This is a genomic window from Sphingobacterium populi (genome assembly GCF_001586775.1).
Lineage (GTDB): Bacteria > Bacteroidota > Bacteroidia > Sphingobacteriales > Sphingobacteriaceae > Sphingobacterium > Sphingobacterium populi.
In genome coordinates this window covers 461371-519041 of record NZ_LQXS01000002.1, presented here as the reverse complement: position 1 = coordinate 519041, position 57671 = coordinate 461371, and the positions used below count along the sequence as shown (strand labels likewise).

Annotated in this window: 51 protein-coding genes, 4 tRNA genes, 1 pseudogene and 1 riboswitch (2 of these 57 only partly in view); of the genes and pseudogenes, 27 read left to right on the top strand and 29 right to left on the bottom strand. The window is 42.4% G+C overall.

The annotated features are described in order from the left end of the window. On the bottom strand, window positions 1-752 hold the 5' portion of the coding sequence (locus A0125_RS06565) for an amino acid permease (RefSeq protein WP_066753804.1). The gene continues 739 nt to the left of window position 1, outside the view; 752 of the gene's 1491 nt are visible here — the first part of the coding sequence; it begins with the start codon at window positions 750-752; the stop codon falls past the left edge of the window. A gap of 302 nt (window positions 753-1054) precedes the next feature. Here A0125_RS06565 and A0125_RS06560 point away from each other — a divergent pair, with 302 nt between their 5' ends. Next, window positions 1055-1648: an outer membrane beta-barrel protein gene (locus A0125_RS06560; protein WP_066753802.1), complete on the top strand. Its 594-nt coding sequence runs from the start codon at window positions 1055-1057 to the stop codon at window positions 1646-1648. A gap of 78 nt (window positions 1649-1726) precedes the next feature. On the opposite strand, the gene fbp is transcribed toward A0125_RS06560, so the two are convergent. Together fbp and pckA are read right to left on the bottom strand one after the other, a co-directional pair. Then, the gene (fbp, locus tag A0125_RS06555) at window positions 1727-2746 is read right to left on the bottom strand and encodes a class 1 fructose-bisphosphatase (RefSeq protein WP_066753800.1); all 1020 of its coding nucleotides are present in this window, start codon (window positions 2744-2746) and stop codon (window positions 1727-1729) included. Window positions 2747-2764: 18 nt separating this feature from the next. Continuing rightward, window positions 2765-4315: a phosphoenolpyruvate carboxykinase (ATP) gene (gene pckA / locus A0125_RS06550; protein WP_066753798.1), complete on the bottom strand. Its 1551-nt coding sequence runs from the start codon at window positions 4313-4315 to the stop codon at window positions 2765-2767. 381 nt (window positions 4316-4696) lie between these two features. Then, window positions 4697-4808: riboswitch (SAM riboswitch) on the top strand. A 248-nt stretch (window positions 4809-5056) separates the two neighbouring features. Between pckA and A0125_RS06545 the strand changes: the two genes are divergently transcribed. Both A0125_RS06545 and A0125_RS06540 read left to right on the top strand, forming a co-directional pair. Beyond that, window positions 5057-6361 carry an O-acetylhomoserine aminocarboxypropyltransferase/cysteine synthase family protein gene (locus A0125_RS06545; protein WP_066753796.1) on the top strand — a complete coding sequence of 435 codons (1305 nt, stop codon included), beginning with the start codon at window positions 5057-5059 and terminating at the stop codon, window positions 6359-6361. A gap of 35 nt (window positions 6362-6396) precedes the next feature. After that, window positions 6397-7575 carry a homoserine dehydrogenase gene (locus A0125_RS06540; protein ID WP_066753794.1) on the top strand — a complete coding sequence of 393 codons (1179 nt, stop codon included), beginning with the start codon at window positions 6397-6399 and terminating at the stop codon, window positions 7573-7575. A 137-nt stretch (window positions 7576-7712) separates the two neighbouring features. On the opposite strand, the gene A0125_RS06535 is transcribed toward A0125_RS06540, so the two are convergent. Further along, window positions 7713-7786, bottom strand: a tRNA-Arg gene (locus tag A0125_RS06535). A 152-nt stretch (window positions 7787-7938) separates the two neighbouring features. On the opposite strand from A0125_RS06535, the gene A0125_RS06530 reads away from it, so the two are divergent. Then, the gene (locus A0125_RS06530) at window positions 7939-8739 is read left to right on the top strand and encodes an alpha/beta fold hydrolase (protein WP_231863149.1); all 801 of its coding nucleotides are present in this window, start codon (window positions 7939-7941) and stop codon (window positions 8737-8739) included. Window positions 8740-8778: 39 nt separating this feature from the next. Here the strand turns inward: A0125_RS06530 and A0125_RS06525 are convergent, their stop codons facing one another. After that, entirely contained in the window at window positions 8779-9597 is an 819-nt protein-coding gene (locus A0125_RS06525) for a patatin-like phospholipase family protein (RefSeq protein ID WP_156472444.1), read from the bottom strand. Between the two features lie 122 nt (window positions 9598-9719). Here A0125_RS06525 and A0125_RS06520 point away from each other — a divergent pair, with 122 nt between their 5' ends. After that, window positions 9720-10352, top strand: a complete 633-nt coding sequence (locus A0125_RS06520) for a nitroreductase family protein (RefSeq protein ID WP_066753792.1) — start codon at window positions 9720-9722, stop codon at window positions 10350-10352. Between the two features lie 79 nt (window positions 10353-10431). Here the strand turns inward: A0125_RS06520 and A0125_RS06515 are convergent, their stop codons facing one another. Beyond that, a complete protein-coding gene (locus tag A0125_RS06515) occupies window positions 10432-11886 on the bottom strand; it encodes an aminoacyl-histidine dipeptidase (RefSeq protein ID WP_066753787.1) in 1455 nt (484 codons plus the stop codon). 119 nt (window positions 11887-12005) lie between these two features. On the opposite strand from A0125_RS06515, the gene A0125_RS06510 reads away from it, so the two are divergent. Further along, on the top strand, window positions 12006-12602 hold the full coding sequence (locus A0125_RS06510; protein ID WP_066753785.1) for a sugar O-acetyltransferase: 597 nt from the start codon (window positions 12006-12008) through the stop codon (window positions 12600-12602). Here A0125_RS06510 and A0125_RS06505 read toward each other — a convergent pair. Further along, on the bottom strand, window positions 12599-13516 hold the full coding sequence (locus A0125_RS06505; protein WP_066753783.1) for a PfkB family carbohydrate kinase: 918 nt from the start codon (window positions 13514-13516) through the stop codon (window positions 12599-12601). The genes A0125_RS06510 and A0125_RS06505 overlap by 4 nt on opposite strands. A 355-nt stretch (window positions 13517-13871) precedes the next feature. Here A0125_RS06505 and hisG point away from each other — a divergent pair, with 355 nt between their 5' ends. Further along, window positions 13872-14723, top strand: a complete 852-nt coding sequence (gene hisG / locus A0125_RS06500) for an ATP phosphoribosyltransferase (protein WP_066753781.1) — start codon at window positions 13872-13874, stop codon at window positions 14721-14723. A gap of 2 nt (window positions 14724-14725) precedes the next feature. After that, the gene (gene hisD / locus A0125_RS06495) at window positions 14726-15955 is read left to right on the top strand and encodes a histidinol dehydrogenase (RefSeq protein ID WP_317038804.1); all 1230 of its coding nucleotides are present in this window, start codon (window positions 14726-14728) and stop codon (window positions 15953-15955) included. Between the two features lie 160 nt (window positions 15956-16115). Here hisD and mnmA read toward each other — a convergent pair. Then, window positions 16116-17206, bottom strand: a pseudogene (gene mnmA, locus A0125_RS06490) (tRNA 2-thiouridine(34) synthase MnmA). A gap of 188 nt (window positions 17207-17394) precedes the next feature. On the opposite strand from mnmA, the gene A0125_RS06485 reads away from it, so the two are divergent. Continuing rightward, a tRNA-Phe gene (locus A0125_RS06485) sits at window positions 17395-17467 on the top strand. Between the two features lie 293 nt (window positions 17468-17760). Here A0125_RS06485 and A0125_RS06480 read toward each other — a convergent pair. From A0125_RS06480 to A0125_RS06470, 3 genes are read right to left on the bottom strand one after another with little or no spacing between them, the layout of a single operon-like run. Then, window positions 17761-18312, bottom strand: a complete 552-nt coding sequence (locus tag A0125_RS06480) for a GNAT family N-acetyltransferase (protein WP_197464806.1) — start codon at window positions 18310-18312, stop codon at window positions 17761-17763. Between the two features lie 11 nt (window positions 18313-18323). Continuing rightward, a complete protein-coding gene (locus tag A0125_RS06475; protein WP_066753777.1) occupies window positions 18324-18785 on the bottom strand; it encodes a GNAT family N-acetyltransferase in 462 nt (153 codons plus the stop codon). Between the two features lie 52 nt (window positions 18786-18837). Then, window positions 18838-19098 carry a DUF1572 family protein gene (locus A0125_RS06470; RefSeq protein ID WP_066753775.1) on the bottom strand — a complete coding sequence of 87 codons (261 nt, stop codon included), beginning with the start codon at window positions 19096-19098 and terminating at the stop codon, window positions 18838-18840. A 284-nt stretch (window positions 19099-19382) separates the two neighbouring features. Between A0125_RS06470 and A0125_RS06465 the strand changes: the two genes are divergently transcribed. The 3 genes from A0125_RS06465 to A0125_RS06455 all read left to right on the top strand — a co-directional run bounded on the left by A0125_RS06465 (window position 19383) and on the right by A0125_RS06455 (window position 20780). After that, window positions 19383-19455 (top strand) — tRNA-Phe (locus A0125_RS06465). 44 nt (window positions 19456-19499) lie between these two features. Then, window positions 19500-19574 (top strand) — tRNA-Val (locus A0125_RS06460). Window positions 19575-20423: 849 nt separating this feature from the next. After that, window positions 20424-20780, top strand: a complete 357-nt coding sequence (locus A0125_RS06455; RefSeq protein WP_066753774.1) for a hypothetical protein — start codon at window positions 20424-20426, stop codon at window positions 20778-20780. Between the two features lie 280 nt (window positions 20781-21060). Here A0125_RS06455 and hpf read toward each other — a convergent pair whose 3' ends face one another. Genes hpf through A0125_RS16075 form a run of 3 tightly spaced genes read right to left on the bottom strand, consistent with a single transcriptional unit; the run spans window position 21061 to window position 22297 of the window. After that, a complete protein-coding gene (gene hpf / locus A0125_RS06450) occupies window positions 21061-21402 on the bottom strand; it encodes a ribosome hibernation-promoting factor, HPF/YfiA family (protein WP_066753768.1) in 342 nt (113 codons plus the stop codon). Between the two features lie 14 nt (window positions 21403-21416). Further along, window positions 21417-21773 carry a tyrosine-type recombinase/integrase gene (locus A0125_RS16080; RefSeq protein ID WP_231863173.1) on the bottom strand — a complete coding sequence of 119 codons (357 nt, stop codon included), beginning with the start codon at window positions 21771-21773 and terminating at the stop codon, window positions 21417-21419. Next, window positions 21773-22297: a site-specific integrase gene (locus A0125_RS16075; RefSeq protein WP_231863148.1), complete on the bottom strand. Its 525-nt coding sequence runs from the start codon at window positions 22295-22297 to the stop codon at window positions 21773-21775. The genes A0125_RS16080 and A0125_RS16075 overlap by 1 nt, the downstream gene beginning before the upstream one ends. Window positions 22298-22416: 119 nt before the next feature. Here A0125_RS16075 and A0125_RS06440 point away from each other — a divergent pair, with 119 nt between their 5' ends. After that, on the top strand, window positions 22417-22764 hold the full coding sequence (locus A0125_RS06440; protein ID WP_066753766.1) for a hypothetical protein: 348 nt from the start codon (window positions 22417-22419) through the stop codon (window positions 22762-22764). Between the two features lie 2 nt (window positions 22765-22766). On the opposite strand, the gene A0125_RS06435 is transcribed toward A0125_RS06440, so the two are convergent. Genes A0125_RS06435 through A0125_RS15550 form a run of 3 tightly spaced genes read right to left on the bottom strand, consistent with a single transcriptional unit; the run spans window position 22767 to window position 24522 of the window. Continuing rightward, window positions 22767-23402, bottom strand: coding sequence for a carbohydrate-binding family 9-like protein (locus A0125_RS06435; RefSeq protein ID WP_066753764.1), 636 nt, complete (start codon window positions 23400-23402; stop codon window positions 22767-22769). A gap of 5 nt (window positions 23403-23407) precedes the next feature. Next, entirely contained in the window at window positions 23408-24019 is a 612-nt protein-coding gene (locus tag A0125_RS15555) for a phosphotransferase enzyme family protein (RefSeq protein WP_231863172.1), read from the bottom strand. After that, a complete protein-coding gene (locus A0125_RS15550) occupies window positions 23956-24522 on the bottom strand; it encodes a hypothetical protein (RefSeq protein WP_156472442.1) in 567 nt (188 codons plus the stop codon). The genes A0125_RS15555 and A0125_RS15550 overlap by 64 nt, the downstream gene beginning before the upstream one ends. Before the next feature lie 292 nt (window positions 24523-24814). Here A0125_RS15550 and A0125_RS06425 point away from each other — a divergent pair, with 292 nt between their 5' ends. The 4 genes from A0125_RS06425 to A0125_RS06410 all read left to right on the top strand — a co-directional run bounded on the left by A0125_RS06425 (window position 24815) and on the right by A0125_RS06410 (window position 35771). Next, window positions 24815-28072, top strand: coding sequence for a SusC/RagA family TonB-linked outer membrane protein (locus A0125_RS06425; RefSeq protein WP_066753762.1), 3258 nt, complete (start codon window positions 24815-24817; stop codon window positions 28070-28072). A gap of 17 nt (window positions 28073-28089) precedes the next feature. Further along, a complete protein-coding gene (locus tag A0125_RS06420; RefSeq protein WP_066753761.1) occupies window positions 28090-29547 on the top strand; it encodes a SusD/RagB family nutrient-binding outer membrane lipoprotein in 1458 nt (485 codons plus the stop codon). A 1102-nt stretch (window positions 29548-30649) separates the two neighbouring features. Beyond that, window positions 30650-33877 (top strand): SusC/RagA family TonB-linked outer membrane protein, encoded by a 3228-nt coding sequence (locus A0125_RS06415; protein ID WP_082784930.1) that lies wholly within the window; start codon window positions 30650-30652, stop codon window positions 33875-33877. Between the two features lie 10 nt (window positions 33878-33887). Then, entirely contained in the window at window positions 33888-35771 is a 1884-nt protein-coding gene (locus tag A0125_RS06410; protein ID WP_066753759.1) for a RagB/SusD family nutrient uptake outer membrane protein, read from the top strand. An 83-nt stretch (window positions 35772-35854) separates the two neighbouring features. Here A0125_RS06410 and A0125_RS06405 read toward each other — a convergent pair whose 3' ends face one another. The 3 genes from A0125_RS06405 to A0125_RS06395 are packed head-to-tail and all read right to left on the bottom strand — an operon-like array spanning window position 35855 to window position 39174. Next, entirely contained in the window at window positions 35855-36808 is a 954-nt protein-coding gene (locus A0125_RS06405; RefSeq protein ID WP_066753757.1) for an FAD:protein FMN transferase, read from the bottom strand. A 39-nt stretch (window positions 36809-36847) separates the two neighbouring features. Beyond that, window positions 36848-38164 (bottom strand): Gfo/Idh/MocA family protein, encoded by a 1317-nt coding sequence (locus A0125_RS06400; RefSeq protein ID WP_156472441.1) that lies wholly within the window; start codon window positions 38162-38164, stop codon window positions 36848-36850. Between the two features lie 29 nt (window positions 38165-38193). Beyond that, window positions 38194-39174, bottom strand: a complete 981-nt coding sequence (locus A0125_RS06395) for a formylglycine-generating enzyme family protein (protein WP_082784928.1) — start codon at window positions 39172-39174, stop codon at window positions 38194-38196. Between the two features lie 255 nt (window positions 39175-39429). Between A0125_RS06395 and A0125_RS16070 the strand changes: the two genes are divergently transcribed. From A0125_RS16070 to A0125_RS06380, 4 genes are all read left to right on the top strand, one after another. Next, window positions 39430-39891 (top strand): Gfo/Idh/MocA family protein, encoded by a 462-nt coding sequence (locus tag A0125_RS16070; protein WP_231863147.1) that lies wholly within the window; start codon window positions 39430-39432, stop codon window positions 39889-39891. After that, window positions 39849-40715 (top strand): Gfo/Idh/MocA family protein, encoded by an 867-nt coding sequence (locus A0125_RS06390; protein ID WP_231863146.1) that lies wholly within the window; start codon window positions 39849-39851, stop codon window positions 40713-40715. The genes A0125_RS16070 and A0125_RS06390 overlap by 43 nt, the downstream gene beginning before the upstream one ends. Before the next feature lie 45 nt (window positions 40716-40760). Continuing rightward, window positions 40761-41498, top strand: a complete 738-nt coding sequence (locus A0125_RS06385) for a 3-keto-disaccharide hydrolase (RefSeq protein WP_066753750.1) — start codon at window positions 40761-40763, stop codon at window positions 41496-41498. A gap of 179 nt (window positions 41499-41677) precedes the next feature. Further along, complete coding sequence (locus tag A0125_RS06380) at window positions 41678-42997, top strand: hemolysin family protein (protein ID WP_066753748.1); 1320 nt, start codon at window positions 41678-41680, stop codon at window positions 42995-42997. An 11-nt stretch (window positions 42998-43008) separates the two neighbouring features. On the opposite strand, the gene A0125_RS06375 is transcribed toward A0125_RS06380, so the two are convergent. Genes A0125_RS06375 through A0125_RS06360 form a run of 4 tightly spaced genes read right to left on the bottom strand, consistent with a single transcriptional unit; the run spans window position 43009 to window position 46011 of the window. Next, on the bottom strand, window positions 43009-43788 hold the full coding sequence (locus A0125_RS06375) for a hypothetical protein (protein ID WP_231863145.1): 780 nt from the start codon (window positions 43786-43788) through the stop codon (window positions 43009-43011). Window positions 43789-43805: 17 nt separating this feature from the next. Next, a complete protein-coding gene (pyrF, locus tag A0125_RS06370; protein ID WP_066753746.1) occupies window positions 43806-44639 on the bottom strand; it encodes an orotidine-5'-phosphate decarboxylase in 834 nt (277 codons plus the stop codon). 5 nt (window positions 44640-44644) lie between these two features. Next, window positions 44645-45256, bottom strand: a complete 612-nt coding sequence (locus A0125_RS06365; RefSeq protein ID WP_082784957.1) for a TlpA family protein disulfide reductase — start codon at window positions 45254-45256, stop codon at window positions 44645-44647. An 11-nt stretch (window positions 45257-45267) separates the two neighbouring features. Continuing rightward, a complete protein-coding gene (locus tag A0125_RS06360) occupies window positions 45268-46011 on the bottom strand; it encodes an RluA family pseudouridine synthase (protein WP_066753742.1) in 744 nt (247 codons plus the stop codon). 115 nt (window positions 46012-46126) lie between these two features. Here A0125_RS06360 and panB point away from each other — a divergent pair, with 115 nt between their 5' ends. Genes panB through A0125_RS06330 form a run of 6 tightly spaced genes read left to right on the top strand, consistent with a single transcriptional unit; the run spans window position 46127 to window position 51227 of the window. Next, window positions 46127-46942, top strand: coding sequence for a 3-methyl-2-oxobutanoate hydroxymethyltransferase (panB, locus tag A0125_RS06355; protein ID WP_066753740.1), 816 nt, complete (start codon window positions 46127-46129; stop codon window positions 46940-46942). A gap of 6 nt (window positions 46943-46948) precedes the next feature. Further along, window positions 46949-47548, top strand: a complete 600-nt coding sequence (locus A0125_RS06350) for a hypothetical protein (RefSeq protein ID WP_156472440.1) — start codon at window positions 46949-46951, stop codon at window positions 47546-47548. A gap of 8 nt (window positions 47549-47556) precedes the next feature. Further along, the gene (pxpB, locus tag A0125_RS06345) at window positions 47557-48315 is read left to right on the top strand and encodes a 5-oxoprolinase subunit PxpB (protein ID WP_082784927.1); all 759 of its coding nucleotides are present in this window, start codon (window positions 47557-47559) and stop codon (window positions 48313-48315) included. Continuing rightward, window positions 48296-49294, top strand: coding sequence for a 5-oxoprolinase subunit C family protein (locus tag A0125_RS06340; protein WP_066753736.1), 999 nt, complete (start codon window positions 48296-48298; stop codon window positions 49292-49294). The genes pxpB and A0125_RS06340 overlap by 20 nt, the downstream gene beginning before the upstream one ends. After that, entirely contained in the window at window positions 49291-50055 is a 765-nt protein-coding gene (locus tag A0125_RS06335; protein ID WP_066753734.1) for a LamB/YcsF family protein, read from the top strand. Before A0125_RS06340 ends, A0125_RS06335 begins: the two co-directional genes overlap by 4 nt. After that, window positions 50052-51227, top strand: a complete 1176-nt coding sequence (locus A0125_RS06330; RefSeq protein ID WP_231863144.1) for an NRAMP family divalent metal transporter — start codon at window positions 50052-50054, stop codon at window positions 51225-51227. The genes A0125_RS06335 and A0125_RS06330 overlap by 4 nt, the downstream gene beginning before the upstream one ends. Before the next feature lie 14 nt (window positions 51228-51241). Here A0125_RS06330 and A0125_RS06325 read toward each other — a convergent pair whose 3' ends face one another. The 5 genes from A0125_RS06325 to A0125_RS06305 form a co-directional block, all read right to left on the bottom strand. After that, complete coding sequence (locus A0125_RS06325) at window positions 51242-51844, bottom strand: TetR/AcrR family transcriptional regulator (RefSeq protein ID WP_156472439.1); 603 nt, start codon at window positions 51842-51844, stop codon at window positions 51242-51244. Between the two features lie 126 nt (window positions 51845-51970). Then, complete coding sequence (locus A0125_RS06320) at window positions 51971-53806, bottom strand: glycoside hydrolase family 2 protein (protein ID WP_066753726.1); 1836 nt, start codon at window positions 53804-53806, stop codon at window positions 51971-51973. 68 nt (window positions 53807-53874) lie between these two features. Next, a complete protein-coding gene (locus tag A0125_RS06315) occupies window positions 53875-55290 on the bottom strand; it encodes a Gfo/Idh/MocA family oxidoreductase (RefSeq protein WP_066753724.1) in 1416 nt (471 codons plus the stop codon). A gap of 25 nt (window positions 55291-55315) precedes the next feature. Then, complete coding sequence (locus tag A0125_RS06310; RefSeq protein ID WP_231863143.1) at window positions 55316-56725, bottom strand: 3-keto-disaccharide hydrolase; 1410 nt, start codon at window positions 56723-56725, stop codon at window positions 55316-55318. A gap of 56 nt (window positions 56726-56781) precedes the next feature. Further along, window positions 56782-57671 carry the 3' portion of a Gfo/Idh/MocA family protein gene (locus tag A0125_RS06305; RefSeq protein ID WP_066753722.1) on the bottom strand. 391 nt of this gene lie beyond the right edge of the window, so 890 of the gene's 1281 nt are visible here — the last part of the coding sequence; its start codon lies off the right edge, out of view; its stop codon occupies window positions 56782-56784.

The following is a 57671-nucleotide window of genomic DNA, read 5'->3' as shown; positions in this document are numbered from 1 at the left end:
CCCGCTGCTCGTAGAATACCGCTGATACCATAATGACCGAAATACCCTTCGCTGAAGAAGTCAAACATGCCTATTTTGCCCGCTTTTAACAATTCCTCTCCCTGATTAATAGGTATAAACGGATCGTGATTAGCTGGATTGATAAAACTCCACCCCAATATGATAAAGATTAGTACCACAGCAATTTTGAGAATGACGAGTATGTTGTTAACTAAAGCAGATTCTTGCGTGCCTCGCATCAATAAAAGTGATATCAACACTACAATAATAATGGCTGGAAGATTGACAATACCACCTTCCCAGGGACCATGTAAGATAGCTTCTGGCAACCCTTGCCCAAAAATATTTACAACTAACTGGTTGACATACTGCGACCAGCTCGCGGATACGGTTGCAGCTGCCAAAGCATATTCTAAGACCAAATCCCAACCAATGATCCACGCCATGAACTCGCCCATCGTGGCGTACGAATAAGTATATGCACTACCGGCAACCGGTATCATAGAAGCAAATTCAGCATAGCAAAGACCTGCAAATGCGCAGCCAATCGCAGCGATCACAAACGCAATAGTAACTGCCGGCCCGGCATGATCTGCTGCCGCAATACCCGTCAACGAAAATAACCCAGCACCTATAATAGCACCTACGCCTAGTGCTATAAGACCAGTACTGGTCAATGTTCTTTTTAGTGTTCCTTCTCCACTTTGCTGCGCCTCAGCAACCAATTTTGATATGGATTTCTTATACCACATGATTTAGATTAATTTTTAGATAGTGTAAACGTACAAAAAAATACAAAAAACAGACAGCATATCGCCGTAAATAGTAAGTATTAGGGAAAATTATCGATTAAAAAATAGAAAATTATAAATTTTAAGCGGTTCATACTGCATTTTTGAAAAATTACAGGTCTGCGAAGAGTCTCTTTCAAATCACAGTTGCCAGCAGAATAAGACACTGAACTATTGACTAAAAATTTACAAAAGTCAAATTCAGTTTGTGCTGTATATCCGTATTTTTACGCAGTCTTCACGGTATTTACCTTAACGAAAAAATGATTGCATTACATAAAAGAGAAAAATATACCAAAACCATAACGCTACTAGTGGTGTACTTCGTCTCTATACTATTTGCACAAGCACAAATAGGAATTGGCGTACAGGGTGGCGGTAATTTAAGTAAGGCTATCGGTTCTGAATTTCGATCTTCTAACCGTATCGGTCTTCAGTTTGGCGCATTCCTGAGTTATGGTCTGAATCCTTATTTCACGTTGCAATTGGAGCCCGGCTACAATATATCCCGGATAAGAACTAACGAAACCACACAAGCACTACCCCAAGGAATCACTAAGGCCACGCGTTCGGTTGACTATTTCAACCTTCCATTACTTGCAAAGCTTACACTCACGCCACAATTTGCTTTACTCGCGGGTATAGAGTTCAACAAGCTATTGAACGAAGACAGACATCTACTGAATAATAACCAACCTGCCTTTCAAACTAATCTTCAAACGGGATATGTTTTAGGTATAGAATTTCGTAAATTATACCTAAGATATCGTAGACATAACGGTTTTAGTCAGATCAATAGTCCAAACGATTCCTACATCCAGCAATTGCAAATTGGACTTCGTTTTCGCCTAATGTAAGCAAATCTTTGCGACATGGTTCTGTTGTGTGTACGGTCACAACCCAATGCATCTTATTTCTCTACCCCGCGTAATCAACTATTTGGCAACCACACCATCCATATCTGCATATAACTTTTCAACCATATCTACCATCAACGTACTTCCTATAACCAACGGCGTGCGTTGATGCAACTCCTTTGGGTGTATCTCTAAGATACGGTCTTTTCCAGTGGAAGCTTTACCACCAGCTTGCTCTAAGATAAAAGCCATTGGATTACATTCATACATCAGCCTTAGTTTACCATTCCGATGTCGTACACTTTCTGGATACATAAATATGCCTCCTTTTAGCATAGTGCGATGTAAATCGGCCACCAAAGAACCAATATAGCGCAAAGAATATGGCCGACCTGTAGGTAGGTTTTCTTCCTGACAACGCTTCACATACTCTTTTATAGCAGGAGGAAAGTTGACAAAGTTTCCTTGATTAATAGAATATGTGTTTCCATTTTCGGGAATTCGCATAGTAGGATGCGACAAGCAGAACTCGCCAATGCTAGGATCAAGAGTAAAACCGTTAACACCATGCCCAGTCGTATACACCAACATGGTAGATGAACCGTAAAGAATATAGCCCGCGGCTACTTGATTGATTCCTTGTTGCAAAATATCCTGCTCTGATAAACGACCCGACGAAGACTTGCGTCGGTAAATAGAAAAAATGGTTCCAATGGATATATTTACGTCAATATTTGATGAACCATCTAAGGGATCAATACACACGATATACTTCCCTTCAGAAGATCCTTCGGAAGATGAAAAGTCCAATCCTTCTTCATGTTCTTCAGAAGCTATGTAGCAGCATTCACCTCCTCGCTGCAGCGCCGAGATAAATTCACGGTCGGCTAATACATCTAGCTTCTGCTGTTCTTCACCTTGCACATTCACCTGACCGAAGGATCCCAGAATCTCGGCCAAACCAGCTTTATTCACTTCTCGGTTAACCACTTTCGCCGCAATACCAATATCACGGAGTAACCGGGATAGCTCTCCTTTTGCAAATGGAAATTCTGCTTGCTTCTCAATAATAAATTGCCCTAATGTCTTATATTCCATGACGTTTAACCCAAAGATTTAAGGGGTATATTTTTGATAATTTTCCTCAAAGAGATCTTTTAATTCCTGTGCTTTGTGAATATAGCTATCTGCATTCTGCCAAAGCGATTGCGGATCTAAAATAGTATCTGGAACTAATGGACAAGCCGTAGGCATAGCTAGGTCGAATATAGGATGTTTTACAAAATGCTCATCATCTAATGCGCCTGTCATTACGCCGCGAATCATGGCTCGTGTGTGATAAAGCGGTATTCGGCGTCCAATTCCATATGGCCCTCCGATCCAACCGGTATTGACAAGCCACACTTGCGAAGAACTATCGTGCTGCAAGCGATCGCGAAGCATTTCTGCATAACGCATGGCATGCAAAGGCAAGAAAGCTTGACCAAAACAAGCGGAAAATGTAGCTACAGGCTCGGCAATACCAACTTCTGTGCCGGCTACCTTAGCCGTGTAACCGTTCAAAAAGTAATACATCGCCTGTTCCACCGTCAACCTAGACAGCGGAGGCAGCACACCGAATGCATCTGCAGTCAAAAAGAAAATATGTTTTGGTGCAGCTGATCGGTTGTCTTTTACTACATGCGGAATATAATGTATGGGGTAGGAAACACGGATGTTTTCGGTGACCGAACTATTGCTATAATCTAACATTCGGCTATTAGGTGCAAAAAGCATATTCTCTGTCAAGGCGCCAAACCGGATAGCACGGAAAATATCTGGTTCGCTCTCTACTCTGAGGTTAATACATTTAGCATAACAGCCACCTTCCAAATTAAAAATTCCATCATCAGACCAGCCATGCTCATCGTCGCCAATGAGGTAGCGATCCTGATCCGCAGATAAAGTGGTCTTTCCTGTTCCCGACAAGCCAAAAAATAGCGCAGTATCCCCATCTTTTCCCATATTAGCTGCACAATGCATGGAAAGTACATTATGCTCTTCTGGCAAAATGTAGTTCATCATAGAGAACATACTCTTCTTTATTTCACCGGTATATTCTGTACCAATAATTAACACCTTTCTCGAAGTAAAATCCAAGATCACAGCATTCGAAGCGCGAAGTCCCAATTCTTTATGGTTATCGATTTTTAATTTCGATGCAACCCATACCGTCCAATCTCTGTTATTTTCCACTTTTCGCTCTGAAAGGAACATATTTTGGATAAATAAATCTTGTGCAGCAAGCTCGGTTACAAAATGAATTTTTCTACCATATTTGCTATCTGTAGCAACATTTGCAGTGCGTGTATAGAGCACCTTACTACGATCTAGATACTGCTTCACTTGCACTACTAAAGCATCGAATACTTCAGTAGACACACCTTGATTAATTTCATTCCAATGTACCGATCGCTCGGTTGTATCATCGCGTACGATATAACGATCACGAGGTGAGCGTCCGGTAAAAGTTCCGGTCATAATATTAAGCGATCCTGAAGCCGATAAAGTTGCTTCTTTGTGCTTTATAGCGTGCTCAATTAACTCAGAAGGAGTCAATTCGCTATAAACCTCACCCGCTGGCTCCAATCCAAGGCCAGGTAAAGATTCTTGCAGAATTTTGTGCATTGCAATTTAATAGTTATGTTACAGGAAACAAAATTAACCATTATACGATATACAATACACCAAATATCACTTATTGTAGTAATTACACCCGCATAATCACTTGATTTACAGTGTTTTAAATTTTAGATTAAATTTTGATAAATAGCTAAAACATTTTAGTTAATTTTCACTTTAAAAACACTAAATAAACCATAAAACAAATATTATTCGAAGTTGTAACCTGCTGTCGATTAGAATACTATCCAGTACGAAATGTCATTTATTAAAAGTTTTATCCGTTTTCATGTCTTAAGCCTTGACTGGCTAAACAAAAACACTATCTTTGTTTTGTATATCATTCGATTATACAAATCAACACCTTCTTCAAGCGATTCAGGTCTTGATTTATAAAGAAGTGGCGAGAGACTGGCTCGATGACCCGCTGGCAACCAACAACACAAAGTTGAAAAGGTGCCAATTCCTGTCCAAAATTTTGTTTTGGAGTATATAAATAATAGAACAGATGAACGAAAAAACACACATTACACCTTCATTTGGAGACACATTATGTCCTGTCTCTTTGCTAGCTACAATTAGCTATAGCGCTTTTAAAGCAGTCTACTCAGTTCGAATGCGTTAGTCGTTGTTTTGCTTGCAGTATCGTGATTTTCTGCACACTAATACAGCAAGCAAAACGAAATAAACGACTTACTTTTTCGTAGCAGACTACTTTCTATCTTTTTACATCATAAATAAATCATTATGACTTACAAAAAAGCTTTACAATTCGAAACCCTACAAATTCACGCTGGACAAGAGGCTGACGCTACTACTGGTTCGCGAGCACTTCCTATATATCAAACTTCTTCTTACGTATTTGACAATGCGGAGCATGGCGCCAACCTTTTTGCATTAAAAGAGTTTGGTAATATCTACACCCGGATTATGAACCCGACGACGGATGTATTTGAAAAGCGTATTGCCGCCTTAGAAGGCGGAGTTGCAGCAGTGGCCGTCGCCTCAGGACAAGCGGCGCAGTTTATAGCGCTGAATAATATTTTAGAAAGTGGCGACAATTTTATTTCAAGCTCTCATCTCTATGGAGGAACTTTCAATCAATTTAAGGTCGCTTTCAAGAGATTAGGCATTGAGGTACGCTTCGCAGACCAAGGCGAACCAGACCATTTTGAAAAGCTGATTGACGAGCGCACCAAAGCGCTTTATGTAGAAACAATTGGCAACCCAGCTTATAGCATTCCTGATTTTGAACGCTTGTCTGCAATTTCCAAGAAATATGATCTTCCGATCGTTGTTGACAACACTTTTGGAGCGGGAGGCTATCTCTTCAAACCATTGGAACATGGGGCGCACATCGTCGTAGAGTCTGCAACGAAATGGATCGGCGGACACGGCACCAGTATCGGCGGCGTCATTGTCGACGGCGGCAACTACAATTGGGGCAACGGTAAATTCAAACAGTTTTCAGAACCATCAGAAGGCTATCACGGATTGGTCTTCTCGGACGTATTCGGCGTAAATAGTTCCTTTGGTAACATTCAGTTTGCAATCCGTGCCCGAGTGGAAGGATTAAGAGATTTTGGCCCTGCACTATCTCCTTTCAATTCATTCTTACTGACACAAGGATTAGAAACATTATCGCTACGCGTGCAACGACATGTGGATAATGCTTTAGAAATTGCACAGTGGCTTGAAAATCATCCGCAGGTAGAATCTGTGAGCTATCCCGGGCTAAAAAGCCATCCTTATCATGATGCCGCGCAGAAATACCTGAAAAATGGATATGGAGCAGTATTATCTTTTGCCATTCGTGGTGGAAGTGAAAAAGCGAACGAATTTATAGACGCATTATCCTTAATTAGCCATGTTGCAAACGTAGGTGATGCCAAAACGCTGATTATCCATCCATCAGCGACCACCCATCAGCAATTAAGTGCGGCGGACCAACAACGCTCTGGCGTGTACCCTGGATTACTACGTTTGTCTGTCGGAATCGAGCACATCGACGACATCAAAGCCGATCTTGAGCATGCTTTTGAGTCCTTATAAATTGAGATCTAACTAAAAAAACAATTTGAGATAAAATGAGTGAAAAATTAACGATTGGGATGTTTGGTTTTGGCGTAGTTGGCCAAGGTTTGTACGACATTATTAAAACCAAAGATCTAAATCTTGAGATTAAAAAATTTGTCATTAAAAATCCGACGAAGCAACGCTCACTTCCCGAGCATCTGTTTACTACCGATGCTGATGAAGTACTAAATGATCCGGCTATCAATACAATATTGGAGCTTATCGACGATGCGGATGCGGCATTTGAAATTACCAAGCACGCACTGTATGCTGGCAAAAACGTCGTGTCAGCCAACAAGAAGATGATCGCCACACATCTGGAAGAATTAGCAAACATACAACAAGAGACAGGAAAATCTTTACTCTACGAAGGAGCAGTATGTGGCTCTATTCCGATCATTCGCAATTTGGAAGAGTACTACGACAATGAGCTACTGCATAGTGTAAGTGGGATTTTCAATGGCTCGTCCAATTATATTTTATCCAAAATTTTTAACGAAAATCAGGATTACCATACCGCATTAAAGAAAGCACAAGATTTAGGCTTTGCAGAAACAGACCCCACACTCGACGTTGGTGGCTATGATCCTAAATACAAATTAGCGATAGTAGCCAATCATGCCTATGGCATTTACGTAAAGCCCGAAGACATTCTTAACCTAGGAATTGATAAGCTTGGACAAGCCGATATCACATACGCCCGCGAGAAAAATTATAAGATCAAATTGATCCCACTAGCCAAAGAGGTAAATGGTAAAATCATTTTGTATGTATTGCCCAAATTTGTAACCAAAGACAACCTATTGTACAGCGTAGAAAACGAAAATAATGGTGTGTTGGTCAAAGCAGCTTTTGCAGATGAGCAATTCTTCTTCGGGAAAGGTGCCGGCGGCCATCCTACAGGATCTGCAGTACTGTCGGATATTACAGCGCTACGATACGGATATCGTTATGAGTTCAAGAAACACTCCAAAGCTCAAGAAGTAAGCTATAGCACCGATTACGAATTGACGGTATATTTACGCTATCAAGACGAGTCTATCTTAGAAAAACTGCGTTTCAATAGTATTTCGGAACGTTTCTACGGTCAGGATTCTATGTACGTGATTGGAAAAATAAATCTGCAAACGATCATTGCACATCGCGACCTCATACATCAAGATGGCAACTTCTTGGCAGAGATAGCATAACCCATATAGTCATGTGTTATACAAACGACTCTTTTCGCGTGTAACACATGACTTTTTTCTAGCGCTGGAATGCCGCTATGAATTCCATTATACGATGTTCAAAAAAGGGGTTGAATATATTATAGAAAAGAAAAAAGTGCGCTCAAAGGGAGTCGAACCCCTAACCTCCTGATCCGTAGTCAGGTGCTCTATCCAATTAAGCTATGAGCGCATTTTTCAACCAGCGGTGTAGTACCGTTTTGGTGAGGCAAATATCGGTACTTTTTCGATTATTGCAAACTTTTTGTGCACTTTAGGGTCATTAATATGGATTGGAAAACATATCCAATTGAAAACAAAAGATTTAAATTTAGCAATACATAAATGGCCGAACGCACTAAAAGAAGTAAAATTAGAATAAACGACATTAGCATCTCCTATTTTATTAAAAAAGCTTCTCAGAAAGAGCAAAGAACAGTGATCTTTCTACATGGATTTCCCTTTAACAAAACAATGTGGTCTGCCCAATTGGAAGCACTAGACGAATCCACTACCGGAATTGCATTAGACATTCGTGGACACGGAAACAGTACATCGGGACATAGCTTTCTATCGATCGATCTTTTTGCAAAAGATCTTATCGCATTTATCAAAAAAATGGCGTTAAAAGAGGTCGTAGTTTGTGGTATTTCTATGGGCGGCTATGTTGCCTTGCGCGCTTATGAGATCGCGCCAACGGTATTCTCCGGCCTCATCTTAAGCGATACGCATAGCCAAGCAGATGATAAAGCTGCCAAGCAAAAAAGATTTGACTCTATCGAAGCAGTACTGACACATGGCCGCCGACCATTTGCCATCGGATTCATCGAGAATGTATTTGCACATCCTCGTGCAGAGCAAAATCTGGCATCGGTAGATCTAATAAAAAGCAGTATTCGTAGAAATAGTATCACTAGCATCTGCGCCACCTTGCTTGCTTTAGCTGCGCGCACGGATACATCGGAGGTACTTTCGGCTATTTCCGTACCCACTTTACTGCTGCGGGGTGAACAAGATAAAATAACACCAGCGGCGTTGATGCAGGAAATGCATGCCCATATTCCACAATCCGAATTCGTAAGCATCGCAAATAGCGGCCATCTTCCTAATCTCGAAACCCGATTGCATTTAACGAATCGTTGTTAAATTTCTTGAAGAAGATAGCAGCGGTTACTACCGCTTAGCTCACACTTTTTTATTTTTAAGCGTAACATCTGGAAGCAACAAATCGGTCCACTTCATTCCTTTTTCTACGAGGTCGAGCGTACGGTGATAATCCCAAATACCTGCTGTATTATGCGGCACACTAATAACATAATCTGGCTGATGCAGGTCTATTGACAATTGACTCAAACGCCTTCGCATAGCGAAATATGCTTCCTGTAAAACGGTCAATGATGTATACTTTCCGCCACTTGCAACGGTGCCAAATGCTGGGTCGGGCCGCCCGTCGAGATTGACCACTACGACCAAATTTCGTTTCGATTTTTTAACGTAGTTAATGGGAAGAGGATTAAAGACGCCACCATCGACCAAATACCGACCATCAGAATCTACTCCTGTAAAAACGGCTGGTATGGCAATAGACGCGCGTATAGCATCATACACACTTCCCTTATCAAAAATCACTTCGCATTCATTTGTTAAATCAGTCGCAATCGCCACATAGCGTAGTGGTAAATTTTCAATCAAGGTATCCGGAAACACTAATTTGAGTGACTCTAAGGCCTTCGTTCCTTTCAAAATTCCAAACCAAGGGTTGGAGAAATCCATTAATTGAAAGACCTTCATACGCGTCACTCCTTTCAGCCAGTCTTCCAATTCGTCCAGCTTGCCCTGCGCATATGCCGCCCCGATCAATGAACCAATGGAGCAGCCCACGATCTCATCGATGATATAGCCTTTTTGTAGCAACATCTTTATAACACCAATCTGTACCAAACCCCTCGCTCCGCCGCTCCCAAGCACTAACGACACCTTCCGTTTGCTCTTAAAAAAGTTCATATTCTAAAGTACATGATTTTCATCAAATTATACATTGTCATATTTCTGTACAAATCAAAATTTAAGTGTTTAAACATCATTATTTGGTCTTATTTTTGTTCGACAGAATAAAATTAACGAGTATGAATCTTCACGAGCAATTGAACTGGCGATATGCCACAAAAAAAATGAATGGTACTGCTGTACCACAAGATAAAGTAGATTACATTATTGAAGCGGCTCGCCTAGCACCCACTTCTTCAGGGCTACAACCTTTCCGCATTGTTGAGATTTCGAATGCTGAATTGAAAGAAAAAATTCAGCCTATTGCATTCTCTCAGTCGCAAATTGTAGATGCTTCGCACCTTTTGGTTTTTGCAGCATTCGATGAATACACCACAGAACGGGTCGACAAAGTATTTGCGCAGCAAGAAGCCGAGCGTGGATTGCCTGCTGGTGCGAGCAACGAGTATAAAGGAATGTTGATGCAGAATTTTGCAGCACAGAGCAAAGAAGATCACTTCAATCATGCTGCTAGACAGGCTTACATTGGTTTCGGAATGGCTATAGCCGCCGCAGCTGAGCTTCAGGTAGACGCCACACCTATGGAAGGATTCGTCAATGCACAGTTGGACGAAATTTTGGGTCTTGGTGAGAAAGGTTTAAAATCGGTAACAATCCTGGCATTGGGCTACCGAGATGAGGCTAATGATTGGTTGGTCAATCTTAAAAAAGTGCGTACAGACAAATCGGAATTTGTCATTGAGCACAAATAAAGCACTAAAAATAAAAAAAGCCGGAAAACTTAGAGTTTTCGGCTTTTTTTGTTTTTAGTAATCTACTGAACGATTTTTACTATGGCGTGTTTTTGAGCAGTTCTAGAAAGAACGTCCAGAATTTGGCGACCGATGGTATGGAAGCACGCTCATCTGGAGAGTGGGCGCCACGGATCGTTGGACCAATGGATACCATTTTTAAGTCTGGATACGCCTCACCTATCAAACCACATTCTAAGCCACCATGTCCGGCACAGACCAAAGGATCTTCTCCAAATAAACGTTTGTAAATATCGGCGGTGAGCTGTACCAGCTCGCCATCAGGCTCGGGTTCCCAACCTGGGTAATCTCCTGAAAATGCTACCTCGGCACCTATTAATTCAAAAGTAGACCGTAACATCATCGCCAGATAATCCTTTGATGACTGTATCGCTGACCTCGTCAAACAGAGGACTGTATATTTGCCCTGTTTTAGTACAATGCGTGCGACATTATTCGATGTTTCTACCAAATCCGGGAAAACAGGACTCATGCGGAACACACCATGATGCGCCGCATTGCAAGCTGCCACAAATTCTTGTTGTGAATTCGAAGTAAGTACCGACAATTCCTCCTGTATATCTGTCTGCGTCGTGCTGAGCACTAAATTCGGTTCGGTGTGCGCATAATCTTTTGCAATCACTTGTCCAAGCCTTTTTACAAGATCGTGAACGGCCACAGCATCCACTGAACGACAAGCCAACGTTGCTTTTGCTTCACGCGGAATAGCATTGCGTAATCCCCCGCCTTCTACAGCGTACAGACGAACATCTGCTTCGCGGATAAGCGTATCCAAGACACGCATCAGCACTTTATTGGCATTAGCCAACCCTTTGTTGATATCCATACCAGAGTGGCCTCCTTGCAAACCACTTACTGAGATTTCGACAAGCGTTTGATATTCTTCGGTCGACTCTACACTCAATGCTCCAGTAGCCGTCACATCGACGCCACCGGCACAGCCAATCGTGATTTCATGATCTTCTTCGGTATCAAGATTTAGCAAATACTTTCCTGTTAGCCAACCCGGAGTCAGTGCTTTGGCTCCAGTCATTCCAGTTTCTTCATCGATCGTAAACAGCGCTTCAATCTCTGGATGTGGAATATCAGTAGAGGACAGAATGCCCATAATCGCCGCAACTCCAAGTCCGTTATCTGCGCCCAAGGTAGTGCCTTTTGCTCTTACCCAATCACCATCCACAAACATGTTGATCCCCGATGTTGCAAAATCAAAATCTGTAGTAGCATTTTTTTGATGCACCATATCCAGATGCGCTTGCAATACCACTGTTTTTTTGGATTCGTAACCGGCGGTAGCTGCTTTGCGTATTAATACATTTCCAATCTCATCGCGCTCTGCCGATAGCTGCAATGATTTGCCGAAGGAAAGCATGAATTCGATGATAGCTTCCTCTTTCTTGGATGCACGAGGAATCGCGTTGATAGCCGCAAAATGAGACCAGATCGCAGTAGGCTCAAGCGTATGTATACTCATAAATATTCTTTAATAGTTGTTGTACGACCAAATGTACCAGTTCGTGCAGCAAATGGCAACTTTCGTAAGAAATACTACGCAAATTGGTATATTAGAACTTACTATTGCTTTACGTACTTATGAAAACTGCAAAAGAAAAGATGATTGCCGGCGAACCTTACCGCGCAGATGGCCGCGAGCTATTTGACGAACGCCAAAAAGCGAAAGAAGTACTAATGGAATACAATAGCTTGCTTCCCAATCGCATAAAAGATCGTGCGCGGATTATTAAAGATCTTTTTGGTAAGACGGGTAAAGCATTTTGGATTGAACCTCCCTTTCGCTGCGATTATGGTTATAATATCGAGATCGGCGAAAATTTCTATGCTAACTTCAACTTGACCATACTGGATTGTGCTTTGGTCAGCATTGGTAAAAATGTACTATTCGGCCCGAACGTTTCTTTGTTCACGGCAGGGCACCCCATTCATGCTGAGCCCCGCGCTGCAGGATGGGAATATGCGTTGCCAATCTACATCGGAGATTCTTGTTGGATCGGCGGCAATACGGTAATAAATGCTGGCGTCACGATTGGCGAAAATACCGTCATCGGATCTGGATCTGTCGTGACGAAATCGGTCCCTGCCAATGTTGTTGCTGCTGGAAACCCTTGTCGTGTGATCAAGACCATTACCGAAGCCGATAAGGACTATTATTATAAAGACCGCAAATTTTAAACCTGAGCCCGATACTTCGTTTTCATCTGCTCAATATCATGTTGGGTATAATTTGGAGTAGCACCCGACTGCGAGGTAACGAATCCGCTGAGGCAAATCGCTTGTTCGAGTGTTGCCTCGGGATGCATGCCCGAAAGATGCGCAGAGAGGAAACCCGCCAAAAAAGAATCTCCACTACCAACAGTATCTTGCACAGTAACCTTTGCAGCGGGCAGACTATACACTGTATCTCCTTCGTAATAAGTAGCGCCTGATGCTCCTTGCGAAAGGATGACTTGAGGGACATCAAAATAATCTTGCAGGAAGAAGACGCCGTCTTTTGGTTTGTTGTAGTTTTTACCTAAATAAGAAAGCACCAATTGCAGCTCCGGCGCATTAAATTTTGCTAAATGTGATTTTTTAAGCAGTGCTATCAGCAACTCCTGATCGATAAATGGTGGCCTCAGATTCACATCGAAAACCCGATATCGACTCTCTTCCAACAGTGCAAATAGCGTGTTGCGAGATACGGAATGGCGCGCGGCCAAAGATCCAAATACGAAGGTGGACGAATGCTGCACCTGTTGCAGATCAGTCTCCCTTAATTGGATATAGTCCCAAGCTACACTTTCCTTAATTTCGTAATGTGCTTCATTGTCTTCGTCAATCGTGGCTACTACTGTACTTGTTGCATAGTTTGCATTTTTCTGTATTCCAGCAGCCGAAATAGTCCAATGATTTAGCTTTTGCAATAACGCATCGCCCAAGTCGTCCTGTCCTACTGCTGAGATCATATGTACGTTTATTCCCATTTGCTGCAAATGGTAGCCGACGTTAAACGGCGCTCCGCCAGCAGTTTTATCTTTTCCGGGAAAGAGGTCCCAAAGGATTTCTCCAAAACAGGTCGCTTTCAAAGTTGGTTGTGATTGTTGCATATATCATCTGTCATTACGCCATTGATCGAAGGCATATATCCGTGAATAATAGAAATTACAAATTACACATTTTAAATGACTATTGACCATAATCTGGCGAGCAGAATCCTTAAATTGCACTGCATCATCCACCGATTTTTTTGACTTGGCTACAGACATTTTTTGGATTTACGATCGCTAAATCCTATATTTACCAGTGAATTAATACATATGATTTTATTCATCACACATCACGTACATGTCCATCATCGCCATTGTGGCGATAGATAAATGTATGTGTTTCTACGTGAAGCATTCCATCCCATGGATGTTCGAATAATAATTAGTATCCTTCAACAAATAATTAAAAGATATTTTGAAAAATCTAAAGATTGCTATCCAAAAGTCGGGTAGACTGAATGAGAAATCAGTACAGTTACTTAAAAATTGTGGACTAGATTTCGAAAACTATAAAAGTTCGCTTATCACGATTGTTTCCAACTTCAATTTAGAAATTCTCTTTTTGCGCGACGATGATATTCCTGATTACGTCGAGCAAGGAATAGCCGATTTGGGAATTGTAGGCGAAAACGTGATTGATGAATCATTAGCCAATGTTGACTATTTGCAGCGCTTGGGCTTTGGAAAATGTACGCTAAAGTTAGCAGTACCCAAAGACACCAATTATAATGATATCAAAGACCTCGACGGCAAATCTATAGCCACCTCCTACCCTAACATTCTCGGAAAATTTTTAAAAGAAAAACAAATTTCGGCAGAGATACACCCGATTTCGGGTTCGGTCGAGATCGCACCAGGTTTGGGATTGAGTGAAGCGATTTGCGACATCGTATCTACCGGCGGCACGTTGAAGAATAATGGCTTGAAGCCCTTTGCAGATGTAAGCACCTCCGAAGCAATTTTGATCGGGCGGGCAGGTTTAGCAGAGAATCCTATTCTGTGCGAATTACTACAACGCATTCAATCGGTATTGCGCGCTAAAGAAACAAAATATGTGGTTCTCAACGTTGAGAAAACCAATCTTCCGCAAATAACAGAATTACTGAAAGGTGTAAAATCGCCCACAATCGTGCCTTTGGCAGAAGAAGGTTGGGTAGCAGTACATACGGTGATTCCTGAAGAAGATTTTTGGGGCAAAATCAATACGCTAAAATCAGCTGGAGCACAAGGAATCGTGGTGATGCCGATTGAAAAAATCATATTATAAGCATGTTAAAGACGTATCAATACGAACAGCTATCGGCAGAAGATATTGACCGCCTAACGTTGCGGAATACGGATCCAAACAACGCCATTCAGGATACGGTGGAGCAGATCATTACGCAAGTCGAGCAAAACGGCGACGATGCGTTGCGGCAGCTCGCACTAAAATACGATCAAATCTCATTGGATGCTTTGTATTTGGATGAGGCAGAAATCGAAGCTTTGGCAGCTACCATTTCTCGACAGCAACAAAGGGCGCTGGAGATTGCCTTTCAAAATATTCATAAATTCCACGCGACGCAGCTTAAGAAAGAGCGCACGGTCGAGACGATGCCGGGCGTGACCTGCTGGCGCGAAGTGCGACCAATTGAGAAAGTTGGCTTGTACATTCCTGGCGGATCTGCGGTATTGCCTTCAACTTTATTAATGTTGGGCGTGCCGGCGCGTATTGCAGGATGTAAAGAAATTGTGGTGTGTTCGCCACCACAAAAAGATGGCAAAGTAAATGGTTTTATCGCCTATTGCTTAAAGCTATTGCAGATTAAAAGAATTTATCTTACAGGCGGTGCACAAGCCGTAGCCGCAATGGCTTACGGAACGGAAAGCGTTCCGCGTGTTGATAAGATTTTCGGGCCGGGCAATCAGTTCGTCACCAAGGCAAAATCGCTGATTCAAAGCCGCACGCAGGTCAGCATTGATATGCCGGCCGGACCTTCGGAAGTGTTGGTGATTGCAGATGAATCGGCCAATGCCGATTATATTGCGGCGGATTTGCTGGCACAAGCCGAGCATGGCGCCGATAGTCAAGCGGTGCTTGTTTCGACCAGCTCCACGTTGATTGAAGCGGTAAATCAAGCTTTGCAGCAGCAGTTGGGAGAGCTTCCACGTGCTGCCATTGCGCAAAAAGCCATAGAAAACTCTTACGCTATTTGCACCACAGATATTACTACTGCTTTAGCATTTTCCAACAAGTATGCACCAGAACATCTGATTATCCAATCGGATGATTGGAAACGCTTAGTATACGGCGTGCAAAATGCGGGATCCGTATTTTTGGGCCATCTCACACCAGAAAGTGTGGGCGATTATGCCTCTGGCACCAACCACACCTTACCAACATCGGGCTACGCGCGATCTTATTCTGGTGTTTCGGTAGATTCTTTTGTAAAGAAGATTACGTTTCAGCAATTATCTCAAGATGCTTACGCCAAATTGGCTCCACAGTGGAAATTCTAGCTGAGCTGGAAGGTTTGCAAGCACATAAAAATGCGGTGAGCATTCGGTTAAAAGATCTGGAATCTTAACGGATCGCCTACAGCAAAACAAAAACGTCCTTTGCTATTGTAGCAAAGGACGTTTCTATTATAGTTAAGCCGCTAAAGTTCTTTATTCATCATTATTTCATCAAGAAGCCGCCACCCAACAAGTCATCGCCTTCATAGAATACGGCTGACTGCCCGGGTGCAATACCTTTCACTTTATGCATAAAATCTACCTGCATCGTAGTGCCTTGCTGCGTGATGGTGGACAACATGCCCGAATCTTTGTAGCGAATCTTGGTCACCGCTTCCATAGGCTGATCCAAAGAAGCGTATTTCACCAAGTTCACGTCGCGTACGAAAGCTTGTGATTTTTCTAACTCATGCTCTTCGCCCAATACCACAGAATTGCTTTCTGGCAAGATCTCTAACACAAACATCGGCTTACCTAAAGCAATGCCTAATCCTTTGCGTTGCCCGATCGTGAAGTACGGATAGCCGATGTGTTGACCAACGACAGTACCATCAGATAGCAAGAAGTTTCCAGGACCAATTTCCTGATCTAAGGTTGGCTTTTTATGCCTTAAAAACGCACGATAATCATTCTCTGGTACAAAACAAATCTCATAACTCTCTGACTTAGCAGCTAGTTCTTTTTGTCCCATATCCAGCGCCATCTGGCGAATCTCCGCTTTTGTGAAACTTCCTAACGGAAATTGTGTACGCGCTAAGTTCTCTTGCGTAACGCCCCAAAGCACGTAAGACTGGTCTTTATTCTCGTCGCGCCCTTTGGAGATCACATAGCGATTGTTGTTGTGCAATCGGATGTTGGCATAATGACCCGTAGCGATAAACTCGCAATCCAACATATTGGCGCGTTTCATTAGAGCCTCCCACTTGATGTGTGTATTACACAACACGCAAGGGTTGGGTGTACGGCCGGCAATGTATTCATCCACAAAATTGTCGATCACAAAGTCGCCAAACTCACCTCTAATATCCAATATATAATGTGGAAAACCATAACTCACCGCCAGCGAGCGGGCGCATTAATACTATCTAGACTACAACAGCCCGTTTCCTTTGACGAACCGCCTGAAGCAGCGTAGTCCCAGGTTTTCATCGTGATTCCGATGACCTCATATCCTTGTTCATGGAGCATTACCGCAGCGACGGAACTATCCACTCCGCCACTCATAGCTACCAATACTCTTCCTCTTTTACTCATAGCATTTCAATGGAGGGACAAAGATACCCTTAATAATCTTTTCCCTTGTTTATTTGTTGTCAAAAATTATCTGCATACAAATCAAGCATTTGCTTACTTAGCAGAAAATATTTACTAAAAATGTTTCTATTTTAGAAAAAAGGAGCTACATTTGCAACGCAACAAACAACAAGAATATTGTCGCAAAAGGTGCCATAGCTCAGTTGGTAGAGCAAAGGACTGAAAATCCTTGTGTCGCTGGTTCGAATCCAGCTGGCACCACAAAAATTTTCCACTGCAAACCTTCCCTTTTTTTTACGCACGTATATTGATTGACTTAGGACATATTAGTTTTTTGTAACATCAAAGCAAATACGAGATTGCACAACGACAGCTAAAGTCAGCTCCGACAGAAAGCACTTTACTTCTTTGGCTTCTTAGATTGCATGCAGAAATTGGTGCGAAAAACGCTATAATGATCATCATCGCCGTAATAAAGAATCATAATCGCAACAGCCTAAGAAATACCAGTTTCTGAACTAGTCAGTTTTCATCAATAATAGTGGTGTATATCATTATTTCACCGACATAGTCATCGTCAGGTTATCAAAATATTCCCCATCTTTTTTGAAGAAATCCCTGATTAATCCACCATCAATAAAACCCATTTTACGATATAGAGCTAGTGCAATTTCATTTTTGGTATAAACTTGCAACCAAAGTAATTCTAATATAGGCGATTGCTGTGCCCATAGAACAACAGCACGAAGTGATGTGGTGCCTAAACCCGTGTTGCGCCAATCTTCGATCATACCCATGCCGATCATAGCTGTGTGCGCCATAATTTTTCTACTACTTCCCGTCAAGTCGATGTTTGCCACGATTTTTCCATTGTGTTCAGCGATCAGGAGTAGCGAATTCTCTTGCGCTGCAAAGCACGTAATCCATTCGCGCGCTTGTTGATTCGTCATGGTTAGTTCTTCTTCAAGTTTTGGAACAAAATTGCTCTGAGGCAAATAGGTGCGAATGGCTTGTAATATATGCTCGGCGTCCGGCGTTTCGGCCTCTCGAATAGTTACCATCTTCCCGTTCTTTAACAGGATATCCTGCTTGTTAAACTTAGACATGCTATCCATAATTATTCCGCTTTGGAAAGCTTTTTTCGATATGCATAAAATTCGGAGTCATTGCCTTTTCTGATAAAACCGATCCGTTCATACAGACTTTGCGCGGTATAATTATCTACAGCAGTAGAAAGATCTACAAAGGTAGCACCGTCCAATCTGGCAAAAGCGATGGCTTCCTGGATCAGCTTTTCGCCGATTCCTTTTTTACGAAATTTTGGATCGACAAAAAGATCGTTGAGCACCCAATCTCGAATTGCTCGCATCGATGAAAACTTGGGGTACAATTGAGTAAACCCAATAGCCACATCAGAATCTATAGCTGCAAAGACTACTGACTCATTATTTTTCAAACGCTGTTGTAAAAACGCACGCGCTAAATCTATGTCGGATGGTTGTTTGTAAAAAATACGGTAATCGTTAAACAACTTTACTACCAATTCACATTGTGACTGCTCTATTCTTATTATTTTCATGTATCAAAAATCTCGTATTGGAATTAATGTTTAAAACGGTTTATCCTTAAAACTACTTTTTAGAGTTGGACAGCATGCTTATATTATAATCAGCAGACTTTCCTTTGGGAATCGACAGTGAAGTAGTTAAAAAATCAGTCCAACGCGACAGCATATTTCCAGACAGATGCATAACGATATTGGCAATGCTATTGGTTTCGTTATTATTTTTCTCAAAAAGCTGATCATCGGTAAGCTGATCAAAAGTAGCGTTGCCCAATTTTTTGTAATAGGCAAATTGATTTTTTGCGCTATTTAAATAATCTAACATCATGGCTTTGGTTTTACGTTGTACAGGGAAGCATATTTAAAAGACTAAATCGCTATTTGCAATTTAATGAAATTCTCAAATATTTCCACTTCTATCAACAAGTAGGTCCGTCCGCTGCTCGACTCAAGCTTTGACGCAAATTTATCGTGGTGATTAGATGCCTATTACGAATAATTGTGTGCGAAGCATTTGCAATTTATCGGCACTTTTATACCTTTGTAACGTTGTCAGCAGCAAATGCTGATAGCGCAACATCTGAAAGTAACAGATTAAAAATAAAAACTTATGGTGCCATAGCTCAGTTGGTAGAGCAAAGGACTGAAAATCCTTGTGTCGCTGGTTCGAATCCAGCTGGCACCACCTCTAAAAGTGATATCTAATCACTTCAATTAAAGCATTTTTTTGGGAAATTAGCTCAGCTGGTTTAGAGCACTACCTCGACAAGGTAGGGGTCACTGGTTCGAACCCAGTATTTCCCACGTGATTATTCCTTAAAAACGCATTGGTAATTAGCTGATGCGTTTTTTTATGCCCTCCTTCTAGGTTCATTTTATGAATAAAAAAACAATGTATCATAGTGATATTGTTGTTCCTGAATCTCTTGCAAATTGTAATTAATATCTTGAACCGTCGTACAAATAGGTATTAAAGGATAAACGAGTTCTAAAACAAAATAATAAAACATAAAAAAACCCCCTTTCTCTACCAGAATTCAGGGGGTTAGTACCTAACTACTTGTTACCCGGGGGGATTGGGTATCCATATTATTATGTACAATAATAATAATAAATTTTAATAATTTCAGTAATTAGAGAATTTTATAATTAAATTTTATTTCACTTTTTACAGATCAGACATTTTAAGGCTCTCAGTGCATAGTGCCACATGAATGATATTTTACGACGCTATTCGAACCATAATATTTGTTATAAGTACCTACTATTGTTCGCCTTATAACATTATAACACAACTTAAATACTATGTAACAATAATGATAATTTTCCTGAATCAATGAATCAATGATAAGAGTTAGCAATGAGCCCAGTGCATAGCATACCATTGGAATCTTAAAAAACACAGATTAATAGGCCGCAGAGGTGGACGCAAAAGGTATAATAGCACGAAATAATGAAACCCCAACGATGCAGAATGATTTATAATTTCTTAAATTTTTGGTAACAATGATTTTTTAACTTTATATTGTATACGCAACCTATTGAAGATTATCTCTAAAGTGACCAAAACTAAAATATGCGCCACAATTTATAAACTTTTTCATGACTCTACTGTTCCATTATTAGCGCTGCATTTCTAAAATTAGTACTGACATGACGACAAAAAAACACGAAACGAACCAACTTTACCAAAGCTCAACCATTATTATCGGAGCGATTCTTTGTTATACTAATCCATTGCACCATCCTACGCCGGGTATTCAGACATGGGCAATGAATAATAACAGGCCTATTAACTATAGATCGGAAGTAGATCCGAAAGAAGATCAGCGAATTCGTGACAATAAAGATCCAGAGCAACAACCTAATCCGGACAAAAAGGAAGAAGTTAATAAACCTAGCAAAGAGGATGAAAATATTGAAACTCCGGACAAAGAGGAGCGCATGCCAGAAGATCTTCCGGACACGGAAGACCCAAATGAGGCAATGGATGATATTCAAGAAGACTAGTTTCACTAGCTTGATATAAAGAGAAGCAATCAACCTCAAGTAGGCTTGATTGCTTCTTTCTTTAGCGCTGTTTCATATGCAATAATCGAAAAAAAGTAAATTTTGTTCTGCGCATTGTATGTTGAGTACTTAGGAAAGAATGTATGTGTTATTTTGTGGATCAATATACTGATGAGTAGTAATATATTTTCGAAAGGATATTAAGCAAAAAAGGAGGCATTATTGCCTCCTTCTTTGCTTAATATTAAAAAAATCTAAATGCTTATCGCATAGCCGACCTTTAGAATTCATCGGCCTGATTGATCACCTCTTTGTGGTTGCTGGCATTTGTACGCGTCTTGGTCTTATGCTTATTAATCTGTCGTCGTATGGACTCCAATGCTAAATCAACCGCTTCTTCAAAGCTCTTGGCTTGCGCCTTAGCAAACAGCTGATTTCCAGGAATGTTAAATTTGAATTCTACAAATTTGTCGGCTTCGCCGCCAACACTTTCTACCCGTAAATTGCATAGCCCATCAATAATGTTGTCCAGAAACTGGTTCAACTTTTCTGCTTTTTTGTTAATGAACTCAACTAACTTCGGATCTGCATCAAATTTAATGCATTGTACAGTAATATTCATTTTTCCTCCTTTTTTTAAGCCTTTGGATGGGCTTGTTTATAAATTAACTTTAGACGTTCTGCCGAATTGTGCGTGTACACTTGTGTAGTCACTAATCCCGCATGACCTAATATTTCCTTTATTGCATTTAGATCAGCACCATTATCCAATAACGATGTTGCGAAGCTGTGCCGAAGCACGTGCGGGCTTCTTTTGCTCTGCGATGTGATCGTGGTCAGATACTTTTTTACGATCTGATAAATCATAGATGCATAGGCAGGCTTTCCTTTATTAGTAACGATCAGATGGGTTGACATGTTTTGCAGAATAACAGATTTCTTTTCCGCTTGATAGCTAACAATCTGATCATAAAGCATATCATGTATTGGAATTAATCTTTCCTTATTTCGTTTTCCAATAATACGGATCTGTCTGCTGTAGCTATCAATATCCGCGTCGTGATGGTGAGTAATTCTGCTAAGCGAATACCTGTTCCAAAAAGCAATTCCATCACCAAAAGATCGCGCCTCTGTCGAAACGTCAGCTCATCATGATCTTCTTGATCGAGTAGGCTAACTAGCTTTTCTTTATCTACTATAGTTGGTAATTTCTTCGGAGTACGTAACGATTTTAGCGCCGAAGCTGGATTCTGCGATAGCACTCCTTCTCGGACCAAAAATTTGAAGAAGGACTTCACCACTGAAATAGTTCTATTTACCGAAGATGATGCCTTACCCAATTCTGTTTGTAAACTGATATAATAGCGTAACGTACGATAATCAACCTGATGAACGGGCATTTTTTGTTCTTCCAAAAAACTTTCAAACCGTTCTAACTCTAGCTTGTAAGCTACTGCGGTATGTTTGGAAAACCTCCGCTCGTAGGTCAGGTAATTTAAAAATCGCTCGTTGTGCATAGGGTTATAATCCTTTTGCTGTAATTTAATAAAGAAAGAATAGAATTACAATAGGCAATTTTTCGGAATAGTATATATCTCCAAAAATATTTTAGATTTGTCGCACTAAATATTGTTGTATGAATGCGCTATATTTTATTGCCTTCTGGGCTTGTCAGTTAGTATCGAGTGTGTTATTTAAGTATGGTGGATTGTATCCTAAATACCACTGGCATGCTCTTATCGCGGGTAATGCAATTCTGCTTACGGCAAGCTGGTTTTTAATACAGCTTTTTCGTCATTTCCCACAGCCCATTGTGATCGCACTGTGCGCTGGCGGCACTTTTGTAACAGTGCAGTTTGGTATGGCGCTTTATTTCAGGCAATCACTTTCTTGGTTACAAATTGTTGGTCTGTTTTTTATAGTTGTTGGTATTGTCATTACCGCATATGGCACTACTGGCTCATTCTCCTTGAACAAGAATTAACATTATAAGAAAGTTATTTCTCCAAAAAACGAAACAGCATGAAAATTCGGATTCGCACTCCGAATTGGTTTCCAAGACATATAATGTGGCTTTGGCAAGTGATCCCCGCACTTATAAAAGTTGGCCTGAGCAGATGTTCGTGATAGCGCGCTTCCGTCCTGCCCCAATACATCGAAGGGGATTGCTAAAATCATTTGCCAATCTCTTCTTCCTGCGAAATGCCTTACCTGAGTGAATGTACTGATACGATTTACGTCGTCAATTTCCATCCGTACTTTATCCGATCCATCGCAATTCCGTTTACCGATCAAACCTGTTCCAAGCAGATTGAACTCAATATTGAAATACGATTTTCCACCGTCAAAGGAAACAAAGCATTCCACGCAGCTATCTTCATAAACAGGATCGTTGTGCCGTATCGCATTCGCCCGCACAAACTCTTCTGCTACATCGTAATGCAATAACAGCGCTTCGGCACTGTAAGCTATTTGAAAACGAACTTGAGGTGTATAAGGGAATTGATCTGCCCAATTTGCATTAGCGATAGGTTGCCATTCGACATTCTCAAAAGCGCGCACAGCGTCATGATAGCTTTGCCAATCGCCGATCTGAGCTGTAATAAATTTTACAAAAAGCATAAAGTCTATGATGTTATAGCGTGTTGAATAATACTGCGCAATTTGTCACGTTGCGATTCTAACTCGGTGAGCAATTTAAACTGTGCCTGAGCGCGTACCAGATTATGATTCGAAAACTGAGTCTTATAATAAGGATCATACTCAATGTAATCTGTTAAAAAACGAACAACTTGCATAAAAGGAAGTAAATATACACCATATAGCAGCGATTCAATCTCACCATCGCTAAGAAATGCACCGGCTTTTTCTAGATAACCTTTCACATAAGCTTCGTAGAGTGGTACATTAAGTTTCACTTTATTTAAATCTCGCTCATCTTCTCTGCCACGATTAATGATCGTGCGGATAGCATCGCCGAAATCAAATGCAACATATCCGGGCATAACCGTATCTAGGTCAATAACACATTGCGGCTGATCATCGCGATCAAGCAACACATTATTGAATTTCGTATCGTTGTGAATAATGCGGAGTGGTGATGCACTGACAATGCGTTGTAGAAAATCTTGGCACATGGCGGTCTCACGCGATGCTATTTCTCGCAGAAGTACTTCTACCGCCTCCTCTTTCGCGCGCCCCTTGGGGTGGGCGCGTAAAGCTTTATGTAGATTTTCCAGCCGATGTTCAATATCGTGGAATCGTGGTAGTACGACATGTATTTTTTTGCATCAAGATCAGCGAGTTCGCGCTGAAATGAGCCAAACGCTATCCCTGCTGCATAAGCTTGCATCTTTGTCGTCACCACATCTACACTGTGGGTATTTTCTATTAACCAAAACATACGCCAAGATTCACCATTAGTGTCTTTATAAAACAGTTGGTTAGTGTGCGTTGGAATAATAGTCAGCGTTTTGCGCTGAACCTCTTTTTTTCCTAAATGTGCAAGTTTGGTTTGCAAATGACGACACACCAAATCCACATTTTCCATCAAATTTTGAGCATCCGGAAAAATAAAACGATTAATTCGCTGCAGTAAATAAGAAGTACCGCCTTCAGGTGCTGTATCTAATCTATAGGTATCATTTATATGACCTGATCCATAGCGATAAGCTTGTACAATAGCCCCTTCTGTACGAAAGTGCTTCGCTATAGACAGTATAAGCTCTATTTCATTTTGCATGATTACTTCGGAAAAGTTAGCTGGAAACTATTGTTTAAAGTCTCCCCATTTTTGTACTGCAATATGACAAAATCTATAGAGTAATAGAAGTAATCAACGCATGCAATCGTTTGCGCAATTTTCCAAAATATGTGCAACATCCCCATTAATGAATAATCCATCAGTTTCTGAGATCGATGATTTTACATATTCGTCATACTCTCCTAACGTACACGATATATAGTAGAGATACCTTTGCCCACGAAAAACAAAACACTACCGTGTAAAAACTATTAGCGTAAAAATTAAGGACATGAATCTCAATCTACCAGTCTTTTTTCGAAAAATCGGAAAAACCAGTTATGCATTACTATTGCTCGCGATCTCGCTTAGTGTTGCGCATACAAGTCATGCATCTGAAGCTACTGCCGCAATGTGGCAAGAATACATCCGCATCAAGGGCACTGTGCGAAGCAGCAACGATCAAACACCTATTGCAGGCGCCACCATGATGATCAATAATCAAGTATTGGGCAAAACAGATGATCGTGGAAGGTTTGATCTACGAGTCCCTGCGGGCAGCGAGCTCACTGTTGTGAATATTGGATTTGACAAAGCTACCATTCGGGTAGATCAAGCTCAGAACGACTTGCTTATCAGCCTATCGACCGGCTCTGCCAACATCGATGCCGTCGTAGTTACAGCGTTAGGCATCAAACGCGAAGCACGTGAATTAGGATATGCGGTAAGCACCATTAAGGGAGACGAATTAACGAACGCGATGCCAACCAACTGGGCCGATGGATTAAAAGGAAAGGTCGCTGGCTTAAATCTGACTCAAGCAGGCTCAGGCCCACTGAACAGTGCAAGAATAAATCTACGTGGAGATCGTTCGTTGGATCCATCGAAAAATGAAGCCTTGATCGTCATCGACGGCATCCCAATGATCAACAGCACCGGACGTGCAACTTCAGGAGTAAACGATGCTTACGGTGCCGGAGTATCATCGGGTGACAAAGATATTCCAATCGATTTTGGGAATGGTTTAGGTGATATTAATCCTGATGATATTGAATCGGTAACGGTATTAAAAGGACCTGCCGCAGCTGCCTTGTATGGTAGCCGCGCAAGCAATGGCGCTTTGATAATCACCACCAAGAAAGGCATGAATCGGGACGGAAAAGTAGGTATAACCATAAATTCCAACTCAGCGATCAACGACATTCTACGCTGGCCAGATATGCAGTATGAATACGGACAGGGAAACAACAATCGAAATGCTGCCGGCGAACTTTACTATTCCTATGGTTTATCAGAAGATGGTCCAAATACCGGATCCACCTCAAGTGCTTGGGGACCAAAGTTCGATGGTCAATCATACTTTCAGTATGATCCAACAACGGAAGCTCAATCTACCGAACGGTTACCATGGAAACCGTACAAAAATAATGTTAGAGATCTATATCAAACAGGTAGTACATTGACCAATAGCATCGCACTTGATGGTGCCACAGATCGTTTTTCAGCACGTGCTTCATTGACACACACGAAAAACAATTGGATTTTAAAGAATACCGGATTTGAGCGTTTGGTAGCCTCGCTCAATACCAGTGCGCAGATCTCCGACAAACTCAAAATCAATGCGAAGTTTGCCTATACGAGCAAAACGAGCGACAACCTACCAGGAACGGGATACAACAACCAATCTATAAACTACTTTACGATCTTTCAGAACCCAAATATTGACCTTGCAGTGTATGAGCCAAGGTGGCAACGTGGGCAAAATCAGTTGCAACAAATACATCCGTATAGCTCCTACATCGAGAATCCTTATGTTATTCTGTATGAAATGACAAACAGTATAAATAGTATGAATATCGACGGAAACTTGCAAGGTATCTATACCTTCAATCCGAAGTGGGAATTAATGTTTCGCTCTGGTCTCAACTTGCGTCAAGATCAAAGAGAAAGCCGCAGGCCATTTGACACGGCAAACTTTCCTAGGGGATATTACAAACAGCAAGATGTCAACTTTTTAGAATCGAACACCGATGCATTACTTACCTTCCGCGACTCTTGGGATGACCGATTTACGCTATCCGCTTCGCTAGGAGGAAATATCCGGAAGTATGATAGCAAGAACAACAATGCCATTGCTCGCGGACTCACATTGCCTGGCATTTACAAATTAAGCAATGCTATGGATGTCGCCGTATCGGAAGTAACCGCCATTGGAGGGCAAGTAAATAGCATATATGGATTCGCGAATCTGGGTTGGGACAATAAAGTTTTCGTGGATATTACTGGTCGCAACGATTGGTCTTCTACCCTACCATCAGCGAATCGTTCTTATTTCTATCCCTCAATAAGTACTAGCTACATTCTTTCAGAAATCTTTGAGCTGCCTGCTATCTTATCTTTTGCTAAGGCAAGAGCGTCTTGGGCAATGGTAGGCAACGATACCGATCCATATCGTATTAACAAGTATTTTCAACCTTCACCGTTTGCAGGATCAGCGAATGCGCCATCTGTATTGCATAATGCCAACTTAAAACCAGAAATATCAAAATCTTGGGAAGTCGGAATAGATATCTCTTTGTTAAATAACCGAATCAATGCGGATGTAAATTATTACAACAATCTGTCAACAAACCAAGTTTTACGCGTTCCATTAGATATAACCACAGGATACAGTAGCGCATTTATCAATGGAGGTAAGATTCGTAACCGTGGGATTGAGGTTTTACTCAGCGGGCGTCCAGTAGTAACTGAAAAATTTAGTTGGACTGCGACTGTCAACTGGGCTCGCAATCGTAATAAAATTCTCAGTTTGAGTGAAGATCTGGATACTCAAGAACAAATTATAGCCCAAAGTGGTGCCGGTGCTGTGTCTATCATCGCACGCGAAGGAGGCACTACAGGTGATTTATATGGTTTTGGATTGGTACGCAACGAAGCAGGCCAAGTGGTATACAATGCACAAACTGGACTTGCCTTGCGGCCAACACAAACGCAATTAATTGGCAATGCCTACGCCGATTGGCGTGGTGGTTTCAATAATGAGTTTCGCTACTGCAATTGGAGTTTGGGTATATTATTAGACGGGCAATACGGCGGCCTCATCTATTCGCAAACGCACCACAAAATGACCGAACAAGGTAAACTGGCGCATACACTTTACGGAAGAGAAACTATGACAATCATTGGCGACGGTGTAGTACGCAATGACGATGGCACATACTCACCAAATACCACCGCTGCACCGATCAATACGTGGTACGGAGATTACTATCGTCGTGCCAATGTAGAAACAAACAGTTTTGATGCTTCGTATTTGAAATTGCGCGAACTGAGAATTGCTTATAATCTACCGCAATCTGTTGCCAAACGCCTACGCGTATCAAATGTGAATCTAGCGCTATTCGGTCGCGATCTGGCAATGTGGTCTACATTTCCGATCTACGATCCAGAAACAGCAGCATTGAACGGCGACGTGATCATGCCTGGCGTAGAAATGGGCCAAATGCCTACGCCACGCACCTTCGGCTTCAACCTACAATTATCACTATAAATTACAGCAAAAAAACGATGAAAAAACTTATCTATATATTCCTCGGAGCGTCCATCTTGTTTACTGAATCATCGTGCACCAATGATTTTGATGAGCTAAACATTGACCCCAATCGTATCGAGCAAGTTACGCCAGGTAGTTTGGTAACGCCAACCATCTATGGCATGAGCAATTATTTTACCGTGCGAAGCTACGATTTCACGTGGCAGATTATGCAAGTCGGATTGCCCAATCCGAGTGTACAATTGGGTGTACACCGCTATGACCTGACACCAGGAGCTGGAAACGGAACCTGGAATACTTGCTATACTTGGCTACGCAATGTAAGAGAAATGCGCGAAGCTGCAGATGCATTTGGCCAACCGGCATATCATGCTGTTGCTGCCACTCTACAAGCTTATATTGGTGGCATACTGACCGATGCCTTTGGCGATGTTCCATTTTCTGATGCTCTGCGAGCAGAAGACGGAATAAGCCAACCAAAATTTGATACTCAGGAAGAGATTTACGCTAAAATGATCGCAGATTTGGAGGAGGCCAATGAGATTTATAGTAGCGATGCCACCATGAATGGCAACGACATCTTATACAATAATGATAAGGGAAAATGGCGTAAGTTTAATAATTCGCTACTCCTTCGGTTATTGTTACGTACTTCCAAACGTACTGATTTCGACAGCTACAGTCGTATTCGCGAGATATTGGCCGACCCAGCGACCTATCCTATCTTCACTTCCAATGCAGAAGCCGCATTGCTCACGATCACTGGTGTAGCACCTTATAACTATGCTTGGGCACGAAGACAAGATTATGTCAATTTTGAAGCCATGTCTAGTTTCTTCGTGGACATGTTGAATGAGTTGGAAGATCCGCGCAGGCCGCTATTTATGACGCAAGCCAGCCGTCTAGTAGACGGAAAACAAGAAACGATCGGATACAGAGGTATACCAAGCGCACACTCTGGAAATGAGTCACAATTTGATTATTCACCAAGTACGCCTAATGGCAATTTGATGATTTATGATGCGATCGGTACACCGATTATACAAGTAATCATGAGCTACGCCGAAGTAGAGTTCATCAAAGCGGAAGTAGCCTTGCATTTCCAACAATTAGATGAGGCTAGAGAAGCATATGAGAAAGGTGTACTAGCTGCCTTGACACAATGGCCAAATAGTACGATGCCCGATAATTACTTCGATAATCCAGCCGCTGCCTTTGATGGCACCTTGGAGCGCGTGCTTGACCAGAAATACCTAGCGTTGTTCTTTAACGATTACCAACAGTGGTACGAACATCGCCGTACAGGATTTCCAGCACTGCCTAAAACGGAGTTCATGTTAAACGATGGTATCATGCCATCCAGGTTTATGTATCATAATGATGTACAGCGATTCAATCCTGATAACTATCGCGAGGTAGTTGATCGCATCGCTGAAGACGGGTTTTATACTAAGGTATGGTGGGAAAGATAATGTCCATAAAACATTGCTTCAAAGCCCGTGGATGTACCAGTTCACGGGCTTTGCTGTGATCCAGCACAAAACTGCAAGGCTTCTTTTAAGCATAGTGCGCGCTACGGCAAATTAGGCAACAAATCAATTAGATGTTTACGCTATTACCCGTAAAAAGATCCATCATGAGGACACCAAAATTTACCTTGCAAACAAAAACCAACTGTCATTAATAAGAAAATAAATTGACAATAAAAGAATTATTTACTATATTTGAGAAAAAAATTAAACTTAAAATCTTTAAAAGATCGAAGATTTTAACACACACTAGTTATTTATTTTGAGTAATAAAGAAAGTCTGCGTGCCCACAAATGCCCGCACTGTGGCCAAAGTAATTACATAATACGAGTACCAAGATCATCAACCGTCAAGGTACTGCTGTTTTTCCTACCTCTGAAAAGGTTTAAATGCCAATCTTGCAATAACAAATTCTACAAGATCTAACTCTTTACGCGCCAAATATTTGTGACCTTTTATTCAAAGGTCATTCGATCACTATGTTTAAACATCCTCGCTAATCGATCCATATGCTGACATCGGCTGCTATATCTCGCAATCTTTTAGCAACGATCGACATTTTTCTTTTTGTAAAACTGATGAGTTAGCATTTAAATCATATATATCACCACTCGATATTTCAGACATCTTTCTGTGCATATATTTTATCAAATGCATTAAAAAAATAACACCTGAAGCATCAATTTAACTTTTGTCCTATTTTGAATAGAATCGCTAGACAATTGACGCAATAACGTTTGTGCAGGAACACCTGACAAAACATTCTATAAAACACATATAATTAATGCCTTATAGAATGTATAAGCATCGCATACATACTATACACCCCACTAGAACAACTACCTATTTCACACAAGAATGTGATTTATTTTTTTCATCCACAAAGGAAAAGTTGATTAGTTTTTTTACGTAGATAGTTGTATTGTTAAATGACAATCCCTAAGTTTATGACAACCGATGAAAACAGAACTGCGAATTCAATCGTAGCTCGAAACACTAATTGATTAATAAACTACTAACTCTATAAATCTACATCCTCACACTATGAACATTCGTTATCGAGTCTTTAAAAAGACTTTTTGTCCTGTGCTGACGTTACTTTTAGCTTTTCCACTAAAAGATTCATTGGCCAAAGAGTCTTCCGTGCCCTTATGGCATGCTGGAAGCAATCTGTCCATCCTGCAACAATCTACAATTACAGGGCGCGTAAATTCTATGTCTGGCAATGAAGCACTTTCTGGTGTATCAGTCGTTGTGAAAGGTACTCAGATTGCTACGAGTACAAATGCCGAGGGCTATTTTTCTTTAGAAAATGTTGCTCCTGATGCAACACTGGTATTTACAATGGTTGGGTACAGAACGCTGGAAGAGCCCGTAAATCAAAGAACTACGCTTTCCATTTCGCTACAAGACGATTTATCGAACTTGGACGAAGTCGTGGTTGTCGGTTACGGCACGCAAAAAAAGGAAACCATCACTGGATCGGTAGCTACTGTGAAAAGTGCTGAATTAGTAAAATCGCCAACATTAAATGTATCTAATGCATTAGCAGGCCGTATGGCAGGTATTACAGCGACACAAGGAAGTGCAGAACCTGGTAACGACGGCTCCAATATCAGGATTCGTGGTACGAATACTTTTGGAAACTCAGAGCCATTGATTGTAATCGACGGTATACCGGCGCGACAAGGTGGGTTTGAGCGATTGAATCCTCAAGATATCGACAATATTTCAGTCCTTAAAGATGCGGCAGCAGCCATCTACGGAGCACGCGCGGCCAACGGGGTGATCTTAGTAACGACCAAACAAGGTAAAGAAGGAAAACCATCTTTGTCGTACACGTTTAACCAAGGATTCTCTCAGCCGACTTATATTCCGCAACTTGCCGACGCCGCTCAATACGCGGAAATGCGTAACGAACTGGAAATCTTCAAGCTTCCTGTAAGTGAGTGGTCTGCTGTAAATACTGCTTTTCGTAATCAGGGTTTCTTCGAACGACCAAATGGGAGCACGATAACTGCGCCTTTTTCGCCACAAGATTTTCAATTGTTTCGAGAAGGCTCCAATCCGTGGAGTCACCCAAACACCGACTGGTATGGCGCCACCTTAAAAAATTGGACACCACAAGCGCAGCATAATCTACAACTAAGCGGCGGGTCAGATAACTTTAGATATCTCACCTCCGTCGGATACCAAACACAAGATGCATTTTATAAGAACTCGGCCACCAATTATAGCCAATACGATATGCGTATCAACTTAGAAGGCGAGATTAATGATTATGTTAGTGTGCGCGTTGGCGTGCTGGGCAGACAGGAGGATCGCAATTTTCCGACAAAAAGCGCGGGCACTATCTTTCGGATGCTGATGCGTGGCAACCCTACTCAACCTGCATTTTGGCCGAATGGACTTCCAGGACCTGACATCGAACATGGTGAAAATCCGGTAGTGATTACAACAGACCAAACCGGCTATGACCGCAGCAAACGGTATTATTTCCAAACCAATGGCCAGATCGACATCAAAGTGCCAGGTGTAGAAGGACTGAAATTTACCGGTACGGCATCTGCGGACAAATACATTCAACAAACCAAACGTTGGGAGATTCCATGGTATCTATACACATGGCAAGGAGAATATGAAGCAGATGGCGTAACTCCACAATTAATCCCAGGATTACGTGGTCCAAGGCCTGACCCAGCATTGAGCCAAGGAAATGAAGATCAACTCAATATCCTCTTGGGAGCCATGGCTAACTATGACCGCAGTTTTGGCAATCACAGCTTTAACTTAATGGCTGGTGTAAACCGAGAAACTATTCGTAATGACAATTTTAGTGCCTTCAGACGTTACTTTATCTCTTCCGCTATTGATCAAATGTTTGCCGGTGGAGATGCCGAGAAAGACAATGGCGGGGGCGCTTGGGAGCGTGCTCGACTCAATTACTTCGGCCGTTTAGGTTACAATTATCAAGAAAAATATATCGCAGAATTCTTGTGGCGGTACGACGGATCATACATGTTCCCACAAGCAAGCAGATATGGATTTTTCCCTGGTGTGCTAGCTGCATGGCGTATCTCCGAAGAGAACTTTTGGAAGGATAATGTTTCCTTTGTCAACTCCTTGAAATTACGCGGATCTTATGGTCAAATGGGTAATGATAATATCTTCTTCAACGACGAACTACAGGAGTATCAATATTTCTCTACGTATGGATTTGGTACATACATCGTAGACGGCAATTTAGTAAAGTCATTGTATGAAACACGCGTACCAAATAGCTTCATCACATGGGAAGTAGCCAACAATTACAATATTGGTTTGGACGGACAACTCTTTAATGGCAAGGTAAACTTCGAGTTTGACATGTTCCTCAACCGTCGTAGCAGTATATTGTGGCAGCGAAATGCATCTGTACCTCAAAGTACTGGTATGACACTACCGGCAGAAAATATTGGTAAAATGGAAAATAGAGGTTTTGACCTCAACATCGGATACAATGGTAGTATAGGAGAATTGCGCTACAACGTCAATGTAAACGGTGGATATGCCAAAAATAAAATTCTATTCTGGGACGAAGCTGCTGGAGCACCAGAATGGCAACGCACCACCGGAAGAATGCTCAATGCTGGATTGTATTATATTCATGATGGCGTATTTAGAGATGAAGCAGAAATTGCCGCCAACACACTTGATTATAGCGCAATCACGAACAACCTACGCCCAGGAGATATGAAATTCAAAGACTACGATGGCGATGGCAAAATCACACCCGACGATCGCGTACGTCGAGACAAAAGTAATATTCCTACTTTCCAAGGCGGGATGAACATAGGGCTGCAATACAAGAATTTTGATCTGACGATCCTATTTCAAGGAGCGGCTGGTGCGGAGCTTCCTGTGAGTACGGAAGAATCTGGCGCCATCGGCAATTACCTATTACAATTTTATGAAAATAGATGGACGCCGGATAATCCTAGTAGCGAACATCCACGGATTACGGACCGTAGCGATCAATACTACTCGAGCGGCAATACCTATTGGTTAGAAAGCACCGATTATATACGCTTGAAAAACGTCGAAATTGGCTACAACTTCCCAGTAGAGTGGACAAAAAGAATAGGCATGAACAACTTTAGGGTATACGCCAATGGTCTAAACTTATTTACCATCAGTAAGATGACCGCATACGATCCCGAATCTGTTACGCAGACCGGCCAATATTATCCACAAGCAAGAGTTATCAATTTTGGCGCAGCCGTAACTTTTTAAAATTTGAATCATGAACAATAAAAAATCAATTTTCACTTATATAATTGCCTGCATATTTACTCAATCATTGATTTCGTGTAATGATGATTTTGTGAGTACGCAACCATTGGAAGAAGTACCCAAAGAAGTGACCTGGGGCGACCCTGCTTTAGCAGAAGCCTTTGTTTTTGAGATCTACAATGGATTAGGCCAAGGTGGTTTCGACGAAGAAATGCAGTCTTCTTTGACCGACGAATCGATGTTTACACACCCCGGTCGAGGTATCAATACAATCACCGAATCTCGCTCTAACCCCGCAGATCAAGGCATGATCAAAGATAGCTACGGCTATGGCCCGCTGTATGGCCGTATTAGAGCTTGTAATATTGCTATTGAAAATCTTACCGAACCCTTGTTTACAGATAATGGTAGAGCCAATAACCTACTCGGTCAAGCGTATTTTTTGCGTGCTTATTATTATCAACAATTACTACGCTTTTACGGCGGTGTACCGCTGATTGACCGGGTCTACGAGCTCGGTGAAGACGACTATATGGCAGAGAGAAACTCCTACGAAGAATGTGTCAACTTTATAGTTAATGATTGCGATCGCGCAGCAGAGCTCCTAACTGGCGGAAGCCGTGCTGCCGGCCGAGCTACTGATGTGGCGGCTTTAGCGCTCAAAGCACGCGTATTGTTATACGCCGCCAGCGATTTGCACGATATCCCAACTGCCAATTCCAAAGCGACAACTATGGCAGGATACGATGCTCCACAATTGTTAGGATATACTAGCGGTAGCCGTACTGAACGGTGGCAAAAGGCAAAAGATGCGGCATTCGAGGTCGTACGTATGACTAATTTGGGCTATCAAATGGATTTGACAGCGCCAGCCACCGCGGAAGAAGGTACAGAACATTACAAAATACTCTCATTAGGAGGTGGTAGCAAAACGGTATCGGCAGATGGCGTATCCGAATTGCTACTTGCCCGCCACTTCATTGATCTTAAAGATGAAGCAGGAAATTATATAGGTCGTAATAATGGTCCTAACGGATACCACAACTGGGCAGGAAATACCCCCATTCAAAATTTTGTTGATGATTATGAAATGATTGATGGAACACGTTTCTCATGGGAGAATAGTGTACACAGGGCTAGCCCGTATCAGAATAGAGATCCACGATTATACGCCACCATATTATACGATGGCGCCGATTGGAAACCTCGCACATCTGATGTAGCTGGCCGCGATCCAGCAAATCAAATCCAAACTGGCCGTTATCAGATCAATAACGCGGCTGGCGATGTAGTTACACATCAAGGATTGGACACACGAAATAGCCCTATCGAAGATTGGAATGGCTCGTACACAGGCTACTATTTCCGTAAATTTACGGATCCAGATCCTGCTGTGGTCGATCAAAATACTCGCCAATATATTCCTTGGCCGGTATTGAAATATACAGAGGCTGTATTGAATTATGTAGAAGCGTGTATTGAATTGGGCGAAGAAGCAGAAGCTAAAAATTGGCTCAACAAGATTCGTTTTAGAGCAGGGATGCCAGCCATCACAGAGGCAGGTGATCAATTACGTAGTCGCTACCGCAATGAGCGACGCATCGAACTCGCTTTCGAGGAGCATCGCTTCTTTGATACCCGACGGTGGATGATCGCTCCGCAAACTACTGGCTCAAAAATCCGATTAATCAATGTAGTTGGCACCCTAAAGCCAGGAGCGCAAGTACGCACATACCAGTACAATCCAGACAATTATAATTATACGTACACGCCGGTAGAACTAGAGCCGGGTATCGAAAACAGACAATGGCAAGATAAAATGTATTTCATGTGTTTCCACCGCGACGAAACCAATCGAAATACCAAATTGGTACAAAACCCAGGATACGAGTAGTCGTACTATCCGATAAAGAATAAGGCCTGAAAGAGTGATCTTTCAGGCCTTACTTGTAAACACGCTAAAGTTAGTATCATAAACTATGGCTTCACATATGGTATAAACCCGTCGGAAAAAGCTTCTTTGTAAGCACCACCTTGCTCATAAATAAGATAAACCTCTATACCTGGCAGGGTCTCGGCTAGTGCAATTCCTTCGGTCGGTGATAATGCCATAAATACATTGTCGTATGCATCTGCCTGCATAGCGGTAGGTGCGATAATAGTTGCACTAACCACATTATTTTGTAGCGGATATCCGGTACTTGGATTCATATGATGATGTACTTTCTTGCCTTCGTATTCTGCTACCTTACGGTAATTGCCTGATGTGGTCACCGCAAGGTCTGCAAGTTGCAAAACAAAAGTGGAAGATTCCGCGCCAACAGGTCTTTCAATGGCTACTTCATAGTTATTCCCATCTACTTTGGTACCTTTTGTACGGATTTCTCCTCCTACTTCTACCAAATAACTTTCAATGCCCGATTTGTCTAATAATTGCGCAACCACATCTACCGTATATCCTTGTGCAATACCATTTAGATCAATGGCGATCCGCGAATCTTGCTTATGCAATACGTCTCCCTGAAGCCAAATTTTGTTCATCCCGACGTATGATAATACAGTGTCGATCGCCGATTGCTTAGGGTAGTCATCTATTCCTTCTGATCCAAAACCCCATAAATCTACTAGCGGCTTCACCGTGATATCAAATAATCCTTTTGATTTTTCGTGCACGCGAAATGCTTCACGGAGAACGTTCTGCATATGCGTATCGATCAACAGTTCATAATGATACTGTCTATTAAACATGCTGATGAGTGAATGAGGCTGATACAACGACATCGATTGATCAATGGTATGCATCACACTATCTATCGAAGATTTAAAGACAATTTCATGTTCAGCTAGGTATTGAATTTGATATGTGGTGCCTTGTGCCTTACCTTCCATAAAAAAAGTCTTTTGCTGTGCTACTGCACTGCAAAAGACCATGAAGCATAGTATTAGAGCTGCGAATACTTGTCGCATGTACTAAATGTATAATTCAGTATTGATGCCTGGTACAGCCACGGTGTAAATACCGTTGCTATCTGGCAGCACTTTTGGATTGGCATCCCAAGCATACTTTTCTGGCGATAAATCAATCTGAGAAAGTAGTGCATCATCCCAACGGATTACCTTTCCGGTATAGCATGCTAAACGCCCGATAATACCAGTTAATGTACTGTATGCACCATACTCGGCATTGTCAAACTTATATTCATTGTTGGCAATTGCTTCAAATAATTCTTTATGCTCTTGCTGGTAGGCATTGGGATTGCCTTTTGGATCGTGCCGATAAATTTCATTGCCGCGCGCGTCCCACAAGACTGCCTGATTGCCAGCCGAAAGATATACGCGACCTTTAGAACCCTGAAACGTTTCGTCTACCCGATTCGAGATACCTTCAAAATGACGACATTGGCTATATACCACTGATCCATCATCGTAGGTAAGTTCTACAGCAAAATTATCGTAAATCTCACCATACTCCTTGTCGGTACGATGTGCGCGGCTACCTGTTCCTTGTATAGATACGGGATATTTGCCCTTCACCCAGTTGGCGATATCGATGTTGTGCACATGTTGTTCTACAATATGATCACCACACAACCAGTTGAAGTAGTACCAATTACGCATTTGATATTCCATTTCTGACTGTTCTGGCTTGCGTGGTTTTACCCATACGCCACCACTATTCCAATAAACCTGTCCCGAATGAATATCACCAATAGCGCCATCTTGAATACGTTGGATCGCTTCTCTATAATTATTTTGATAACGTCTTTGTAAGCCTACAACGACGTTGAGCTTCTTGCGTTTTGCCTCTTTGGCCGCCGCCAAAACTCGATGCACACCTGGAATATCGACAGCCACCGGTTTTTCCATAAATACGTGTTTCCCCGCGTTTACGGCTTCTTCAAAATGCATTGGTCGAAATCCGGGAGGCGTAGCCAATAATACCACATCCGCATCTTTGATTGCTGCTTTGTATCCTTCAAAGCCTACATATTTACGGCTATCTGGTACATCGACCTTATCTCCAAATTTTTCTTTAAGTGTATTGTACGTAGAATCAAGGTTGTCTTGAAAAGCATCAGCCATCGCTACCAGCTTGATGTTCTGACCAGAAGCAAATGCGTCAAATGTAGCTCCCGTTCCGCGTCCACCGCAGCCAACGAGGGCAATTTTGATTTCGTCTGACCCTGCCACGAATATGCGGCCTAGGCTGGAAGATGCTAAAAATGTACTCGCGGCCAAGGTCGTGCCCGCTTTCATAAAATCACGTCGATTAAAGTTATTCATCATTTTAGATTTATTGTTAGAATAGATAATAGTTAGAAGTCTTTGATAGGAGCTTTATCATAATAGGCCATAATTTCCTCATGCGAGGGCTTGGTCACGGGTCGCACCAATCGCATTCCTACAAAAGGCGCTTCTGGAAACCACCAGTTGGATTTTGGAATCTGTGGATCAAGTTGCTTCCATATCGGATCCGATGCCATGCGTGCTGCTGATCGCAGTTCTTGCGCAGCACTTTCGAAAGATCCGCCACGTACACTATGTGGATATAGCTTGGTCGGTATTAATACAGGATTTTCGGCTACTCCGTTAGCATACTGTTTGTAATAATCAGCATCGTACTGATCATAAGTCCATTCGGCCACGTTCCCCAACATATCAAAAAGTCCCCAAGCATTGGGTTTCTTTTTTCCAACCGCAGCCGTTTTACCGCCGCTATTCGGTGCAAACCAGGCATAATCACCTAATGCTGTCTCATCATCTCCAAACGGATAAACTGTGGTAGATCCAGCTCGACAGGCATATTCCCATTCGGCTTCCGTTGGTAATCGATAAAATTCGCCCGTACGTGCGTACAACCATTTGCAAAATTGTATCGCATTGTAATGCGTCATGGCCAACGCTGGATGTCCCTGCTTTCCCATTCCAAACGTCATGTCCAAATACGGTTTGGTTGGGCGAGTCACTGCGTCTACATTAGGATCTAGTTTTTCTTGCTTGTTGTGCCTCACTTCAAGATCTTTGTACACAAATGGTTCGTAGAGATCCCACGTAACTTCAAACGTCCCCATCCAAAATGGGGCAATAAGCACACGGTGCGCTGGTTGCTCGTCGGCAACACCAGATTGCGTACTGCCCATTACGAATTCTCCACCAGGAATCGCTTCCATAGAAAATTGTAGACTAGTACCCTCCAACTGTTGTACATATCGCTCATGCTTATCTTGTGCTTGAACGCAAAACACTGTCATTATACTAACCGCTGCTAACGATTGCTTCAATATATTGGTTATCATTTCAATAGGTTGATGTAGATGATCCAAGATAGGGAATATTTGTTATTTCTAAAACTAAATGCTCCTACGAGCAAGTTTGAAATCTGCTTTCAGGCAATTCCAACAAAATCTTTACTTTACAAGACGTGATATTACCATTCCACCACTACATTTGAAATGCATGTGATATAGAAAATTAGTAAAGTATTGACTATCTTAGATGGACTAACAATTAGTGAACCGGAGCGCACCGCTCCGCAATGATAGAATAAACCTATGAAAAGAAAAGATTTTTTGCGAAATGCCGGCCTGTTGGCAGCGTCCGGAGCAATGTGGAATACTGGCCTATTTGCCAATAACCAACGAACCATTAAGGTTGGATTGATTGGCGTAAATGGCATGGGCTGGGCCAACCTGACCGCTTTACTAAAAGTTCCTAATGTTGTCTGTACGGCTCTTTGCGATGTTGATGAGCGGATCTTAGATAAGCGAATCGCTGAGGTAGAAAAATTGCAAACCACCAAAGTCAAAAGAATTATTGACCATCAAGAACTATTAAAAGGAGATCTGGTAGATGCTGTCATCATTGCTACGCCCGATCACTGGCACTGCTTGCAAATGGTAGATGCTGTCAAAGCGGGTAAGCATGTGTACGTGGAAAAACCAATCGGTAATTCTATCAAAGAATGCGAAGCATGGTTGCCGCGGCGCAAAAGTATAACAGCATTGTACAAGTAGGCCAATGGCAACGCAGTCAGCAGCATTTTGCTGATGCGATCGATTTTGTACACTCTGGTAAATTAGGAAAGATCCGTTTAGTAAAAGCTTGGGCCTATCAGGGCTGGATGAAAAGCATTCCCGTAAAACCTGATGAAGCGGTACCGACAGGTGTCCATTATGATAAATGGCTTGGGCCGGCAAAACGGCGACCATTCAACCCAAATCGTTTTCATTTCGAGTTTCGCTGGTTCTGGGACTATGCTGGCGGTTTGATGACCGATTGGGGCGTGCATATGCTCGACTATGCTTTAATTGGAATGCAAGCGGCAGATCCAAAATCGATCATGGCTTCTGGCGGAAAGTTTGCCTATCCTGATGATGCGGCTGAAACCCCAGATACGCTCACAACCGTTTTTGAATTTGATGATTTTAATATTCAATGGGAACATGCCAATGGCATTGATCTTGGTCCTTACTCTCGCAATCACGGAGTATCATTTATTGGCAATAAAGGAACGTTGGTACTAAACCGAGAAGGCTGGGAAGTAATTCCAGAAGGAGACAGAATGCAAGCGATTGCATTGCAACGATCAAAAGATAATGGACTGGAAAAACATATGGTCAACTTCGCAGATGCCATCCGAAGCAATGATCCCAAAATTCTGAAAGCTCCAATAGAAGCTGGTGCCAATATTGCCATCTTTTCGCAAATGGGAAATATTGCTTATCGCACAGGCAAAAAATTGTATTGGGATAAATCAAAGAGAAACTTTACGGACAAATCGGCCAACGAGCTATTAGTGGCTAAATACAACAATGGCTACAAACTCCCGCAAGTATAAAACAAAAAAATCAAATGATTCATCTAATTTAAACTACTATAATACATGAAAAAACGCTATATCTGTACGATCTTAATGATAGCAGCTACATCATCACTTATGGCTCAAACACAATTCAAACCCGAGGATACAGAATTTTACACGCCCAAACCTCCCGTAGTAACACTGGCAGCAAACGGCGTACCCAGCGATGCAATCAGCCTTTTTGACGGCAACGGGTTGCAGCAATGGGTTAGTCAAAAAAACAATCAAGCAAAAGCCGACTGGACGGTCGTAGACGGACAGCTCGAAGTAAAACCCGGTAGCGGAGATATTCAGACTAAAGAAGAATTCGAAAACTTTCAACTGCATGTAGAGTGGCAAAGTCCCGCCGTAGTGAAAGGTAATGGTCAAGGGCGCGGGAATAGCGGTATTTTCTTACAAGGACTTTATGAAATACAAGTGCTGGATAACGATAATAATCCCACTTACGTAAATGGGCAGGCAGGAAGTATCTACAAGCAGCGTCCACCACTGGTCGAAGTGAGAGCCAATGAATCAAAATGGCACACTTACGACATCATCTTCAAAGCGCCCCAGTTCAATAAAGATGGCATGCTAATCGCAAAAGCTACCGTCACGGTACTACACAACGGTGTTTTAGTACAAAATAACACACAAATCGAAGGCACAACAGAATATATCGGAATGCCTGTGATGAAAGCGCATGGACCGGGCCCCATCATTTTACAAGATCACGGAGATTTGGTACGATTCCGTAATATTTGGATTCGCCCATTGTAGTCGTACTCAACAACCAAGCATTAGGTCGTGAATGAAAAATTCACGACCATTATTTTTCTCGACAGTTGCTTTCCCCAATCGCTATACAAATCACTTTACTAATACACTGCTTTCTATAAACTTGAAACAAACAAACTTTACGAAACTTTGTCCCTACTAAATACATGGTATAGAAACCTATGATTACAGAAGTTGGTATTATCCTCTTATTAATATTATTGAATGCCATATTAGCGGCATCCGAGACAGCCATATTAGCCAGTCGAAAATCAAGACTGCAAGTCGGTGCCCGCAAAAATAGAAGTACCGCCGCCGCTGTATTATTACTAAAAAATAATCCAAATCGTTTTCTGCTGACTATACAAATTGGCATTACTTTAATAGGTATTCTTATAGGCGTGATCAGTAGCGGTCACATCGCCACCGCGCTGGCTAATCGTCTAGCAGAGATCACGTGGCTCGCACCGTATAGTGTACCAGTAGCGATTACAATGATCGTTTTGGTGACTACGTATCTGGCATTGGTCGTTGGCGAATTGATTCCAAAACGCATGGGCAACGCCAATCCCGAGCGCTACGCTACGTGGATCGCCAAACCCATGATGGTTTTGAATAAATTGATCCGCCCATTTACATGGTTACTCAATAAATCAACCGATATCATCAGCGCTATTTTCAAAATCAGCACCGTACGTGAGACCGTTACCGAAGAGGAAATCAAAGCACTCGTAGATGAAGGAGTAAGCAGTGGAATCATTGAGCATATTGAGCATGATCTGGTAGATCGAATCCTAAGCTTAGGCGATAAGAAAGCTATCAACTTGATGGTGCACCGCAGCAAGATCACGTATCTCGATATCAATAATAGTTTCGAACAGCACCGGGAGTTTATCTTGAGTGCAGAGCATACCGAATACCCGGTGTGCGATGGATCTTTTGACAAAATCATTGGAGTAGTACATAGCAAAGCACTATTTAAGGCGTACCTCACTGGCAGTGTGTTGAATTTAGAAGAATTGATGAAGCCAATACCTTTCGTACACGAAAATAGTTTTGCATATGCTGCCTTAGAATCATTAAGGCAATCAGAGGTAACTCAGGCTGCAGTAGTAGATGAATATGGTAGCCCGCAAGGTATCATTACAATGTATGACATCATGGACAATTTGGTCGGCGGATTTGCGGTCGAGGATATGAGTGACCATAAACACATTCGCCAGCGCACAGATGGTACCTACATAGTAGATGGAAGTTATCAGATCGATGATTTTTTCCATTTCTTCCATCTCGTTCCTTCAGAGAAGGAGCAAAATGATCTCGCAGGCACTACTACGGTGGCTGGCTTGGTATTTCTACTATTAGACCAGATTCCAAAAGAAGGCGATACAATATCGTTCCAACACCTAACCTTTGAGGTCATTGACATGGATGTTCACAGAATTGATAAATTGTGTGTTAGCCTATCGGAGCGTCGTGATGAGGAGATATCCGATCTATAAAATAGCACGTGCTACTTCGAAAACTTATAAATCAATCCCAGGGTGAATACAGCATTGCCCGCTTTCAAATAATTATTATCGACCACACCAATGTTAAATCCATTGGTGTATTGGAGTTGGAATGATCTGTTGAGCTGCATACGAGTGTAGAAGACAGGCTCGATAAACAAATTCTCCTCCATAGGCGATGTTATCCCATCAATCCAGAAATCTTTCATACGAATGAAACTTCCGCGAATGGCTGTTCCGTAGCTGAATTCTCGGGATCGGCCAAATAATCGTACGTTTTCGCGCTTGCGTGATATATTGGCTTGCACAAAAATCTTTTCAAAATCCATCTCCCGAATCTCAGTTGGCATCATACCAGTCGTTGTGGCACGTGTATCTGCATCGCGCGCATTGCCCAATCCATAACCAGCATATAATTCGAAAATACGATCCGATTTTTTGCCGAAAGTGGTGAAGTAGCCCAGCCCGCCTTCGTACATGTATTGTTTGTATTCCTGATTTCCTGATGAATTATCTACATACGACCCATTAGCCATCACGGCTACATGCTTGCCGACAGCGACAGCGAGATTGCCACTGGCATTTCCTTTAATATTGCTGTGCGCTGCTGCATATACTTCTCCTTGATTAGCAAACATAGGCGTAGCAGGTACATTTGGTTGGTAGATAGAGCTACATCCTGATAATACGAACGCAGCAAGCAGGTATAAGAGAAGAAAATTCTTATTCATAGAATCAATTAAGGTGATGCGCAACCATACCGAAATACTGTGCCAAATCATCTTAATGGAGTTTAACGCTAAATAATTCCTTTGCGAATCAACTCGGCTTCCATCTGTTTTTGTACTTTAATCGCTTCCTCGCGCGCTTTGTCCGCAAAATCGCGACCGCTAGAAGCATAAATGATTGCGCGTGTACTATTGACTAGCAAACCGCATTGCGCATTCATACCGTATTGACATACTTCTTCCAACGATCCGCCCTGCGCTCCTACTCCAGGCACCAATAGAAAATGATCTGGTGCATGTGCGCGAATGTTCAGGAAAGCTTCGCCACGAGTGGCTCCTACCACATACATGATATTATCGGTACTGCCCCACGTATTCACTTGATCGATTACTTCTTCAAACAGCTGTTTGCCAGCTTTATCTGAAAAATTTTGGAAATTTTTGCTCCCTGCATTGGAGGTTAGTGCCAGTACGATTGCCCATTTGTTCTCAAATTCCAAAAATGGCGTGACGCTATCTTCTCCCATATAGGGCGCGATGGTAATGGCATCAAAATCTAAACCAGAAACATTGGAGTCGAAGAAAGCTTGCGCATACATTTTAGAAGTATTGCCAATATCGCCGCGCTTAGCATCGGCGATGCGAAGTGTGTTTTTTGGAAGTATCTCGCAGGTTTTACGAAGTGATTCCCATCCTTTGGTGCCGTAGCACTCATAAAAAGCGATATTAGGTTTGTAAGCGACGCATAAATCTTCGGTAGCCGCCACGATTTCTTTATTGAACGCGAAGATAGGATCTTCCTCTCCCAGAAGATGCTCTGGAATCTTGGTTAAGTCGGTATCAAGCCCGACACATAGAAAACTTTTCTTACTTACAATTTCTTTAAACAAAGATTCTCTAGTCATACAACTTATTCGGCGGCTAATTTTTTTAAATAATCAACAAACTCTGGGTCACTATAATCGGCCATTCCTTTATGCGTAAATACGCGCTGTCCATGTTTGTCCAATACGACGGTAGCAGGAATGGCGCCACTCATCCAGGTAGAAGGAATCGCACTTCTTGGCACAAAAATCGGCAAATCCAGCTTTTGCTTCTTCAAGAACTCCTGCGCAACAGCCATATCACCGTCTACCTCTACCAACATAAATTTGATATCATCTTGCACGCCGATGTTCTTGATCATGGTTTGAATTGAAGGCATTTCGGCCACACAGGGACCACACCAAGTTGCCCAAAAATTAATAAACACGACTTTCCCTTTGAGATCCTTCGTGTGAATCATTTGACCATCAACATCCATCAGTTTAAGACCTTCAGCGCTAGCAACCACATCGGAAGTACGCTCACGCTCATCATTGCTTGCCGGATTTGTTTCGATCTTTGGTTTGAATAAACCAATTTTCATAAGTCCCTGTTGCAATACTGCTCGGCTGGCAGGCCAAAACATCAACAAAATGAGCACAACCAGTATACCGTATACTATCTTACTTCCTAAAGAAAATCTAGGCTTATTATCCATCGTCATCGTGTTTATAGATCAAATTTCTCCAACTGCTTTAGCAAAGTAGCGAAATCTTTTGGGTAATCGGCTTCGAAAGCATATTCCTTACCGTCGATAGCGAAAGCTACCGATTTGGAATGCAAGGCAAAGCGTTTCATGATAGGTTGCTCTTCTTGGCTTTTGGAAAGCGTAAAACCTCGCTTTTTGATCTGCGACAGGTACACAGGCTTGCCTTTGTACATCGCATCGCCTACAATCGAAGCGCGCTGCGTGGCCAGATGAATACGAATCTGGTGCATACGACCTGTTACTGGCCGGCATTCGACCAATGTGTAATGCTTGAAGTATTGTATGCTTTTGAAGAACGTCTCTGCGCGCTTTCCATTTGCCCGATCGATGGATACATTTTTATTGCCTTGATTTAAGATCGGAAGATCGACCAACAAATCGTCAAAGGTATGTGTACCTTCGATAATGGCATGGTATACCTTGCGCACGCGTCGTCTTTCAAATTCGATGGATACGGCACGATAGGTTTCTGGGTTTTTGGCAATCAATAATACACCCGACGTGTCCTTATCTAGACGATGACACACCTGCGCATCCTCGTGATAGCGTTTCGCTAATCGTAAAATATTGATTTCATCGCCCTCTCGCTGATCTAATGACGATACAAAGGGTGGCTTATTGATGACGATCAGATTCTCATCTTCATGGATAATCAGATCTTCAAATTTCGGAAATTTGAAAAGACGTACGTCGGCTTGAATCATGTGGCAAAAATACAAATAAGCAGAGACTTTTAGATTATCTTCCCAAAATACCTACTTTTGCTTAGTGCACATAGCCAATCTGCTATGCATTTATTTCATTAAACACATCAAGTACATGTCAGTCCACAACGTTATAAAGAGAGTCACTACATCTAGTTTACAAAGTATGAAACAACGCCAAGAGAAAATCAGTATGCTCACCGCGTACGATTATTCGATGGCGCGTGTGCTGGATGAGGCAGGCTTAGATGTTTTACTAATTGGTGATTCAGCAGCGAATGTTTTTGCAGGCCATGAGACGACTTTGCCTATTACGCTCGATCAGATGATTTATCACGCGGCGTCGGTAGCACGTGCCGCAAAACGCGCTATGGTCGTAGCCGATTTGCCCTTTGGCACGTACCAAGGCGCTGTACATGATGCATACAACGCGGCTGTGCGCATGATGAAAGAATCAGGCGCACATGCCTTGAAATTGGAAGGCGGTGTGGAGGTGATTGACAATATTCGAAAGATCGTACAAGCAGGCATTCCTGTATGCGGACACCTCGGCCTGACGCCGCAATCTATCTACCAATTTGGTGACTTTGGGGTGCGCGCGAAGGAAGAAGCAGAAGCTGCGAAACTAAAATCAGACGCGTTACTTCTTCAGGAAGCAGGCTGTTTTGCCGTGGTACTGGAGAAAATACCTGCTCAATTAGCTAAGGAGGTGTCGCAATTGCTCAGGATCCCAACTATTGGAATTGGAGCTGGCAATGGCTGTGATGGACAGGTGTTAGTGGTGAACGATCTGCTGGGCTTGACCAAAGATTTTAAGCCTAAATTTCTGCGCAGATATCTTGATTTATATAGCGATATTAGTAAAGCCGCATCGCAATATGTCGACGATGTGAAATCTGGAAGCTACCCGAATGAATCCGAGCAATATTAATCTCCTATGCTAAAGATCTTATTTATAGGCGCCCTTCTTGGCATGTTACTGTACTTCAGCTTCAGCCGTTTGAAGCGCTCTTTTGGCACGGCTTCAATAAAAAAAATCCGTCCTGGATATATTTCGATAGAAGCAGATCCGACAGACACCAAACGGGCAATTCGCTCTACAGCGCTAACGGTAGGTACGGGCGGCATCCTATTACTTATCATCTTGCTACTAGGATTAAAAATCAAGATCTTACTCATTTTATTGCCTATAGCACTGTATCTCATTTGCCAGATCTTCTTGCTCGCCAACCACATGAATGCGATTCGTAAACGAAAAGTATGGTTCAATCCTCAGACCTCCGACTTGTGGATTGAAGACAGCGCACAGGGTAATTACTCGGTGAATATATACCGAGATATCACAGCGGTAAAATCCATTGGTGCAATTCAGCAAAATCGAGATGTGTTTTTTGGCTATCACGAATTGATGACCACAAAAGGATCAATCCGCCTTTCGTCGTTACTAAGTGAGAATCGACAAAACAATTTTTTCTTTGATACACTCCGAGATGGATTCGATGTTAAACCACATCGTTCTCTATTTCCCCTATTGTAAAATTCATTATGGATGCCCTACCTCTTAACGCGAATGATTTATTTGGATATTATGCATTGGGAGAAAAGGCGGTTACTATCGTTTTCGGAGACCGTATAGATCCCGCAATTCCTCCAAAAATACGATTTGTTGAAAATTTGCTAAAGCATGCCCCCTTTCCCGGCTTGCTGACTACCGTAGCAGCGTATACGACGCTGTGCATACAGTACGATCCTTTTGTTCTAAAATCTGCGTACGACATAGGTGCGCAGAGCACAGCTGAATGGATATTCGACCATATCAGTATACTTATGCAGCAGCAACCTTCACAAACGGAATTCATGACCGACGTTCTCAGCATACCAGTATGTTACGGTGGTGAGTACGGTCCGGATTTAGAGCATGTCGCAGCACATACAGGGCTTAGCGCATCAGAAATTATCAAACGCCACACATCTACTACATATCTTATTTATATGATGGGTTTTTTGCCAGGATTTCCATATCTCGGTGGACTCGACCCATCTTTAGCGACGCCACGAAAAACGACACCACAACAAAAAGTACCCGCAGGATCAGTAGGAATCGCAGGCGCACAAACTGGCATCTACCCTTTAGAGAGTCCTGGCGGTTGGCAACTCATTGGGCGTACGCCCCTGCCACTTTTTGATCCTGAGCAGGCATCACCTATATTGCTGCGAAGCGGTCAAGAAATTCGTTTCGAAGCTATGGATCACTCCCATTTTGACGCATATCGACAAGATTGTTATGGCAATAAAACTTCTTAAAGCAGGACCATTCAGTTCTATTCAGGACCTAGGGCGTCTGGACTATCTGTCGTTTGGTGTGCCTAAGGCAGGTGCGATGGATACCTTATCAGTTCGTATCGCCAACGAGGCTCTCCGCAATGCAGCCCAAGCCGCTGTAATAGAACTAACCTATGCACAGGCTGAAATAGAAATCCTTTCAGATATGTTGTTAGCGTATGCTGGACAAGGCGCTGTGTTGGCTAACGGAAAAATCCCTTTACCAGCTAATCGCCCACTGGCACTGGTGAAAGGCACACGATTAAAATTAATCCCTGACGGAATGGGATGTAGAACTTACCTTGCCACCACCGGCGGATGGGATGTTCCAATTGCTATGGGAAGCAGGAGCACTTATTTGCAAGCCAAAATCGGCGGTATAAATGGACGGCTGCTTCAGAATGGCGATATACTGTGTGCCACAGCGTGGACCACGGAACATCAGTCTTTCTTCACGCAGTTGCAACAAAGCAATCGCAGCTTTCCGCTTTGGTATATCGGATCAGGTAGAAATTTGACGACGCCAGATATACCAGTCATTCGTGTAGTACGTGGACCGGAAGCCGACTGGTTTAGTACAGAAAGCTGGCATAAATTTCTTTCTTCGGCCTTTGAAGTGGATCGCAATAGTAACCGCATGGGTTACATCTTGGAAGGACATGATATCCAACGGATCAATAAAGCAGAATTGCTTTCGACTGCGGTATTACCAGGCACGATACAGATACCCGGAAATGGAAGGCCGGTACTTCTAATGGCAGATTGCCAAACCACGGGCGGATATCCTCGTATAGCGCAAGTAGCCGCTATTGATCTACCGCTTTGCGGACAATTAAAACCGGGTGATCAAATTTACTTTCAGGAGATTTCGACCAAAGAGGCTGAAGTTTTATATCTTGATGAACAATACTATTTTCAAAAAATAAGAAGAGCAATCGACCTCCGATACTACACCAAATGAAGTACAGCATTGATATAAACTGCGATTTGGGCGAAACGCCGGGATGCCAGACCAATACACAAGATGAAGCTTTACTAAACTTGGTTTCGTCGGCCAACATTGCGTGTGGGTTCCATGCTGGCGACGCGATGCGCATGGAAATAACCGTGGCTGCAGCGCTACGCAAAGGCGTTGCTATTGGCGCACATCCAGGACTAGATGACAAAGCTAATTTTGGACGAAAACCGCTACCTATTGTTCCTAAAGAAGCTTATCAATTAGTGCTTTATCAAATAGGCGCATTAGCGGCATTTGTTCATGTTGCAAAAGGTACTCTAAAACATGTAAAACTCCATGGTGCGCTCTATAATATGGTAGCCGAAGATCGCTCTCTTTCGGAGGCTATTGTACGCGCGATCGTAGATTTTGATCCATCGCTTAAGTTATATGCTTTAGCAGGTAGTGTTACGGTGGATATTGCGAAAGAGCAAGGTATTAAAGTAGTACAGGAAGGTTTTGTCGACCGACGTTATCAATCGGATGGCACATTGGTCTCGCGTCAAAACCCGTTGGCCATAATTAGCGATAGAGAAGAAGCCTTGGAGCAATCCATCCTGATGATAAAGCATAAAGCCGTCCGCAGTATTAATGGCACACAGATACCTCGCGACATAGAAACCATTTGTATTCACGGAGACGGAGAGCATGCGCTTTCATTTGCTGAAGACCTAAACACCCACCTCCGAAAAGAAAACATAGAAATTAACGCACCTATATCATGAAAAAATCGAATTGGGGAGCGCTGTTGAGCGCAGCATTTCTGATGGCGATTTCTGCGATCGGACCAGGTTTTCTAACACAAACCGCTTTATTCACCTCACAATTGGGCGCGAGTTTCGGATTCATTATCCTTGCTTCTATCTTGGTCGATATTGTTGCTCAGATGAATATTTGGCGTGTAGTAGCTGTAAGCGGATCACCTGCTCAAGAGATAGCAAATAAATTATTACCTGGTCTCGGGTATGGATTGGCTGCTATGGTGGCTTTTGGAGGTTTGGCTTTTAACATTGGGAATCTTGCAGGTGCCGGCCTAGGTTTACAAGTCCTATTTGGCATGGATGTTACCCTGGGAGCCGTATGCAGCGCTATCATAGCGATTGGGATTTTTTTATATAAGGAAGCAAGCCGAGCGATGGACATCTTTGTCAAAATCCTCGGTGTTATGATGATTTTTCTCATGCTTTATATCGCATTTAAGAGCAACCCACCCTTACTCGAAACAGCAGTGCGCACTGTTTCACCTCAGCACTTTAGTTTTACGGCACTTGTCACGATAATCGGTGGTACTGTAGGTGGCTACATCACCTTTGCAGGCGCACATCGGCTATTGGATCAGGGCATACATGGCGTTGATAATCTACGTACGGTAGATCGCGGCGCAATAAGTGCTATAGGAATTGCTTCGGTAATGCGTATTCTGCTATTTATTGCGGCGCTGGGTGTCGTTTCGGCAGGTCATCTAATTGACCCGAACAATCCACCTGCTTCGGTATTCCGATGGGCCGGGGGCGCATTGGGATACAAAATATTTGGACTGGTGATGTGGGCTGCAGCTATTACCTCTGTTATTGGCTCTGCTTATACCTCTATTACCTTTATCAAAAGCTTCCATACTGTTATCCAATCCAATCTACGAGTGGTAACGGTCTGCTTTATTCTGATCTCTTGTATCTTATACGCATGCATTGGTAACCCCGTACAGACCTTGGTCGTAGCAGGCGCACTTAATGGGTTTATTCTTCCACTGGCTCTTGCGGTAATGCTTATAGCCGCACAACAAACTACGATTGTGGGTCAGTATCGTCAACCCATCTGGCTCACTTACGCTGGAATCGCTATCGCTATGATTATGGCGTACATGGGAGTTCAGACGTTATTCGAACTTTTTACCTGATAGCATTCGTATATTTATAATTCGACTGTTTGCTCTATATCGCTTAACATTCTATCAAACAGATCCAATACATGTTGGCGCTCTTGCTCATTTTGAAAATTAATTCCAAAAAATGGTTTTTTATTATGGTGCGAGTATGCAGAAAGATACTGTACACCACCTACCAATAAAGCAAATATAGCTTCCAGATCTATTTTAACCTCTGAGTCATCTAAGCTTTGACTTCTTCTTTGAATAAAATTTTGATCATTTTGATTTCGAAGTTTAGCATATTCTTGCAAGGCCGGAATTTTTGCAGAAAGCTCCCAAACGAGTACCTGACTTAGTAAAGGGTTAGCAAGTAATGTATTCATTCGTTGTTTTACAAAGTTTCCTATCGCTTGATCATCTTCTGGATCTACCGATGCTTCCTTAAACTGCACATCGTCCAGCTGTAGAAATTGAGCAATCATATTCGAAAAATTTCCGAAATGATAATAAAGTAATTTACGATCTATACCACTGTAGGCACTGACGGAGGCAACATTGACCTTACCGCAACCTTCTTCTATTAGGATATTACTTATCCCTTTTAACATTTTAGCTTTTGTAATTGTTGATCTTTTTCGTTTCATCATGATAAAGAGAAATTAGCCCTCTATCTAAATAAATTTAAATCTGCGGACGCTTAACATTTTGGTATCAAAACAAAAAAAAGTCCCTTAAATTATCATTTAAGGGACTTTTAAAAAGCTTACACAAAATCAATGTACATATAAAACGCTGTGCATTTTTTCGAGAGTATCCTCTGGAATTTTGATTACCTTTCTGTCGTACGTCATCAGACCATTTGTTTCTACCTCCACATCTGTTGTCTGCGTATATACCGCTGCCGACAATCCCTTAGGGATCAACTTAGAGAGGTCGTTTATTGCTTTTTGATATCGTTCTTTCAGTTCTTCTTTATTTTTAAACGACACATAGCCCCAGTTATCTTTATCTTGCCAAGTGTGTCCGTCGATCGGCAAACCAAATCCACCATATTCTCCTAAAGCAAGGATAAACTGATCTCCAAACAGCCGTGGATCGGGCATGGCGGCATCAGGATAGTTGTGTATATCTAATATATGACCAACATAGGCAAAATTGCCACCACTCGCACTATTAACCAAACGAGATGGATCATACGTCATCGTCCAATCGGTCATTTCCTTCGTTTTGAACTGTCCCCATGCTTCATTAAATGGTACCCAGATTACGATACTTGGAAAGTTGTGTAACTGATCCATGATGGATTTCCATTCTTTACGATGGATTGCCTCCGATTCTGGCGTACGGTCTTTATCGTGCTTTCCATTGGATATTTTTCCGGGCTGCATATCCCACGTATTACCTCCTAAATCTCCACTAGGCATATCTTGCCAAACTAAAATCCCTAAGCTATCACAATGGCGATACCATCGTGCTGGTTCTACTTTAATATGCTTACGAATCATATTAAAGCCCATTTCCTTCGTTTTAATAATATCGAATTTTAGCGCTTCATCCGATGGTGCGGTATGCAAACCGTCAGGCCACCAACCTTGATCGAGTGGACCGTAATGGAAAACGAACTTATCATTTAGGTACATACGTTGTATGCCTTGATCGTCGGCTTTCATACTGATTTTGCGCATAGCGAAGTAACTTTTTGCCTGATCTACGACTTTGCCACCTCGCAGTACTTTCACCTGTAGATCGTAAAGTTTGGGTTTATCAGGACTCCACAGTTCGATATTTTGTAGGGGCAGATCTATTGTACTGTTGGCCGCCGCCGTAGCTTCTGCGATTTTATTGCTACCGTCAAATGCTTCGACAATCAACTGGTCGCCTGATTGTGCCGCTTCGATAGTCGCCGATACCGATAAAGTTGATTTGTCTACATTCGGCGTTTGCTTGGTTGCTACGATGTACGTTTTCGGCACAGATTCGATCCATACCGTTTGCCAGATACCCGACACTGGTGTATACCATATGCCATGCGGATTATTAATCTGCTTGCCGCGAGGTTGTGGCCCATCGCTTGTAGGATCCCATACGCGAATCACGACTTCTTGCTTTTCTCCCTTTTTCAATGCTGCACTGATGTCCATAGAGAATGGGTCAAATCCGCCTTCGTGCTGGCCAATATGCTGACCATTGATGTAGACATCGCAGCGCCAATCTACTGCACCAAAGTGCAGTAAGGTTTTTCCTTTTTGCCAATTTTTGGGCACGCTTATTTCATTTTTGTACCATAGCGCTTGGTCTTTGCTAAGTGAACGACCTACGCCAGAAAGGGATGATTCGACGGCGAAGGGCACCAAGATATCTCCATCCCATTGCGTCGGTGCAGCCGATACGTTTTGCTCAACAATAGCATATTTCCACAGACCATTTAGATTTTTCCAATTGTCGGTTCTTTCTAACTGTGGCCGCGGATACTCGGGGTGCGGTTGTTTATAATTGAGGTTTTCGCCCCAAGTGGTCATGATCTTATCGCCTGCTGGCTTCCATTCTTGCGCTTTGGCCGAGGCAAAGCCGACCGCTACCACACAAGCTAAAATGCGTAGTTTGTTCATTATAGATGTTTTTCTGATGTATTACTTGATAGTATAATCCGTGATTGACAGCTGTTTGTAATGCGAAGCTATACTTTATAAAATTGTTCCCAACCTTTTGCAGGCGGCGGACCAACTAGCAGAGCATTAGCAAATTGATCGTTCGTGATTTCCTTCCGTACCGGATCGAAGTCCATTTTGGTATTAAGCCTTTGCGCGATTACTCCAAGACAGAATACTTGACTAAGCGGACCTGCTATATCAAAAGGAGAACGGGTTTTCTCTTCTCCTTTACAGGCTTTCAAGAAGTTGGCAAAGTGATTGGATGGAGATGCCTGCACTTCTGGCAAGCGGCGTTCCATTTCCTTCGCTTTGTCTTCTGGAATGATTGAGAGCGTGCTGCCATGCGATCCACCTTTGAAAGTCAAATCTTTACCGTAGATGATTTTACCGGGATTCAGTTTGGCAGGTTCTATCGCTCCTGTACTTGGCGGTGGGATATTGGGATCTAGCCCAGATACGCCATAGCCTTCGGGAATAGGTGGAAGATTATCGATACCATCGTACCAATTGATATCTAGCTTCGGCATATTCTTACGTTTTGGAAAGCTAAATTTTAGTGTAGAGGACATCGGAAAGAAGAAGGAATTATGTCCATCCAACATTACTGCCTCCACACGCGTTGGCAAACCTAACGCCAAAAATTCATGCGCCGTATCTAAAATATGTGCTCCCCAATCACCCAAAGCGCCCATACCAAAATCAAACCAACAACGCCATTGTCCGTTCACAAAATCTTTGTTATAATCGTGTCCTAAGGTTTGCATTTGCCATATTTCCCAATCTAAAGTACTAGGAATCGCTTCGGCTGTTGGAAATCGCTTGATATTTGGATCCCAACCATGCCAACGCCGAGGCATATTCATATGTGCATCGATACGCGTTACATCTTTGATGATCCCGGCCTCTTTCCATGCTTTAAATTGGAAATAGTTGGCTTCTGAATGCCCTTGGTTGCCCATCTGCGTAACGACATTATGGTGTTTTTTTGCCTTTTGCATCATCAGTTCAACTTCGTTGAATGTCTGTGCCATAGGTTTTTCAACATACACATGCTTACCTTGATCGATGGCTAGCATGGTGACTGCGAAGTGTGCAAAATCTGGCGTACCGATCGATACTGCATCAAAATCTTTTCCGGCTTCGTCAAACATCCGCCTAAAATCCTGAAACTTACGAGCATCTGGAAACATTTGAAGAATTTCCTGCGTTTGTTTGGCTCCCATGTCGACATCGCAAAGCGCTACCACGTTACATAAGCCAGTTTTATAAAGCTCTTTGATAATTTCAGCGGCACGATTACCAATACCAACACAAGCAAGATTGACACGCTCATTAGCCGAGGCTAATTGTACGTTACCTAGAACGCTATTCGATAGCAACATAGCGCCGCCAGCCATAGCAGTACGAGAAATAAAGCTCCTGCGCGATAAATAATGATTCATAGTTCGTTTATTTTAGGGTGCGGGTTTATTTGCGTTTATTAATTTTAATATTGCGGAATGACACTTCATCACCATGATCCTGGAGTAGAATATGCCCCTCTTTAGCTTCACCAAAGTTTTCCCAATCTTTGTATTTACTTTTGGCTACTAGGTCCTTGAATTCTTGCGATCCGCGTTTGTAAGACACCATCTTAACACCGTTTAGGTAATGCGTTACGTTATTGTCTGCGTCGACCACAACGCGCCCACGATTCCACTGCCCTACTGGTCTACGAGCACGGTCATCGCGTTTGGAAGTAATGAGATCATACAATGAAGCCAAAGTACGGTTGCCATCGCGTCCCATCTTTGCATCTGGATGCAGTGCGTCGTCCAACACTTGGAATTCCAGACCGATCGCCGAGCCTACAGTTTGCTCCTTGAGCGTAACAAAATATTTTACACCACTGTTAGCACCTGGTGTCAATTTGAATTCGAAAGAAAGATCAAAAACGGCATACTTGTCGCGCGTAATGATGTCGCCACCATTGGTAGATTCACCGCCATCCGATTTTTGCACTTTGATAATGCCATCACCTACTTTCCAACCTTGTGCAGGGAAGTTTTGATCGCGCACACTGCGCCACTGATCGGCGGAGTTTCCATCAAACAATAGATGCCAGCCAGCTTTCTTTTCGGCTGCACTGAGGTGGTTCGGCTTAAGGTTTACGATGTGTTGTTCTTTGGCAAAAGAAGAAGGTTTCAAGTTCTCGGTCTGTATGCGTATATTTTTGAAATACACCTTTTTGCCATCCTGATCGTCGGTGATGCTATGAACTTGTAATCCGATAAACCCTTTCTGATCCAACGTATCGACTACATAGGCAACGGGTACACCGTTTACCCAAGTGCGTAGCTCATCACCAATAGCTTCGATGCGTAAGTGATTATATTCATTTCTCTTATAAGCCGACTTTGCTTTTTCGTTCAGATCTAATGGGTATAACCAACCGCGCCGCGCTTCGTCATAAATACCACCTGTCCAAGCCCGATCGCTAGGATCTACTTCTACCTGGCGGCCATATACACGACCTCTACCGCCATCTGCCTGCATATCGATGTGACTGCGCGTTTGTACACCAGAATTGGTTTCCACTCCTTCTAGCTTAATATCCAACTCAAGAATAAAGTCACCGTACTCCTGCTCTGTGATTAAAAAAGAATTAGGCGTACCTTTGGTCATGGTTCCGACAATTTCCCCATTTGCGACATGGTAAGGCGCTTTGCCACCGACTGCTTTCCAGCCTTGTAGCGTTTGTCCGTCAAATAAATCCGTCCAACCACGTTTTTGTGCAAAACTTTGTGTCGGCAAGCCAATTAATAAAGCAGCACCGGCAATGGTTGCTACTTGACACCAAGATTTTACTTTTCTTTCTATCATCAATTTTGTACTCATCTTTAGCTTTTGTTTGATAATTCTAGTTTATTGAATTAGTGTTAAAAGAACCTTTTCTATTTTGGCAGGCTGTACCCATTATGATAACGAGTAGCAAGTAATTTGTTTGCCTGTTTGTCTGTAAACTTGCGTTTATGTTTATCCCAATACAATTTTTGACCCGATCGGTACGCAATATTGCCCAGTTGTGCAAAAATGGCGATATGTGCACCAGCTTCTATTGGAGCATTCAATATTTGCGGTTTCTGTTGTACGATGGCGTCTACAAAGTTCACCATATGCTTATTTAAGCCATCATCGACCGCTTTTTGGAAGACTACAGCTGGCATACGATCTCCTTCGGGAATGACTTCCCACCCAGCACGATTGAGTACTAGCGTGCCATTATCACCGACGAAAGCGACGCCATGATCACGACTGTAAGGTCCGCCGCTAATACCCACTGTGTGCTCCCACTGGATATTAAAATCTTCAAACTCGTACACTGCCGTCAACGTATCGGGTGTTTCTGAAGCGCCATCTGGCGCGGCAAACTTACCTCCTGCCGCAATCACTGATACTGGATCTGATACTTTCATACCTAGCAACGCATAGTCCAACATGTGTACGCCCCAATCGGTCATCAGACCGCCGGCATAATCCCAAAACCATCGAAATTCGAAATGGAAACGATTGGGATTGAACGCTCTCTTTTCAGCTGGGCCGAGCCACTTTTCATAATCAACATAGGATGGTGCTATTGCATCAGGCTTTTTCGTAATAGGTGTTTTCCAGCCAACGTAAGACCAAGCTTTTACCTGCCGAATCTTCCCTAGTTTACCCGAATGCACAAAGTCGACTGCGTCTTTAAAGTGCTGCTGGCTACGCTGCCACTGCCCAACTTGCACGATAGCGTTACGTGATTGTGCTGCTGCCACCATGATTTCGCATTCGACGATAGAGTTTC

What these genes read in the sequence shown, in the direction of transcription:
- A0125_RS06560 (WP_066753802.1), top strand. Translation starts at nt 1,055, where the DNA reads ATGATTGCATTACATAAAAGAGAAAAATATACCAAAACCATAACGCTA.
- fbp (WP_066753800.1), bottom strand. Translation starts at nt 2,746, where the DNA reads ATGGAATATAAGACATTAGGGCAATTTATTATTGAGAAGCAAGCAGAA.
- pckA (WP_066753798.1), bottom strand. Translation starts at nt 4,315, where the DNA reads ATGCACAAAATTCTGCAAGAATCTTTACCTGGCCTTGGATTGGAGCCA.
- A0125_RS06545 (WP_066753796.1), top strand. Translation starts at nt 5,057, where the DNA reads ATGACTTACAAAAAAGCTTTACAATTCGAAACCCTACAAATTCACGCT.
- A0125_RS06540 (WP_066753794.1), top strand. Translation starts at nt 6,397, where the DNA reads ATGAGTGAAAAATTAACGATTGGGATGTTTGGTTTTGGCGTAGTTGGC.
- A0125_RS06530 (WP_231863149.1), top strand. Translation starts at nt 7,939, where the DNA reads ATGGCCGAACGCACTAAAAGAAGTAAAATTAGAATAAACGACATTAGC.
- A0125_RS06525 (WP_156472444.1), bottom strand. Translation starts at nt 9,597, where the DNA reads ATGAACTTTTTTAAGAGCAAACGGAAGGTGTCGTTAGTGCTTGGGAGC.
- A0125_RS06520 (WP_066753792.1), top strand. Translation starts at nt 9,720, where the DNA reads ATGAATCTTCACGAGCAATTGAACTGGCGATATGCCACAAAAAAAATG.
- A0125_RS06515 (WP_066753787.1), bottom strand. Translation starts at nt 11,886, where the DNA reads ATGAGTATACATACGCTTGAGCCTACTGCGATCTGGTCTCATTTTGCG.
- A0125_RS06510 (WP_066753785.1), top strand. Translation starts at nt 12,006, where the DNA reads ATGAAAACTGCAAAAGAAAAGATGATTGCCGGCGAACCTTACCGCGCA.
- A0125_RS06505 (WP_066753783.1), bottom strand. Translation starts at nt 13,516, where the DNA reads ATGCAACAATCACAACCAACTTTGAAAGCGACCTGTTTTGGAGAAATC.
- hisD (WP_317038804.1), top strand. Translation starts at nt 14,726, where the DNA reads ATGTTAAAGACGTATCAATACGAACAGCTATCGGCAGAAGATATTGAC.
- A0125_RS06480 (WP_197464806.1), bottom strand. Translation starts at nt 18,312, where the DNA reads ATGTCTAAGTTTAACAAGCAGGATATCCTGTTAAAGAACGGGAAGATG.
- A0125_RS06475 (WP_066753777.1), bottom strand. Translation starts at nt 18,785, where the DNA reads ATGAAAATAATAAGAATAGAGCAGTCACAATGTGAATTGGTAGTAAAG.
- A0125_RS06470 (WP_066753775.1), bottom strand. Translation starts at nt 19,098, where the DNA reads ATGATGTTAGATTATTTAAATAGCGCAAAAAATCAATTTGCCTATTAC.
- A0125_RS06455 (WP_066753774.1), top strand. Translation starts at nt 20,424, where the DNA reads ATGACGACAAAAAAACACGAAACGAACCAACTTTACCAAAGCTCAACC.
- hpf (WP_066753768.1), bottom strand. Translation starts at nt 21,402, where the DNA reads ATGAATATTACTGTACAATGCATTAAATTTGATGCAGATCCGAAGTTA.
- A0125_RS16075 (WP_231863148.1), bottom strand. Translation starts at nt 22,297, where the DNA reads ATGCACAACGAGCGATTTTTAAATTACCTGACCTACGAGCGGAGGTTT.
- A0125_RS06440 (WP_066753766.1), top strand. Translation starts at nt 22,417, where the DNA reads ATGAATGCGCTATATTTTATTGCCTTCTGGGCTTGTCAGTTAGTATCG.
- A0125_RS06435 (WP_066753764.1), bottom strand. Translation starts at nt 23,402, where the DNA reads ATGCTTTTTGTAAAATTTATTACAGCTCAGATCGGCGATTGGCAAAGC.
- A0125_RS15550 (WP_156472442.1), bottom strand. Translation starts at nt 24,522, where the DNA reads ATGCAAAATGAAATAGAGCTTATACTGTCTATAGCGAAGCACTTTCGT.
- A0125_RS06425 (WP_066753762.1), top strand. Translation starts at nt 24,815, where the DNA reads ATGAATCTCAATCTACCAGTCTTTTTTCGAAAAATCGGAAAAACCAGT.
- A0125_RS06420 (WP_066753761.1), top strand. Translation starts at nt 28,090, where the DNA reads ATGAAAAAACTTATCTATATATTCCTCGGAGCGTCCATCTTGTTTACT.
- A0125_RS06415 (WP_082784930.1), top strand. Translation starts at nt 30,650, where the DNA reads ATGAACATTCGTTATCGAGTCTTTAAAAAGACTTTTTGTCCTGTGCTG.
- A0125_RS06410 (WP_066753759.1), top strand. Translation starts at nt 33,888, where the DNA reads ATGAACAATAAAAAATCAATTTTCACTTATATAATTGCCTGCATATTT.
- A0125_RS06405 (WP_066753757.1), bottom strand. Translation starts at nt 36,808, where the DNA reads ATGGTCTTTTGCAGTGCAGTAGCACAGCAAAAGACTTTTTTTATGGAA.
- A0125_RS06400 (WP_156472441.1), bottom strand. Translation starts at nt 38,164, where the DNA reads ATGATGAATAACTTTAATCGACGTGATTTTATGAAAGCGGGCACGACC.
- A0125_RS06395 (WP_082784928.1), bottom strand. Translation starts at nt 39,174, where the DNA reads ATGATAACCAATATATTGAAGCAATCGTTAGCAGCGGTTAGTATAATG.
- A0125_RS16070 (WP_231863147.1), top strand. Translation starts at nt 39,430, where the DNA reads ATGAAAAGAAAAGATTTTTTGCGAAATGCCGGCCTGTTGGCAGCGTCC.
- A0125_RS06390 (WP_231863146.1), top strand. Translation starts at nt 39,849, where the DNA reads ATGGTTGCCGCGGCGCAAAAGTATAACAGCATTGTACAAGTAGGCCAA.
- A0125_RS06385 (WP_066753750.1), top strand. Translation starts at nt 40,761, where the DNA reads ATGAAAAAACGCTATATCTGTACGATCTTAATGATAGCAGCTACATCA.
- A0125_RS06380 (WP_066753748.1), top strand. Translation starts at nt 41,678, where the DNA reads ATGATTACAGAAGTTGGTATTATCCTCTTATTAATATTATTGAATGCC.
- A0125_RS06375 (WP_231863145.1), bottom strand. Translation starts at nt 43,788, where the DNA reads ATGATTTGGCACAGTATTTCGGTATGGTTGCGCATCACCTTAATTGAT.
- pyrF (WP_066753746.1), bottom strand. Translation starts at nt 44,639, where the DNA reads ATGACTAGAGAATCTTTGTTTAAAGAAATTGTAAGTAAGAAAAGTTTT.
- A0125_RS06365 (WP_082784957.1), bottom strand. Translation starts at nt 45,256, where the DNA reads ATGGATAATAAGCCTAGATTTTCTTTAGGAAGTAAGATAGTATACGGT.
- A0125_RS06360 (WP_066753742.1), bottom strand. Translation starts at nt 46,011, where the DNA reads ATGATTCAAGCCGACGTACGTCTTTTCAAATTTCCGAAATTTGAAGAT.
- panB (WP_066753740.1), top strand. Translation starts at nt 46,127, where the DNA reads ATGTCAGTCCACAACGTTATAAAGAGAGTCACTACATCTAGTTTACAA.
- A0125_RS06350 (WP_156472440.1), top strand. Translation starts at nt 46,949, where the DNA reads ATGCTAAAGATCTTATTTATAGGCGCCCTTCTTGGCATGTTACTGTAC.
- pxpB (WP_082784927.1), top strand. Translation starts at nt 47,557, where the DNA reads ATGGATGCCCTACCTCTTAACGCGAATGATTTATTTGGATATTATGCA.
- A0125_RS06340 (WP_066753736.1), top strand. Translation starts at nt 48,296, where the DNA reads ATGGCAATAAAACTTCTTAAAGCAGGACCATTCAGTTCTATTCAGGAC.
- A0125_RS06335 (WP_066753734.1), top strand. Translation starts at nt 49,291, where the DNA reads ATGAAGTACAGCATTGATATAAACTGCGATTTGGGCGAAACGCCGGGA.
- A0125_RS06330 (WP_231863144.1), top strand. Translation starts at nt 50,052, where the DNA reads ATGAAAAAATCGAATTGGGGAGCGCTGTTGAGCGCAGCATTTCTGATG.
- A0125_RS06325 (WP_156472439.1), bottom strand. Translation starts at nt 51,844, where the DNA reads ATGATGAAACGAAAAAGATCAACAATTACAAAAGCTAAAATGTTAAAA.
- A0125_RS06320 (WP_066753726.1), bottom strand. Translation starts at nt 53,806, where the DNA reads ATGAACAAACTACGCATTTTAGCTTGTGTGGTAGCGGTCGGCTTTGCC.
- A0125_RS06315 (WP_066753724.1), bottom strand. Translation starts at nt 55,290, where the DNA reads ATGAATCATTATTTATCGCGCAGGAGCTTTATTTCTCGTACTGCTATG.
- A0125_RS06310 (WP_231863143.1), bottom strand. Translation starts at nt 56,725, where the DNA reads ATGAGTACAAAATTGATGATAGAAAGAAAAGTAAAATCTTGGTGTCAA.